Consider the following 57075-nt stretch of genomic DNA (forward strand, 5'->3'; position numbering starts at 1 on the left):
GTTCCACGAATTCGCCATGACGATGTCGATCACGATCGTCATTTCCATGGTACTGTCGCTCTCGCTTACTCCCATGATGACCGCCCGCCTGCTGCGCGTGCATGAGGCATTGCCCTCACGCGGGGTGTTCGGGCGTATCAGCCACGGGCTGGAACGCGGTCTGAACGCGGCGCAGCAGGGCTATGCCCGCTCGCTGGAATGGGCGATCACCCACCGCCGCCTGACCATCCTGTCACTGCCGCTGACCATTGCCATCATGGTCGGGCTGTTCATCAAGATGCCCAAGAGCCTGTTCCCCGAATCCGATACCGGCATGCTGATGGGCCGGCTGATGGGGGACCAGTCCATCTCGTTCCAGGCCATGCAGGGCAAGATCATGACCGTGCAGAAGGCCATCACCGCCGACAGGGACGTGGCCCATGTCATGGGCTTCATGGGCGGGCGCGGCAGCGCCAACCAGGCAAACCTGTTTGTAACACTCAGGGACAAGTCCCTGCGTGACGACACGCCCGCGCAGACCATCGCCCGCATCGGGCGGCGGCTGCGCAGCATGGTGGGGGCGACGTTCTATGCCTCCGCCCCGGGGCAGCTGCGCATTGGCGGGCGGCAGAGCAATGCGGCCTACCAGTATTCGCTGCAGTCCGATTCCTCAAAGGACCTGTACCAGTGGACGCCGCTGCTCGTCTCGGCACTGCAGAAGCATCCCGAACTGTCCGATGTGTCATCGGATGTGCTGCAGGGCGGCTCGGCGCTGGATGTGCAGGTGGATCGTGATACTGCCAGCCGCCTGAACATCACCCCGCAGCTCATTTCCAATACGCTGTACGATGCCTATGGCCAGCGCTCGGCCTCGGTCATCTACAATCCGCTGAATCAGTACCATGTGGTGATGGAGGTGCAGCCCCGCTTCTGGCAGGACCCGACCACGCTCAAGCAGGTCTGGGTCAGTGTGGCGGGCGGCACGGCGGGGGGCGGCACCCAGTCCAACACCATCCGCGTCAGCGCCGATACCGGCACCACCGAATCCCAGCTCAGCGCGCAGTCATTCCGCAACCAGGTGGCCAACACGCTGGCGGGGGGCAACAGCGCCTCCACCGGGTCCGCCGTGTCCACCAGTTCGGAAAGCATGGTGCCACTGACCCTGGTCTCGGTCCTCAAACCGACCAAGACGGCCCTGAGCATCAACCATGATGGGCAGTCCGTCTCCTCCACCATCTCGTTCAACCTGACCAATGGCGTGCCGCTCAGTCAGGCGGTGCAGATCATCAACGAGGAAACGGTCAAGCTGCACATGCCCGCCAACATCCAGGGCAATTTCGCGGGCAATGCCGCGCAGTTCCAGAAATCGGTCAATAACGAACCGCTGCTTATCCTGGCGGCGCTGGCGGCGGTGTACATGACACTGGGCATCCTGTACGAAAGCTATGTCCATCCGCTGACCATCCTCTCCACCCTGCCCTCGGCCGGGGTGGGGGCGCTGCTGGCGCTCCAGTTCTTCGGGGAAGCCTTTTCGCTGATCGCCATGATCGGGGTGATCCTGCTGATCGGTATCGTCAAGAAGAACGCCATCATGCTGGTGGACTTTGCCATCACCGCCGAACGTGATGAAGGCCATACCGCGCTTGACGCCATCCGCATGGCCTGCCTGCTGCGCTTCCGCCCGATCATGATGACCACATTCGCCGCGGCCCTGGGCGCGCTGCCGCTGATCTTCGGCCATGGCTATGGCTCCGAACTGCGCCGCCCGCTGGGTATTGCCATTGTGGGCGGGCTGCTCGTCAGCCAGGCGCTGACACTTTATACCACGCCGGTCGTCTACCTTTATCTTGACCATATGGGGGTAGCCTGCCGCACATATTTCAACCGGCTGTATGGGCGGCTGTCCCGACGCCATCGTCTTTCCCACCAGCAGGATTCCTGAACCGGATGCCATTCCTTCCGCCATCCCCCAGCCATGCCGGCACCCGCCCGACCCGTAGCATGCATGCGCTGCGCCTTGCATGCCTGGCCCTGCCGCTCGTGGCGCTGGCAGGATGCATGGTAGGGCCGAAATATCACCGCCCGGACGCCATCGTATCGGCGCGCTTCAAGGAACTGCGCCCCGAACCCGGCTGGGAAAACGCAAACCCGCGCATGGCCGAACTGCCCAAGCATGACTGGTGGACGATCTATAATGACCCGATCCTGAACGGGCTTGAGGCGCAGGTCGCCATTTCCAACCAGAACATCAAGGAATACGAGGCCAGCTACCGCAACGCCCGTGCCCTGATCGACAGCGTGCGTGCCCAGCTTTTCCCCACCATCAGCGGCAGCCTTGGCTTCAACCGCGCGGGCCATGGGGCGGGGTCGCTCTCCTCCTCGGGCAGCAACTATGCCAAGGAGGGGTCGACCTACAACACCTATGACCTGGGTCCAAGCGCGAGCTGGGATCTGGACCTGTGGGGCAAGATCCGCCGGCAGGTGCAAGAACAGGTGACCGCGGCCCAGGCCAGTGCGGCCGACCTGGCCAATGCCACGCTGTCCTATCAGGCGCAGCTGGCCACCGCCTATTTCAACCTGCGCTACCAGGACAGCCTGACGGACCTGCTGCAACGCTACGTGCGCTTCAATGAGCAGGCGCTGCAGATCACCCAGAACCAGTTCGATGCCGGCACGGCCGACCCGACCGCCGTGCTGCAGGCCCGCACCACGCTGGAGCAGAACCGGGCATCCCTTGTCCAGGCCGGGATCAACCGCGCCCAGTACGAACATGCGATTGCCGTGCTGATCGGCAGGCCACCAGCCGATGTCACGATCGCGCCCGCCCCCCTGTCACGCACCGTGCCGCCCATTCCGGTTACGGTACCGTCCGACCTGCTGCAGCGGAGACCCGATATTGCGGCAGCGGAACGCACGATGGAGCAGTACAACGCCCAGATCGGCGCGGACATAGCGGCGTTCTATCCCGATGTCACCATCAGCGCCAGCTATGCGCAGAGCGGTGGCGACCCGGTCACATCGCTGATGAGTGTGGCCAACCGGGTCTGGTCACTTGGTGCGTCCGCCACCGAAACGCTGTTCTCGGGCGGGTCGCGCACGGCTGCTGTGCATGAGGCCAATGCCCAGTATGACAACGCGGTGGCCACCTATCGCCAGACCGTGCTGACCGCGCTGCAGAATACGGAAGACCAGCTTTCCAACCTGCGCATCCTGTCCCAGCAGTCGCTACAGCAGCAGAAGGCGCTGGATTTTGCCAACCGCACGGTCGAGGTCTCGCTCAACCAGTACCAGGCCGGGACCGAGATCTATACAACCGTCATCACCAACGAGAACTCGGCCCTGTCATCGGCCGAGACCCTGCTGGGCATCCAGCAGCAGCGCATGGTGGACAGCGTAAGCCTGGTGCAGGCACTGGGGGGCGGATGGGATGCATCCCGCCTGCCAACCAAGAAATCGCTGCAGAAGGATAACCCGCTGCTGCCTTCCTTCATCCAGAAGGACACCAACAGATAGGCATGAAAAAACCCCCTGCGCCGGATGGCGACAGGGGGTTGCCGTGTGCGGGAAGGGCCATCAGCCCGATAGCGACCGGGCCGTAAACAGCGCGATCAGCAATACGACGACGAATATCGTGATGGCGATGAAGAACAGTATCTTTGCCATCCCGGCAGAAGCCGCGGAAATACCACTGAACCCGAACACACCGGCAATCAGTGAGACAATCAGAAAAAACAGTGCCAGTTTCAGCATGGTATCTGTTCCTGTAAATCAGTCATGCCTGACTAACGCGCCAGCATTCCATATGTTGCCTTACGCACGCCGCCGCATGAACAGCGTTGCGACAAAACCCAGCAGCGATGCCCCGATCAGGGCCAGCAGCGGGCGATCCGCCGTCACATCACGCAGGGTATCCAGAATCTCGCCCATGCCCTGCTGCGCCATGCCGCCGGCCCCCTGCATCCGGGCGGAGAACGGGGCACCGGGTTCACCGGCAAAACCGTCCAGACCATCCTGCAGGCGGCCGATGCCCTCTTCCAGATGGGTTTCGAGATTGGGGATGTCCGTCATGTTCCATATTCCCTTGCGTGCCGGTGGGGCAGGCCCGGACGCCGTGCCCTGTGCCCCGTTTGCCCTGCCGTCATGCCCGCGGGCGGCAGGCCCGATGGCACAGGCTTATCATATCTCCGATGCCTGCCAATAGGCCGCATCCGCGCCGGGGTCCTCTTCACCCGCGATCAGCCGCTTCATGCGTTCCGCCATGGCGCGCAGGCCGGGGGCCGTCCTGTCTCGCGGGCGGGGGCCGACCGTAAAGTCACCGCGCAGGCCGGCCGGATGACCGGCCAGTATGATGATCCGGTCCGCCAGCACCAGCGCCTCATCCAGGTCATGGGTCACGAACAGGACCGTGCCATGCGTGCGGGCATGGATGCGCAGCAGTTCCTCCTGCAGGGCGGTGCGGGTGATCGCATCCAGCGCGCCAAAGGGTTCGTCCATCAGCAGCAGGTCCGGCTCGACCGTCAGCGCACGGGCCACCCCCACGCGCTGGCGCTGCCCGCCCGAAAGCTGACGGGGCCAGCGGTCCGCCTTGTCCGCAAGTCCGACAAGCTCCAGCGCCGCCATGGCGCGCTCACGCCGCCGGTTCCTGTCCAGACCCAGCCCTTCCAGCCCCAGTTCCACGTTACGCAGCACGCTGCGCCATGGCATGAGCTTGGCATCCTGAAACACCATGGCTGCGGGCCGGTGCACGCTGGCCGGCGTGGATTTCAGCTCCACCCGCCCCTCACCGGGGGGCATGAGCCCCATGATGACCCGCAGCAGCGTGGACTTGCCCACCCCCGAGGGGCCAAGCAGGGCCACGAACTCCCCCCGCCGGATTTCCAGATCGACATGCCGCAGGATAAAGCTGCGCCCATGGTCGTGGGACAGGCCGATATCCTCCAGCCTGACCACCACATCCGCCGTGCTGGCGGGTGTCACCACGCTATTCATTCCCACCTGTCTTTTACCCCTGCCAGCCCAGCAGCCTCTTGCGCACCAGCATGAACAGCGTGTCGGTCAGCGCATAGAGCAGGGCCATGGTCAGCATGTAGACCACCACCAGATCCGTTGCCAGCAGGCTGGAAGCCTGCATCATCCGCGCACCGATACCCGGCACGCCAAACAGTTCCGCCGCCACGACCGACATCCAGGCCTGCCCCAGCCCCGTCCGCAGCCCGGCCAGCACGCCGGGGGCCGAGGCCGGTATCACCACCGTACGCAGCCGCGCCCAGAATCCGCCATGTCCGAACGAGGCCGCGACTTCATACAGATCGGGATCGATCGACTGCACCGCCCCGTAAGCCGCGTAAAAATTGATCCAGAAGACGGAAATGGCGATGACAAACGTGGCCCCCGCCGTATTGAGCCCGAACCACAGGATGGCAAAGGGCACCCATGCCAGCCCCGGAATGGGTCGCAGCACCCGCACCACGCCGGACAGCAGGCCGTCCAGCAGCGGCACCGCCCCACAGAGCAGTCCCAGCAGCGTGCCCAGCACGGAACCCGCCAGCAGCCCGGTCAGGTAATGGGTCAGGCTGTCGCGTATGGCCTGGGTCCAGGCGCCGCTGCGTACTTCCTCCAGCCAGGCCGGCCCAAGACTGGTGGGGGCAGGCAGCAGGCCGGACGGCACCCATCCCAGCCGGATGGAGGCTTCCCACACGCCAAACAGGACCACAAGGCCAGCCGCCCCCAGAATTGGACGCAGCAGGACAGGACGCGGCGTGATCATGGAGCAATCTGCCTGTAGGTTTCCAGATCAAACAGCGCGCCCACCGGCTCCGCCTTGCGCAGCAGGCCGGTCTGGAGTTCGAAATCCTGTAGCTGGCCCACCGCATCCACAATCCGCGCGGGGTCGGACACGAACCCCGAAGCGGAAGCCTTCAGCGCCTCGACAATGATATCCTTGGGCAGCATGCCACCGCCCAGCGCCTGCTGCACGTAGGGTTCGGCCTGTTCCGGGTCCGTTGCCAGCAGGTGCGTTGCCCTGACGAAGCCGCTTACGAACGCGTTTTTCCATGCGGCGCGGTCAGGCGCATCCTCATTAAGGATGGCAAGGACCGAGCCGGGCTGGCCGGGCATGAGGTCATGGCCGGATGCCAGGACCCGCATGCCGGGCATCCGGTGGCGGATGATGGTCAGCGCGGGCTCACGCAGGATGGCGGCATCCACCGCACCTGCCAGGAACGCCTGCTGGGCGGCATCGATATCAATGCCGACAATATCCGCCACCTGATCCGGCTCCAGCCCGTTGCGCGCCTTCAGCCAGTAGCGCAGCAGGGTATCGGGCACCGAACCCATGGGCTGGGCCGCGATCTTGGGCCTGTGGCCCGCCCTGGCGGCAAAATCGGCAAAGCGCTGGCGGAGCGCATCGGGGGCCAGCGGGACCGGCTGCTCGGGCAGGTCCACCGCCAGTGCCCCGCGCGATACGATCTCCAGTTCCTCGGTCGCCGCACTGGCCACCACCTTTACATCCGCGCCATGGGCACGCGCCTGCAGCAGCGGCAGGACACCCGCCACATAGGCATCGATCTTGCCCGACATCAGTGCCTGTATGGCCTGTGGCCCGGACTGGAAGCGGACAAGCTGCATGTCGATCCCGGCATCCCGTGTCCAGTTCTTGCCCTGCATGACAAAAAGCGGAGCGGAACCGATAACCGGAATGTAGCCAACACGAACCGTAGCCGCCTGGGCACCCGCGCACAGGCCAAGCACGGCCGTCAGGACATGAACGCTACGGCGTATCACACGCCGGAAAAGGGATACTGTCATGGCTAAAGCCCTGTCTGCTACGCGGAAGGAATGAACCGATTAATACACTATCGAAAATATATGTAAGCCCGTCTGGATGGCTATATAACGATAAAATAATGTTGGATTGCAAAAAACCACAAAAAAACCCGGCCTGAGCCGGGTTTTTCGGAAGCAACCGGCCTGCCTCAGGCAGCCAGGTTTTCTTCATGATTGGCTTCCGGGCGCGGACCGCTGTCCTGACCCTTGGCCGACACATCGCGGTCAACCAGTTCGATCACGGCCATATCGGCCGCATCGCCATGGCGCATGCCCGCACGCAGCACGCGGGTGTAGCCACCCTGGCGCGTCTTGTAGCGGTCAGCCACCGTGGCGAACAGCTTGGACACGATCTTGTCGTCACGCAGCTGGGCGAAAGCCTGACGGCGGGCGTGCAGGTCACCCCGCTTGCCAAGGGTGATCAGCTTTTCCACCACCGGGCGCAGTTCCTTCGCCTTGGGCAGTGTGGTGGTGATCTGTTCGTGCTTGATCAGGGCGACTGCCATGTTGCGAAACATGGCCAGTCGATGGGACGAGGTAACGCCGAGCTTACGGCCGGCAACACCGTGACGCATGATGTAATTTCCTGTTTTATCCGGTTCGGAGGATCAGAACGGCTCGTCGAGCCTCTTTGCCAGATCTTCGATATTTTCCGGCGGCCAGGCCGGTACGTTCATACCCAGTGAAAGCCCCATGGCGGTCAGGACTTCCTTGATCTCGTTGAGCGACTTGCGGCCGAAATTCGGCGTGCGCAGCATCTCCTGCTCGGTCTTCTGCACCAGATCACCGATATAGACGATGTTGTCGTTCTTCAGGCAGTTGGCGCTACGCACCGACAGTTCCAGTTCGTCAACCTTGCGCAGCAGGTTGCGGTTGAACGGCAGGTCATCCTGCGGCTCTTCCGTGCGCACCGTGCGCGGCTCATCAAAGTTGATGAACAGCTGGAGCTGGTCCTGCAGGATACGCGCGGCCAGCGCCACGGCATCTTCAGGCGTCACGGCGCCGTTCGTCTCGACCGTCAGCAGCAGGCGGTCATAGTCGGTGACCTGACCCACGCGGGTCTGCTCCACCTTGTAGGACACCCGACGGACGGGGGAGTAGATGGCATCAACCGGGATCAGGCCAATGGGTGCGTCTTCCGGGCGGTTGGCCGCCGCGGGAACATACCCCTTGCCCATGTTCACGGTGAACTCCATGCCGAACTTCACCCCTTCATCAAGTGTGCAGATGACCAGGTCGGGGTTCATGACTTCAATGTCATGCCCGGTCTGGATCTGTCCGGCACGCACTTCGCCAGGCCCCGTGGCCGTCAGCACCATGCGCTTGGGGCCTTCGCCATGCATCCGCAGTGCGAGCTGCTTGATGTTGAGCACGATGTCGGTCACGTCTTCACGAACACCCGCCACCGACGAGAATTCATGCAGCACGCCGTCAATCTGGATTGCCGTAACCGCAGCCCCCTGCAGGGACGACAGCAGAACCCGACGGATCGCATTGCCCAGCGTCATGCCGAAGCCGCGTTCCAGCGGCTCGGCTACGACGGTTGCAATGCGCGAAGGTTCCGCCCCCGGTTCGACTTCCAGCTTTTCCGGCTTGATCAGGGATTGCCAGTTTTTCTGGAGGACCAAGGTAATGGCCTTTCAAGACTGATCTGCCGCCTGTTGGTGCGGCAGATGGTACCCCACAGGGAGGTACCGGAATGACAATCTTCCCCCGCATGCGGGGGAATACGACTAACGCAGGGCGCCGATCAGACGCGACGGCGCTTGCGCGGGCGGCAGCCGTTATGCGGCACCGGCGTCATGTCGCGGATGGCCGTGATCGAGAAACCGACAGCCTGCAGGGCACGCAGTGCGCTCTCACGCCCCGACCCGGGACCGGAAACCTCGATTTCCAGCGTCTCCATGCCGTGCTCGCGCGCCTTGCGGCCCGCATCCTCGGCGGCAACCTGGGCTGCGTACGGGGTGGATTTGCGCGACCCCTTGAAACCCTGGGCACCAGCGGAAGACCAGGCAATCGCGTTGCCCTGGGCGTCGGAAATGGTGATCATGGTGTTGTTGAAGGTGGACAGCACATGCGCCACACCGGAAATGATGTTTTTCCGCTCTTTCTTGCGAATACGCGGAGCCGCAGCTTTCGCCATAGTTTTCTCGATCCTGTCAGTTCAAACGGGCACGGAGCGCATAAGGCACGCCCCGTGCATTCATACCGGGCAATCCGCTGATTAGCGGGTCGCCTTCTTCTTGCCCGCAATAGCCACGGCCTTACCCTTGCGGGTACGGGCGTTGGTATGAGTCCGCTGACCATGGACAGGCAGCCCACGCCGGTGGCGCAGGCCACGGTAGCAGCCAAGGTCCATCAGACGCTTGATGTTCATCGCCACTTCACGGCGAAGATCACCTTCCACGCGGTAGTTGCTGTCGATCAGTTCACGGATCTTGCCGATCTCGTCGTCCGACAGCTCGTTCACGCGCCGCTCAGCCGGGATTTCCAGCTGGTCGCAGATCGCCTGGGCCTTCGTCGCCCCGATACCATAGATATAACGCAGGGCAATTGTGACCCGCTTGTTAGTTGGGATGTTCACGCCGGCAATACGTGCCACGCCACTTACTCCTCGTCCGCCCTGTTCGGGGCACTACATTTAGGCAGGGCTGCTTCACACCACCTGCCCGACTGGCAGGAGCGCCGTGAACATACCGGTCCGACCGGCCAACCCCAGCATCATTCATTCAGGCCGCCTGCGCCGGACCATCGGGCCGACTCAAGCGACATTCATACCTTGAGGGCGCGCAATATACTGCTGCCCCCCCATGAGTCAATTATTTTGCATCACTTTTTCGTGATGCGGTCGATGACAGCAAAGACTTCCTGCGTCACCGCATCGATATCAGCCATGCCGTCAATCCGGTACAGCCGCTTCTCCTCCTCATAATAAGGCAGGATCGGGGCCGTCAGTTCCCGGTAGGTTTTCAGTCGGGCCGCCACGGTTTCGCGCCGGTCGTCCTCGCGGCGGATGAACTCATGTCCACCACATACGTCGCATGTGCCCGCGACCTTCGGCCGCTTGAACACATCATTATAGCCTGCCCCGCACCTGGCACAGGTATAACGACCCGCAATCCGGTCGGCCAGGGCATCCTCATCCACGTCCAGCAGCAGCACGGCATCAATGTGCTGCCCACTGCGTGCCAGCATCGTATCCAGCGCCTCGGCCTGCGCGCGGGTGCGTGGAAAACCATCAAGGATAAAGCCCTTGGCGCAGTCCGGCTGGCGGATACGCTTTTCGATCATGGCGATGATCAGATCATCGGGCACGAGCCTGCCTTCGGCCATGATGGTCTTGACCTGCTGCCCAAGCGGGCTGTCCGCCGCGACTTCGGCGCGCAGCATGTCCCCGGTCGAGATCTGCGCAATTCCATACCGCTCTTCCAGCCGTTTCGACTGCGTGCCTTTGCCGGCACCTGGCGGTCCAAGAAAAATGATGTTCAACGCACCCTGCCCTTTCTGCCCCGTCCCCGGCGCATGAGTCCCTGATACTGGTGCGCCACCAGATGCGACTGCACCTGTGTCACCGTATCGATCGTCACCGTCACGATAATGATCAGACTCGTGCCACCGAAATAGAAAGGCACGTTGTAATGGCTGATCAGGATCTGCGGCAACAGGCAGACGGCAACAAGATAGAGCGCACCGATCGTTGTGATGCGGGTCAGGATACGGTCAAAGAACGCAGCCGTATTCGCCCCGGGGCGGATACCCGGCACGAACCCGCCCTGCTTGCGCAGGTTCTCGGCCGTTTCCTGCGGGTTGAACGTCACCGCCGCATAGAAATACGAGAAGAACACGATCATCGCCGCATAGAACAGCATGTACAGCGGCTGCCCCTGCCCCAGTTCCTGCCCCAGGAAGGAGAGCCATCCCGGCATGGAACTGTTATTGACGAATCCCGCGATCGTGACCGGAATCAGCAGCACGGACGAGGCAAAGATCGGCGGGATGGACCCTGCGGTATTCACCTTCAGCGGCATATGGGTGGAGTCCCCACCGAACATGCGCTGGCCAACCTGCCGCTTGGGGTACTGGATGACGACCCTGCGCTGCGCCAGTTCCATAAATACGATGAACGCGATGGTGATCGCCGCCAGCACCAGGAAAACCAGCACGAAGAACGGGGACAGCGCGCCGGTGTAGCCAAGCTGGAACAGGCTTGCCAGGGCATTGGGCAGGTTCGCCACGATACCGGCAAAGATGATCAGCGAGATCCCGTTGCCAACCCCCCGTGACGTGATCTGTTCCCCCAGCCACATCAGGAACATGGTCCCCCCCACAAGGGTCAGGACGCAGGACACGATGAAGAACATCCCCGGCGATACCACCGCCGAGCCCGCCTCGGTATGCATGTTCTCCAGCCCGATGGCGATGCCGTAGGCCTGAAACAGGGCGATCACGACCGTAAGATAGCGGGTATATTCGTTCAGCTTGCGCCGTCCGCCCTCGCCTTCCTTCTTCAGGGCCTCAAGGGAGGGAATCGCTGCTGACATCAGCTGTACAATGATCGAGGCGCTGATATAGGGCATGATATTGAGTGCGAACACGGTCATGCGCCCCAGCGCCCCGCCCGTGAACATGTCGAACATACCCAGGATACCGCCCTGATGCCGGGCCAGAAGCTGCCCCATCACCGTCGCGTCGACGCCTGGAACGGGGATATAGGTGCCAATCCGGTAAACGATCAGCGCACCCAGGGTGAACCAGATACGCTTCTTCAGTTCCGTCGCGTTGGCAAAGGAACTGAAATTCAAATTGGCAGCCAACTGTTCGGCCGCGGAGGCCATGCGCCCATCCTTTCACAAGAACAGCGCCACCGCTGGAGGCGGGACGCTGTCATGATAAAAAAAACCGCAGAAAGTAATAAAGCGATGCGCCCGCCGAGTGCAAGCAGCATCGCTTTTATCATGCTTCGGGTACAGAACGTGCCTGTAACCCGAACCGGTCATTCCGCGGCAGGAGCCTGCTGCTTCTGCGCCTTGACCTGCACCTTGCCACCGGCCTTCTCGACCGCCGCAATGGCGCAGGCCGAAGCCCCCGCCACCTCAATGGTCACCGCGTGGTTCAGTTCACCGTCACCCAGCAGGCGGATACCGGCAAAACGGCCAGAACCGATCAGGCCAGCCTTGGTCAGCACTTCTTCCGTCACGACAGCCTTGGCATCAACCTTGCCTGCCGCGATGGCCTTGTCCAGCGTGCCCAGGTTCACCACCGCATAGTCCTTGCGGAAGATGTTCTTGAAGCCGCGCTTGGGCAGACGACGGTAGATGGGCAGCTGGCCACCCTCAAACCCGTTCAACGACACGCCGGAACGTGCCTTCTGGCCCTTGACACCTTTGCCGGATGTCTTGCCCTTGCCGGAGCCGATACCGCGACCAAGGCGTTTCTTGCGATAACGCGCGCCCTCGTTGTCACGAAGTTCGTTCAGGTTCATCTCAATCCTCCACCTTGATCAGGTGGGACACCTTGCGGATCATGCCACGAACGGAAGGGGTATCCTCCAGTTCGCGGGTCCGACCGATCTTGTTCAGGCCAAGACCGACCAGCGTCGCCTGCTGGCCCGGCTTCTGCCCGTTACCGGAATGTAGCTGGGTAACGCGAATGGTTGCCTTGGTATCAGACATCGGCCGCAGCCTCCGTCGCTACCGCAGCCTCGCGGCGCCCCAGGATATCCGAAACCTTCTTGCCACGACGGTTGGCCACCGAACGCGGGCTGGCGCAACGCTCCAGCGCGGCGAACGTCGCCTTGACCATGTTGTGCGGGTTCCGGGTTCCAAGCGACTTGGCCACCACGTCATTGATGCCCAGGCTTTCGAACACGGCGCGCATCGGACCACCGGCAATGATGCCCGTGCCTGCATCAGCAGAGCGCAGGACCACCTTGCCCGCCCCGAAGTGACCGGCCACATCGTGATGCAGCGTACGGCCTTCCTTCATCGGAACGCGGATCATGGTGCGCTTGGCGCGGTCGGTCGCCTTGCGGATCGCCTCGGGAACTTCACGGGCCTTGCCCGCGCCGAACCCTACGCGCCCCTTCTGGTCACCAACCACAACCAGTGCCGCGAATGCAAAGCGGCGACCGCCCTTTACAACCTTGGCAACACGATTGATCGTAACCAGCTTGTCGACCAGATCATCGCCTTCGCGGTCGCGATCGCGACCACCCCGGCCGCCTTCTCTCGGTTCACGTGCCATTATGCGTGACCCTTTCGTCAGAACGAGAGACCGCCCTCACGGGCAGCCTCCGCCAGGGCCTTGATACGCCCATGATAGAGATACGCGCCGCGGTCGAAAACGACCTTCGACACACCTGCAGCCACCGCGCGTTCCGCCAGAAGCTTGCCAACCGCACCCGCCGCCGTGACGTCCGTGCCGCCCTTGAGGGCGGAACGCAGGTCCTTTTCCAGGGAGGACGCAGCGGCCAGCGTACGGCCGACCGCATCGTCGATAACCTGCGCGTAGATGTTCTTGCCTGAACGGAACACCGACAGACGCGGACGGCCACCGCTCTTGCGGCGAAGCTGGAAACGGAGACGCTGACGCCGCCGTTCCCGCAGATCCTTCTGCGTGCTCATTATTTCTTCTTGCCTTCCTTGCGACGGATGGTTTCCGTTTCATAACGGACACCCTTGCCCTTATAGGGCTCGGGCTTGCGGAAGCTGCGGATATCCAGAGCCACCTGACCAACCCGCTGCTTGTCGATACCTTCGACGGTCACGGCTGTCGGCCGCGGGGTCGTGATCTTGATTCCCTCGGGGATCGCATAGACGATGTCATGCGAATAACCGAGGTTCATGACCAGGTTCTTGCCCTGCACCGCAGCGCGGTAACCCGTTCCGGAGATTTCCAGCGTCTTGGAAAACCCTTCGGACACGCCCTTGACCATACCCGCGATCAGAGAACGCGTGGTTCCCCACATCATGCGGGCCTGGGCCTGCGTCGTATCGACCGGCTTGACCGCGACCTTGCCGTCCGCAACATCGACCGCGACATGGCTGGACAGTGGCAGCTTGAGTTCACCCAGCTTGCCCTTTGCCGTCAGCACGCCATCAGCAATGGAAACCTGAACGCCCGACGGAACCTCGACGGGATATTTGCCCACTCGCGACATTTATCCCTCCTCAGAACACACGGCAGAGGACTTCACCGCCAACATTGGCAGCGCGGGCCTCCGCATCGGACAGAACACCGCGGGGGGTCGACAGGATCGACACACCCAGCCCGGCATAGACACGCGGCAGTTCCTTGATCTTGGAATAGACGCGGCGGCCCGGCTTGGACACACGGTGGATTTCCTTGATGACCGGCTCACCATCGAGATATTTCAGCTCGATGCGCAGCTGGGCCACACCTTTGCGCAGTTCCTCACGGGAGAAACCACGGATATATCCCTCGCGGCGCAGGGCCTCGAGAACACTGGCGCGCAGCTTGGAAGCCGGCGCCACGCAGGCAGCATGCCGTGCACGCTGCGCGTTGCGGATCCGGGTGAGCAGATCACCCAAAGGATCAGAAAGTGACATCGTTCCCTGCCCTTACCAGCTCGATTTGACCATACCCGGGATCTGGCCATTGGAGGCCAGGTCGCGCAGGGCGATACGGCAGAGTTCGAACTTTCTGTAATTGGCGCGGGGACGCCCCGTCAGCTTGCAGCGCAGACGCACGCGCACGCGCGAACCATTGCGAGGAAGTTCAGCAAGCTTGAGCGATGCATCGAAGCGATCCTCAACCGGCAGAGACCGGTCCATGATGATGTTCTTCAATGCAGTCCGCTTAGCCCGGTCCCGGGTTGCCATGCGCTCGCGCTTGACATTCCGGTTAACGGCGGAAATTTTGGCCATGCCTTGTTTTACCCTCCGGAACCTGTTGGGCCAGTCCCAACGGTTTTCCAAACAACGTGTGTATTAGGTCTTCTGGACTTCAGACGGAAGCCCTTTCTCTACATTTTATGCAGAGAAGGGCAGATCGAACGCCTTGAGCAGAGCCTTTGCTTCCGCATCCGTCTTCGCGGTGGTCACGAAGATGATGTCCATGCCGCGGATCTCGTCGACCTTGTCGTACTCGATTTCCGGGAAGACGATCTGTTCCTTCAGGCCCATCGCGAAGTTGCCACGACCATCGAAACCCTTGTTCGCCGGCAGCCCACGGAAATCGCGCACGCGCGGCAGGGCGATCGTCACCAGGCGGTCAAGGAACTCGAACATCTGCGCGCGACGCAGCGTCACCTTGCAGCCAATGGGCAGACCCTCACGGATCTTGAAGCCCGCGATCGCCTTCTTGGCAACCGTCTTGACGGGCTTCTGACCTGCAATAAGGGTCATTTCCTTAAGCGCCGCATCCAGCTTCTTCTGGTCGCCAGCCGCTTCGCCCACGCCCATGTTCAGCACGATCTTCTCGAGACGCGGAACCTGCATCTCGTTCTTGTAGCCAAACTGCTCGCGCATCTTCGCACGCAGCTCCGTCTGGTAACGCTGCTGCATGCGCGGCATCGGACGGGCTTCTTTCACTTCAGACATACCCGCCTCCTCAGCCTTCGATAACTTCGCCGGTCGCCTTGGCGACACGAACCTTGCGACCATCTTCCAGAACGCGGAAGCCGACCTTCGTCGGGTCACCGCTCTTGGGATCGATCAGCTTCAGGTTGGACAGATGAACGGGCATTTCCTTCTGGATGATGCCACCCTGCTCACCCATGCGGGAGGGACGGGTATGGCGCTTGGCAATCGCCACGCCACGCACCACAGCCTTGTTTGCCGCCGGCAGGACTGTCACGACCTCGCCACGGGTTCCCTTGGAACCACCGGTGATGACCAGGACCTGGTCACCCTTCTTGATACGAGCAGCCATTACAGCACCTCCGGTGCCAGCGAGATGATCTTCATGAACTTGCGCGCACGCAGCTCACGCACGACCGGGCCAAAGATACGGGTGCCGATCGGTTCCTGCTGCTTGTTGATCAGCACGGCCGCATTGCGGTCAAACCGGATGGCGCTGCCGTCGGCGCGACGCACCGGGTAGGACGTACGGACGATCACCGCCTGGTGAACATCGCCCTTCTTGACCTTACCGCGGGGAATGGCTTCCTTGACGGACACGACAATCACGTCGCCGACCGAGGCAGTCTTCCGCTTGGAACCGCCCAGTACCTTGATGCACTGCACCTGACGGGCGCCGGAATTGTCGGCGACGTCAAGGTTGGTCTCGGGATGGATCATGGTCTATGCCCTTCTTTACGCCTGCGTACCGGACGTGGCACCGGCGGCGGCCGCGAGCGGCTGGCCATTCCGGACCACGACGGTCCAGGTCTTGCGACGGGAAATCGGCTTGCATTCCTCAATGCGCACCGTGTCGCCCACCTTGCATTCATTCAAGCCGTCATGCGCCGCATACTTCTTGGAGCGACGAATGAACTTCTTATACAGCGGATGGATAATGCGACGATCGACAAGAACCGTTACGGTCTTGTCCATCTTGTCGCTTGTTACCCGCCCGGTCAGGACGCGCCTTGGCATCGCCCGTCTCCCTTCAGGACTTTACTGCCGGCGCGTGGCCAGCTGAACTCTTCTTCACAACCTGGGTTGCAATCGTCTTCACACGCGCGATGTCACGACGGACCTCACGCATGCGGGACTGACCCTCGGTCTGGCCGGTCGCATGCTGGAACCGAAGATTGAACTGCTCGCGCTTCAGATCAACGAGAAGCGCATCCAGTTCCTCAACAGTCTTGGCACGCAGATCGGCCGGCTTTGTTGCCTTTGCCATCTCACGCCTCTCCGATACGGGTCACGAACTTGGTCTTGATCGGCAGCTTGGCCGCACCCAGAGCCAGCGCTTCACGCGCGACTTCAGGCGGCACGCCTTCGATCTCGAACAGGATACGACCCGGCTTCACACGAGCCACCCAATATTCGGGCGACCCCTTGCCGGACCCCATACGCACTTCTGCGGGCTTTGTCGAGACCGGAAGATCAGGGAAAATCCGAATCCACACACGACCGGCACGTTTCATGGCACGGGTAATGGCACGACGGGCGGCTTCGATCTGGCGGGCCGTGATCCGTTCAGGCTGGAGAGCCTTCAGGCCGAAAGCCCCGAAATTCAGGGTTGTGCCACCCTTGGCCAGCCCATGAATGCGGCCCTTGTGGGCCTTGCGGTACTTTGTCCGCTTGGGAGAAAGCATTTTCTAAATCCTCACGCGCCGCCTGGCGCATCTGGGTCCATTTGACCGCGCAGCTTAGCGCTGCGGGGCCTGTTCGGCGGCGCGACGGTCCTGCGCCAGCGGATCATGAGCAAGAATCTCGCCCTTGAAGATCCAGACCTTCACACCACAGGTGCCATAGGTCGTCTTGGCGGTCGCCACACCATAGTCGATGTCCGCACGCAGCGTATGCAGCGGCACGCGGCCTTCACGGTACCATTCGATACGCGCGATTTCCGCACCGCCCAGACGACCCGAGCAGTTGATCCGGATACCCTGCGCGCCCAGGCGCATGGCCGACTGCACGGCACGCTTCATGGCACGACGGAAGGCCACGCGACGCTCAAGCTGCTGGGCGATGTTTTCGGCCACCAGGGTCGCATCGATTTCCGGCTTGCGGATCTCGACGATGTTCAGCGCCACATCGGTCTTGGCCATACGGGCCAGGTCCTTGCGCAGCACATCAATGTCCTGGCCCTTCTTGCCGATCACGACACCCGGACGGGCCGCGTAGATGGTCACGCGCGGCTTCTTGGCCGGGCGTTCGATCACCACGCGGGATACACCCGCACCAGACAGCTTGCGGCGCAGGTAGGCGCGCAGCTTCAGGTCATCATGCAGCAGGCGCGCATAATCGGCATCGGCGTACCAGCGGCTGTCCCATGTCCGGTTAATACCGAGCCGCAGCCCGATCGGATTAACTTTATGTCCCATGGATCAGGCCGCCTTCTTTTCGGTTTCAGCTTCGGGCTTCTTTTCGGCCACGACGATGGTCAGGTGGCTGAAGAACTTCTCGATGCGGGCCGAACGGCCACGACCACGCGCGTGGAAACGACGCATCACGATCGACTTGCCCACCTCTGCACGGGCAACGACCAGCTGGTCAACGTCCAGCTGATGGTTGTTCTCGGCATTGGCGATCGCACTCTCCAGGGTCTTCTTGACCTGCTGGGCGATGCGACGCTTGGAGAATGTGAGAGTGGCGATCGCCTGCGCGGCCGGCTTGTTGCGGATCAGGCCCGCAACAAGGTTCAGCTTGCGCGGGCTGATGCGGATGTTCCGCGTCAGCGCCTGCGCCTCGGTTTCCGCGAGCGTGCGCGGATGCTTAGGCTTGCTCATGTTCAGCCCCGCTTCGCTTTCTTGTCCGAAGAATGACCCGTGAAGGTACGGGTCGGTGAAAACTCACCGAACTTGTGCCCCACCATGTTCTCGGAAACCTGCACGGGCAGGAACTTGTGCCCGTTATAGACGCCGAACGTCAGTCCGACGAACTGCGGCAGGATGGTGGATCGACGCGACCAGATCTTGATCACTTCGTTACGGCCCGACGCGCGCGATGCATCGGCTTTGTTCAGCAGATACCCGTCCACGAACGGGCCCTTCCAGACGGAACGTGCCATCTTAAATGCCCCTTACTTGCCGGTCTTCCGGCGACGGATGATCAGACTGTCCGTACGCTTGTTGACCCTGGTCTTGTAACCCTTAGTCGGCTTGCCCCATGGCGTAACCGGATGACGCCCACCCGAAGTGCGTCCTTCACCACCACCATGCGGATGGTCAACCGGGTTCATGACAACACCACGGTTGTGCGGGCGGCGGCCCAGCCAGCGGTTGCGGCCGGCCTTGCCCAGGTGCTGGTTCATGTTGTCCGGGTTGGACACGGCGCCGATGGTCGCCATGCATTCCGCGCGGACAACACGCAGTTCACCGGACTGCAGCTTGATCTGGGCATAGCCCACATCCTTGCCGACCAGCTGGGCATAGGTGCCGGCCGAACGGGCGATCTTGCCACCGCCACCGGCCTTCAGCTCGATGTTGTGGATGATCGTGCCCACCGGAATCGCAGCCAGCGGCATCGCGTTGCCCGGCTTGATGTCGGCGCGCGCGCCAGCAACAACCTGGTCACCCGCCTTCAGACGCTGCGGCGCGATGATGTAGGCCAGTTCGCCATCCTCGTACTTGACAAGGGCGATGAATGCCGTGCGGTTCGGGTCATATTCCAGGCGTTCCACCGTGCCGACCACATCGAACTTGCGACGCTTGAAATCGACATAACGGTAGGACTGCTTGTGTCCGCCACCGATAAAACGCGAGGTGGTGCGACCGTGGTTGTTACGGCCGCCGCTCTTGTTCTTCCCCTCGGTCAGGCCCTTGACGGGCTTGCCTTTCCACAGCTCCTTGCGGTCGATCAGAACCGTTCCGCGCAGGCTGGGGGTAACTGGATTAAAGTGCTTCAATGCCATTTCTTGTCACCCCGCGTCAGACCAGCTTCGCGGTCAGGTCGATGGACTGACCTTCAGCAAGCTGGACAAACGCCTTCTTCACATCCGAACGCTGGCCGGGACGTCCCTTGAAGCGCTTGGCCTTACCCTTCTGGATGAGCGTGTTCACACCCAGAACCTTCACACCAAACAGCGTCTCGACCGCTACCTTGATCTCCGGCTTCGTGGCGCTGATCGCGACCTTGAAACCGACCTGATTCTTCTCGGACAGGGCCGTCGCCTTTTCCGTGATCAGGGGGGAGCGGATGATGTCATACATCGCTTCCCGGGACATGCGTTCCGCCTTCTTGCGGATTGCCAGGATATTGGTCATGCCAGACGCTCCTTCAGACCCTCAACGCCTGCGCGGGTGATGGCCAGCACATCGTGGTTCAGGATGTCATAGACATTCGCACCGATGGTCGGGAGAATGTCGATTTTCGGCAGGTTGCGCGCGGCACGGCCGAAGTTTTCCTCCACGGCGGCATCCACGATCAGTGCGGATGTCCAGCCCAGGACCTTCAGCTTCTTGGCCAGTTCCGCGGACTTGCCCGAGGCGGTCGCCGCATCCAGCACCACCAGCTTGCCCTCGGCCGCCTTCTGCGACAGCGCGAAAATCAGGCCCAGGCGACGCACCTTCTTGGGCAGGTCATAGCCATGGTCGCGCACGACCGGACCATGGACCACACCACCCGTGCGGTACTGCGGCGAACGCAGCGAACCCTGACGGGCGCTGCCGGTGCCTTTCTGGCGGTACGGCTTCTTGGTCGTGCCGGAGATTTCTCCCATGCCCTTGACCTTGTGCGTACCAGCGCGGCGCTTTGCAAGCTGCCAGTGCACCACACGCGCCAGAATGTCCGGACGCGGCGTTGCGGCGAAAATCTCGTCGGGAAGGCTGGCGGTACCTGCGCTTCCGTTATCGAGGGTTTTGATCTCGTAATCCATTGCCCTCTATCCTCAGCCCGCAGCCTCAACCAGGGCCGCCGGATACGGCGCCTCGGCATGACGGGCCTTCTTGATCGCATCACGAACCAGAACCGTCTCATTCTTTCCGCCCGGCACGGAGCCGCGGATCATGATGAGGTTCTTTTCGGCGTCGACAGCCGCAATCTCCAGGTTCAGCGTGGTCACACGCTCGGAACCGAGATGGCCAGCCATCTTCTTGTTCTTGAAAACCTTGCCCGGATCCTGGCGGTTACCCGTGGAACCGTGCGAACGGTGACTGATCGAGACACCGTGGGTGGCTTCGAGACCGGCAAAGTTCCAGCGCTTCATCGCGCCGGCAAAACCCTTACCCTTGCTGGTGCCGGTAACGTCCACCTTCTGCCCCGCCACGAAATGGGCGGCGGACAGAGAAGCCCCGACTTCCAGGACGGCATCATCCGCAACGCGGAATTCAGCCAGCTTCTTCTTGGGCTCGACCTTGGCCTTGGCAAAATGGCCGCGGTTCGGCTTCGACACATTTTTGACCTTGGCCTTGCCCGCGCCGAGCTGAACGGCCGTATAGCCATCCCGTTCGGTTGTACGGACATCAACCACCTGCAGATCATCCACCTGCAGGACAGTCACCGGCACATGTGTGCCGTCTTCCTTGAACAGCCGGGTCATACCCAGCTTCTTTGCGATCAATCCGGTGCGCATCGTCTGGACCTTAGAGTTTAATCTCGACATCCACGCCAGCGGCGAGGTCGAGTTTCATGAGAGCGTCCACGGTCTGCGGGGTCGGCTCGACAATATCGAGCAGCCGGCGATGGGTCCGAATTTCGAACTGCTCGCGGCTTTTCTTATCCACGTGGGGGGAGCGGTTTACGGTAAACCGTTCAATATGCGTCGGCAGCGGGATAGGACCCCGAACCCGCGCACCCGTACGCTTCGCCGTATTGACGATCTCCTTCGTGCTGTTGTCTAGCACCCGATGATCGTACGCCTTCAGGCGAATGCGGATGTTCTGGTTGTCCATCTTTCTGTTTCAGTCCAACTTTACCTGATTCGGGGGAACCCGATCCGCAATGGAAACCCGGCCGGATTGCTCCGACCGGGATGCCACAGTTCAGTTACTGTCCAATCACGCGGTGATGGAAGCAACAACACCTGCACCAACGGTGCGGCCACCTTCGCGGATAGCGAAGCGCAGGCCTTCGTCCATGGCGATCGGAGCAATCAGCTCCACATCCATGGCGACGTTATCGCCAGGCATGACCATTTCCGTGCCTTCGGGCAGGTGAACGACGCCGGTAACGTCGGTCGTGCGGAAATAGAACTGCGGACGATAGTTAGTGAAGAACGGCGTGTGACGGCCACCCTCTTCCTTCGTCAGGATGTAGGCTTCCGCCTTGAACTTGGTGTGCGGGGTGATGGAACCCGGCTTTGCCAGCACCTGGCCACGCTCGACGTCTTCACGCTTCGTGCCACGCAGCAGCGCGCCGATGTTGTCGCCCGCTTCACCGCGGTCAAGCAGCTTGCGGAACATTTCCACGCCGGTCACGGTCGTCTTCTGCGTCGGACGCAGGCCAACGATCTCGATTTCGTCGCCAACGTTCACGGCGCCACGCTCGACACGGCCCGTCACCACGGTGCCACGGCCCGAGATGGAGAACACGTCTTCGATCGGCATCAGGAACGGACGGTCGATCGGACGCTCCGGCTGCGGGATGTATTCGTCAACGGCGTTCATCAGGTCCAGGACGCGGTTTTCACCGACTTCCGGGTCACCATCTTCCAGCGTCACCAGGGCGGAACCCTTGATGATGGGGATATCGTCGCCGGGGAACTGGTAAGCGGAGAGCAGCTCGCGCACTTCCATCTCGACGAGTTCCAGCAGTTCCGGATCGTCAACCTGATCAACCTTGTTCAGGAACACGACCAGTGCCGGCACGCCAACCTGACGGGCAAGCAGGATGTGCTCGCGGGTCTGGGGCATCGGGCCGTCAGCAGCGGACACCACCAGGATCGCGCCGTCCATCTGCGCGGCACCGGTGATCATGTTCTTCACGTAGTCGGCGTGGCCGGGGCAGTCGACGTGTGCGTAGTGACGCTTGGCGGTCTCATACTCGACATGGGCGGTCGAGATGGTGATGCCACGGGCGCGCTCTTCCGGCGCGGCGTCGATCATGTCGTATGCCTTGAATTCGGCACCACCGGACTTCGCCAGCGTCTTGGTGATAGCAGCGGTCAGCGAGGTCTTGCCGTGATCGACGTGACCAATCGTGCCGATGTTGCAGTGCGGCTTATTCCGCTCAAATTTAGCCTTTGCCATCGTTTTCTCCGTTAACTCGGCCTCGTGCCGAGAGTCGGGTTGGAAAGTTCCGTTTCGGAAGCCGGGCCGGTAGATAAACCGGCCTGACCGCCTTTACCAGCGGTAATGACTGAATGCCTTGTTGGCTTCTGCCATGCGGTGCGTGTCCTCGCGCTTCTTGACCGCGGCGCCACGATTGTTGACGGCATCAAGAAGTTCGTTCGACAGGCGGTCCTGCATGGTGTTCTCGCCCCGCTTGCGCGACGCGTCGATCAGCCAGCGGATGGCCAGCGCCTGACGGCGCTCGGCCCGGACTTCGACCGGAACCTGGTAGGTCGCACCACCAACACGGCGGGAACGCACCTCGACAGCCGGCTTCACGTTATCCAGCGCACTGTGGAACATGACCACGGGGTCCGCAGCTGCACCACCACGGCGACGCAGCACCTCAAGGGCGCCATAGACGATCCCTTCGGCTGTGGACTTCTTGCCGTCGTACATCAGGGCGTTCATGAAACGCGTAATGACGACATCACCAAATTTCGGATCGGGAAGAATCTCGCGCTTTACTGCGCGATGACGGCGACTCATGCCTCGTTATTCCTTTTACTTAGGACGCTTCGCGCCATAGAGCGAGCGACGCTGACGACGCTTGGCGATACCCTGGGTGTCCAGAACGCCGCGCAGGATGTGATAACGCACGCCAGGAAGATCCTTAACGCGACCACCACGGATCAGGACAACGCTATGTTCCTGGAGGTTATGCCCCTCACCCGGAATATAGCTCACAACCTCATACCCGTTGGTCAGGCGAACTTTTGCCACCTTACGCAGAGCCGAGTTCGGCTTCTTCGGTGTGGTTGTATAAACACGGGTACAAACGCCACGCTTCTGCGGACAGCCCTGCAGTGCAGGGACCTTGTTGCGTTTGGCTGCGGGCTCGCGACCTTTCGCGATCAACTGGTTGATGGTCGGCATACGCCTTTCCCGATCCTTACAAAATTCGGCCGGCCAGCCTCATATCGGACTGCCGACTGTCGTTCACAACAAAACCCCAACGGATGACAACCATCCGTTCGGGCATCATATTTACATCCGGCCTGGGCAGCCCGATTCCCGGACTGCGGTACCGCATGCCTGCATGCTGCATTCGACGGCCAACAACGTCTTTCAGACAGGGCTAGCCGAGAGGCGCGGAACCTACGTCCAGAATGACCAGAAGTCAAGCCTTGCGCAGGATTCGCTCGCCAACCGACGGGGCAGAACCGCCATCGGAATCGGAGCACCGCTCCGTCAGGCCGCTGATACCGCCTGAATCGGATGGTGACAATAGTGCAGCACCGAATCATGCCGGATACCGCGCATGCGATACCCGGCATTTCTTCCGTATTTTATTCAGCGGCCTTGGTCGTGGCCACCGCAGCGCGGGCCTGGGCCAGGCGCTGCTTGTCCTCACCTGCCGCAACGGCACGGAGCTTGTTCATGACGCTGCCCGTCCCCGCCGGGATCAGGCGGCCGACAATCACGTTCTCCTTCAGGCCGTTGAGCGTATCCTTCTTCCCTGCCGTGGCGGCCTCGGTCAGGACACGTGTCGTCTCCTGGAAGGATGCGGCGGAGATGAAGGACTGCGTCTGCAGCGAGGCCTTGGTGATGCCCTGCAGCACAGGCATGGCAGCAGCCGGACGCTCGCCCATGTTCAGGCGCTTGGTGTTTTCTTCCTCGTATTCGATACGGTCCACCGTCTCACCGATCAGGTAGGTCGTATCGCCCGGCTCAAGGATTTCCACCTTCTGCAGCATCTGGCGCACAATGACTTCGATGTGCTTGTCATTGATCTTCACGCCCTGCAGGCGGTAGACGTCCTGGATTTCGTTGACCAGATAATCCGACAGCGCCTCGACACCCAGAACCTTCAGGATGTCATGCGGCACGCGCGGACCATCGACCAGCGGATCGCCCACCTGCACGAAGTCGCCTTCCTGCACGGACACATGCTTGCCCTTGGGGATCAGGTAATCCGTCTCCTCGCCGGTCTCGTCGTTCTTGACGATGACACGCCGCTTGGACTTGTAATCCTTGCCGAATTCCACACGCCCCTCGGTTTCCGAGATGATGGCGTGGTCCTTCGGGCGACGGGCCTCGAACAGTTCGGCCACGCGCGGCAGACCCCCGGTAATGTCACGCGTCTTGGAGCCTTCACGCGGGATACGGGCCAGCACGTCACCTGCGTTCACCTGCGCACCGTTCTCAACCGACAGCAGCGAGTCAGGCGAGAGGAAGTAGCGGGCATCGTTGCCGTTGGCCAGCTTCACCACATCGCCATTGGCGTCCTTGAGCTGCAGGCGCGGCCGCAGGTCGATCCCCTTGGAAGCCTGCTTGTAGTCAACCACCACCTTGGAGGTCAGGCCGGTCACCTCATCCATCCGCTCCACCAGGGTGATGGAGTCGATCAGGTCAAGATATTCCACCTTGCCGGGCTGCTCGGTGATGATCGGCAGGGTGTACGGGTCCCACTCGGCCATCTTCTGCCCACGGGTGACCGCAGCACCATCCTCGACCAGCAGGCGGGCACCATAGGGCACACGGTAGCGGGCGCGCTCGGTTCCACGGTCATCCGTCAGCAGGATCTCGCAGTTACGCGACATGACGATGGGCACGTTCTGGCTGTTATGCACCACGTTCTTGTTGCGGATCGTCACCTTGCCGTCACGCGATGCCTCGACCATCGACTGCTCGGCGCCACGCTGCGCCGCACCGCCGATATGGAAGGTACGCATGGTCAGCTGCGTGCCCGGCTCACCAATGGACTGGGCGGCGATCACGCCCACGGCCTCACCGATATTGACGGGCGTGCCACGGGCCAGGTCACGGCCATAGCAGTGACCGCATACGCCAACGCGGCTGTCGCAGGTCAGGACGGAGCGGATCAGCAGGCTTTCGACCCCCGCCTTCTCGATCTGCTCGGCCTGGGCTTCCTCGATCAGCGTATTGCGCGGGAAGAGCACCTTGCCCGTGGCGGGATCCAGCACGTCAGCCGCCAGCGTGCGCCCGAGCATACGCTCGGACAGCGATGCGATGACCTCGCCCCCGTCCATGACCGCACGCACGGTCAGGCCACGTTCGGTGCCACAGTCTTCCTCGACAATGATGCTGTCCTGCGCCACGTCGACCAGACGGCGGGTAAGATAACCCGAGTTCGCGGTCTTGAGCGCGGTGTCGGCCAGACCCTTACGCGCACCATGGCTGGAGGTGAAGTAATCGAGAACCGACAGGCCTTCCTTGAAGTTGGCGATAATCGGCTGTTCGATGATCTCACCCGACGGCTTGGCCATCAGGCCACGCATGCCGGCCAGCTGCTTCATCTGCGCTGGCGACCCACGGGCACCGGAGTGGCTCATCATCCACACCGAGTTGGTGGGCTTGCCGATTTCCTGCTTGGAAATCTCCTTCATCATCGCGGCCTGCACTTCGTCCGTGCAGCGCGACCAGGCATCGACCACCTTGTTGTAGCGCTCGCCAGCCGTGATCAGGCCGTCCTGGTACTGCTGCTCGAACTCCTTCACTTCCGCGGCGGTGCGGTCAACCAGTTCCTTCTTCTCGGCCGGGACGATCATGTCGTCCTTGCCGAAGGAAATGCCCGACTTCGCCGCATGGCGGAAACCAAGGCCCATCAGGCGGTCACAGAAGATCACGCATTCCTTCTGGCCGCAGTGACGGTAGACCGCGTCGATCACGTCGGAGACGATCTTCTTGGTCAGCTGCCGGTTGATCAGCGAGAACGGCAGCGCCGCATGACGGGGCAGGATCTGGGCAACCAGCATGCGGCCCGGCGTCGTGACCACCGTCGTACGCGCCGGCTTGCCGTCAGCGTCAAGCGTCTCGATCCGGGCGCGGATCTTGTCATGCAGCTTCACCGCGCCGGTGCTGAGCGCGTATTCCACTTCCCCCACGCTGGAGAAGGACGGCGCGCCCGCAACCGTCAGATGACCCTTGTCATCGTAGCTGTTCTGGTCCGGCGTCGCGCGGAATTCCGGCGTCTCGAGGCTGAGATAGTACAGCCCCAGCACGATATCCTGTGACGGCACGATGATGGGCTTGCCGTTGGCGGGGCTGAGGATGTTGTTGGTCGACATCATCAGCACGCGCGCTTCCAGCTGGGCCTCGAGGCTCAGCGGCACATGCACGGCCATCTGGTCCCCATCGAAGTCCGCGTTGAACGCGGTGCAGACCAGCGGGTGCAGCTGGATAGCCTTGCCTTCGATCAGTACCGGCTCGAACGCCTGGATGCCCAGACGGTGCAGCGTCGGCGCACGGTTGAGCATGACGGGATGCTCACGGATCACCTCTTCAAGGATATCCCACACTTCGGGACGTTCCTTTTCCACCATGCGCTTGGCCGCCTTGATGGTGGTGGCGTGACCGTATTTTTCCAGCTTGGAATAGATGAACGGCTTGAACAGTTCCAGCGCCATCTTCTTGGGCAGGCCGCACTGGTGCAGCTTCAGTTCCGGGCCGACCACGATGACCGAACGGCCGGAATAGTCGACGCGCTTGCCCAGCAGGTTCTGGCGGAAGCGGCCCTGCTTGCCCTTCAGCATGTCCGACAGCGACTTCAGCGGGCGCTTGTTCGCCCCCGTGATGGCGCGGCCACGGCGACCATTATCGAACAGCGCATCAACCGATTCCTGCAGCATGCGCTTTTCGTTACGGACAATGATGTCCGGCGCGCGCAGTTCGATCAGCCGCTTGAGACGGTTGTTACGGTTGATGACACGGCGGTACAGGTCGTTCAGGTCGGACGTGGCGAAGCGGCCGCCATCAAGCGGCACCAGCGGGCGCAGCTCGGGCGGGATGACCGGCACCAGTTCCAGGATCATCCATTCCGGACGGGAATCACTGTCGGCAAAGGCCTCGACCAGCTTCAGCCGCTTGACCAGCTTCTTGCGCTTGGCTTCGGATGTGGTTTCCTTCAGCTCCTGACGCAGTTCTTCCTTTTCCTGACGGCAGTCGATGCGTTCAAGGATCTTCTTGATCGCTTCGGCACCGATCCCGACCTCGATCCCCTCGTCGCCATGCTCGTCCATGACATCAAGATACTGGTCTTCGGTCAGCAGGCTGTACTGCTTGAGCGGCGACGTGCCGGGCTCCAGAACCACATAGCTCTCGAAATACAGGATCTTTTCCAGATCCTTCAGCGTCATGTCGACCATCAGGCCGATACGGCTGGGCAGCGACTTGAGGAACCAGATATGGGCTACGGGACTGGCAAGCTCGATATGGCCCATGCGCTCGCGGCGGACCTTCGCCAGCGTGACTTCCACACCGCATTTTTCGCAGATGATGCCGCGGAATTTCATCCGCTTGTACTTGCCGCACAGGCATTCGTAATCCTTGATCGGACCGAATATCCGTGCACAGAACAGGCCATCACGCTCCGGCTTGAAGGTCCGGTAGTTGATGGTCTCGGGCTTCTTGATCTCGCCATACGACCATGAGCGGATCTGCTCGGCCGAAGCCAGCTGGATCTTGATCTGGTCGAAGGTCATGGCCTGGCCGCCCTGGCCAAGGATCTTCATGAGTTCATTCATGCGCCGCAAACCCCCTGAGGGAATGAAGCGGAAGCAGGCGCCGCACCTGCCTCCACTCCTGAAAGAAAAATATGTGGACCGCCGTGTACCATAAGGCCCGGATCAGGAACCGCTCTGTTCCAGGTCAACATTCAGGCCAAGGGACTTCAGTTCCTTGATCAGCACGTTGAAGCTTTCCGGAATGCCGGCTTCGAAGTCATCCTGCTCACGCACGATGGCCTCATATACCTTGGTACGGCCCGATACGTCGTCCGACTTGACCGTCAGCATTTCCTGCAGCGTGTAGGCCGCGCCATAGGCTTCCAGCGCCCACACTTCCATCTCACCAAAGCGCTGGCCACCGAACTGCGCCTTGCCGCCCAGCGGCTGCTGGGTCACGAGCGAATAGGGGCCGATGGAGCGTGCATGGATCTTGTCATCAACAAGATGGTGCAGCTTGAGCATGTAGATGTAGCCCACCGTGGTCTTGCGCTCGAACGGCTCGCCCGTGCGCCCGTCGATCAGCTGCGACTGGCCGGACTTGTCCACACCCGCCTTGGTCAGCATCGCCTCGATATCGGGGATGGACGCGCCATCGAACACCGGGGTCGCGATCGGCACGCCCTTGCGCAGGTTGCCACACAGCTCCAGCAGCTGCGCGTCGGTCATGTCACCGATCTGCTCCTCATAAACCTTGTCGCCATAGACCGACTTCAGTTCATCCAGCAGTTCCTGCCGCTTCTCGCCATGGCGCTGGTACTCATCGGCCAGCTGCGCGACCTGACGGCCGATATTGGCGCAGGCCCAGCCCAGATGCGTCTCAAGGATCTGCCCCACGTTCATGCGCGACGGCACGCCCAGCGGGTTCAGCACGATGTCAACCGACGTACCATCCTCAAGGAAGGGCATGTCCTCGACAGGCACCACGCGGGAGACGACACCCTTGTTGCCATGGCGGCCGGCCATCTTGTCACCCGGCTGCAGCTTGCGCTTCACCGCGACGAAGACCTTGACCATCTTCATCACGCCAGGCGGCAGTTCATCACCACGCTGCAGTTTCTCGACCTTGTTGTCGAAACGCGCCTGGATCTTGGAGACGGCGGCATCGAATTCACGACGCAGCGTTTCCAGTTCCGCCATGACCTCGTCAGAGGCCACGGTGATGTTGCGCCATGCGCCACGCGGGTGCTCGGACAGGACCTCGTCCGTGATCTCGGTGCCCGAACGGATGCCCTTGAAGCCCGCACCCGCCGTCTGCCCGATCAGGTGTTCGCGCAGACGGTTGTAGAAGGAACGCTCCTGAATGGCGCGTTCGTCATCACGATCCTTTGCCAGGCGTTCGATCTCGGCGCGCTCGATGGCCATCGCGCGCTCGTCCTTGTCCACGCCACGGCGGGAGAACACGCGTACGTCCACGATGGTGCCCGTCGTGCCCGGCGGCAGCTTGAGCGAGGTGTCACGGACATCGGATGCCTTTTCGCCAAAGATAGCGCGCAGCAGCTTTTCTTCCGGCGTCATCGGGCTTTCGCCCTTTGGCGTGACCTTGCCGATCAGGATGTCGCCGGGATTCACCTCGGCGCCCACATAGACGATACCCGCTTCGTCAAGGTTGCGCAGCGCTTCCTCACCGACATTGGGGATGTCACGGGTGATTTCTTCCTGGCCCAGCTTGGTGTCACGGGCCATGACCTCGAACTCCTCGATATGGATCGAGGTGAACACGTCATCACGCGCGATGCGCTCGGAAATCAGGATCGAGTCTTCGAAGTTGTAGCCATTCCACGGCATGAACGCGACCAGCACGTTCCGGCCCAGCGCCAGTTCACCCAGTTCGGTGGACGGGCCATCGGCAATGATCTCACCCGCGCGCACTTCATCCCCCACGCGCACAAGCGGGCGCTGGTTGATGCAGGTGGACTGGTTGGAGCGCATGTACTTGCGCAGGCGGTAGATATCGACACCCTGCGTCGCACCACCGGCATCCGTTGCACGAACCACGATGCGCGCACCGTCGATCTGGTCCACCACGCCATCACGGCGGGCAACGATGGCGGCACCCGAGTCATGCGCCACGGCCGCTTCCATGCCGGTGCCGACCAGCGGCGCGTCGGAACGCACCAGCGGCACGGCCTGGCGCTGCATGTTCGACCCCATCAGCGCGCGGTTGGCGTCATCGTTTTCCAGGAACGGGATGAGCGCTGCCGCAACGGAAACAAGCTGCTTGGGCGAGACGTCACAGGCCGTGACATCGGTCGGGGGCACCTGGCGGAAGTCACCGCCACGACGCACCGAAACCAGATCGTCCGTCAGGTGGCCCTGGGCATCCTGTTTCGCGTCCGCCTGGGCGACGACCAGCTTTTCCTCTTCCATGGCGGAAAGGTATTTCCAGCCATCCTGCAGCACGCCATCGTGCACCATACGGTACGGCGTTTCGATAAAGCCGTATTTGTTGACCTTGGCATAGGTGGCCAGCGAGTTGATCAGACCGATGTTCGGGCCTTCCGGCGTCTCGATCGGGCAGATGCGGCCGTAATGGGTCGGATGCACGTCACGGACCTCGAAGCCCGCGCGCTCACGCGTCAGCCCCCCCGGGCCAAGTGCCGAAAGACGGCGCTTGTGCGTGACTTCGGACAGCGGGTTGGTCTGGTCCATGAACTGGCTGAGCTGGGAGGAACCGAAGAACTCCCGCACGGCAGCCGCCGCCGGCTTGGCGTTGATCAGGTCATGCGGCATGACCGTGTCGATATCGACCGAACCCATGCGCTCGCGGATGGCGCGCTCCATGCGCAGCAGGCCAACGCGATACTGGTTTTCCATCAGTTCGCCAACGGAGCGGACACGACGGTTGCCAAGGTTGTCGATATCGTCAATCGCGCCACGACCGTCCTTCAGCTCGCACATGATCTTGACGGTGCGCAGGATGTCTTCCTTGCGCAGCACGCGCACGGTATCCGGCACGTCCACGCCCAGGCGCATGTTCATCTTCACACGGCCCACGGCGGACAGGTCATAACGGTCGGGGTCGAAGAACAGGCCGGAGAACATCGCTTCCGCCGTCTCGGGCGTCGGCGGCTCACCGGGGCGCATGACACGGTAGATGTCGGTCAGCGCTTCCTCACGCGCGGCGTTCTTGTCCACCGCCAGCGTGTTGCGGATCCACGGGCCGTTTGCCGCATCGATGGCAAGGGTGGTCAGCGTGGTCAGGCCCTCGCCTTCCAGTTCCTCAAGCTTCTGCTCAGTCAGTTCCTCACCGGCTTCGGCATAGATCTCGCCCGTATGCTCGTTGACCATGTCCTGGGCAATGAAGCGGCCGATCAGACCGGCGGGGCCAACCAGCACTTCCTTGGTGGTCTCGGCGATCTTGCGCACCATGCGGGCGGTCAGCTTCGCGTCGGCGGGGGCGACTTCCTCACCCGTCTGGGCATCGATCAGCGGCTCAAGCAGCTTCTGGCCACGGAAGGCTTCCGCGTCGAAACGACGGGCCCAGCCCTTCTCGGTCTTGGTGAACTCGACCTTGCCATAGAAGTAGCCAAGGATCTCATCGGGGTCCATGCCCCGGATCTCCATGGATTCCACATCCCCGCCCTCGGCGGCCTTGGCGGCGCGGGCGGCTTCGGACGCGGCACCTTCCAGCGCGTACAGCAGCGTGGTGACCGGCAGCTTGCGCTTACGGTCGATGCGGACGTAGATCAGGTCCTTGCTGTCGAATTCGAAATCGAGCCAGGACCCGCGATAGGGAATGACACGCGCGGCGAACAGGAACTTGCCCGAGGAATGGGTCTTGCCCTTGTCATGGTCGAAGAACACGCCGGGGCTGCGGTGCATCTGGCTGACGATGACACGCTCGGTCCCGTTGATGATGAAGGTGCCGTTATCGGTCATGAGCGGCATGTCGCCCATATAGACCGGCTGCTCCTTGATATCGCGGATCGAGCGTGACCCGGTATCCTCATCCACATCCCATACGATCAGGCGCAGGATCACCTTCAGCGGGGCGGCGAAGGTCAGCCCGCGCTGGATGCATTCCTCGACGTCGTATTTCGGCTCTTCCAGCTCGTAGCTGACGAATTCCAGACGCCCGCGCCCGGCGAAGTCATTGATCGGAAAGACGGAACGGAAAACTTCCTGCAGGCCCGTCGGCGTCCGGCTGTCGGGCGCCACATTCATCTGAAGGAACGTCTCGTAGCTAGCCCGCTGCACGTCGATCAGATTGGGCATCGGAGCGACCTCGGGTATATGCCCGAAGCTCTTGCGGATGCGTTTGCGTCCCGTGAACGATTTCGTAATCGCGTTCATCGCCTATCCAGCCCCCATCCACACAGGCCCGCACGGTTGCGACACGAATGTCACACGGACTGCGCGGCCCTTGAAAATCCTTGGCGGGCCGGCCCCGACTGCCGTCCGGGCCAACCCTATCTACCACCAAAGGCGCCCGAAGCCTTGCGGCCAGGGCGCCTGTAACGGCCAAGGGGGCGGAAACCAGATGGTTTCCACCCTCACCTGAATAACTCAGCCCGGGCATACCATCACTGGCACATCCCGAAAGGCCAACTTATTTGATTTCGACAGAAGCACCGTTGTCTTCAAGGGTCTTCTTGATCTTCTCGGCTTCATCCTTGCTGGCGCCTTCCTTGATGGTCTTGGGCGCACCCTCGACCAGGTCCTTGGCTTCCTTCAGGCCCAGACCGGTGATCGCACGGATTTCCTTGATCACGTTGATCTTCTTGTCGCCGGCCTTTGCCAGCACGACGTCGAACTCGGTCTTTTCTTCAGCCGGAGCCGCAGCGGCACCCGGAGCAGCGGCAGCAACAGCAACCGGAGCGGCGGCGGAAACGCCCCACTTCTCTTCCAGCAGCTTGGACAGCTCGGCGGCTTCCAGAACGGTCAGGGCGGACAGGTCTTCAACAATCTTGTTCAGATCGGCCATAATTCGGTCTTCCTAATCTATACACTGGTTGGCACAGCACAATCCCGTTTTTTCAGGAAAATGCCGTTTTGTTGATAGCCCGGCGGGCCGGGCATGGGTCTCAGGCGGCTTCGCCCGTCTTGGCATAGGCACCAAAAACCCGTGCAAGCTGTCCGGCCGGCGCCTGGAGAACGCCCGCGATGCGCGTTGCCGGCGTGGAGATAAGCCCCACCAGCTGTGCACGCAGAACGTCCAGGGACGGCAGCTCGGCCAGAGCCTTGATGCTGTTGACGTCAAGCGTCTGGGCACCAAGCGATCCACCGAGCAGAACAAGCTTTTCATTGGTTTTGGCGAACTCGACCAGCACCTTCGCCACAGCCACGGGTTCATCCGCCCACGACAACGCGGTCGGCCCCTTCAGCAGCGGCTTGATGCCTTCGAACTGGGTCCCTGCCAGGGCGAGAGAGGCCAGCCGGTTCTTCGCGACCTTGTGTGTCGCTCCAGCCGCACGCACGCGACGCCGAAGGTCCGTCACATCAGCCACGCTCAGCCCGTCATTACGGGTGACAATGACCATGGACGTCTTCGCGAACACGGCTGCGAGGGAGGCAACAAACTCCCGCTTCTCCGTACGGTCCAAATCCCGTCTCCATCATCACCTGCCAGCAAAAAACCGGCAGGTAGGGTTTACCCTAGGGACATTCCGGCAAGCCGGCCCTGTCCCGGTTCGCCTGTCCTTTCAAACGGAACAACCAGTGTGGGCTTTCGCCCCGATCCGGCAATCCCCGTCTTCCGGCTGCTGCCCTGCGGGCATTCAAGGCTTGCGCCACATCCGGTCATGGACAGGTTCGGAAAATGGCGGCATGCCGCCATCTCCTGTCCCCCTTCCCTATCGGGAAGAGGTCATTCTCCAGTTAACGTCAGGCCGCGGTGAAGGCGGAGACATCAACCGTAACACCCGGCCCCATGGTGGAGGACAGGGCGATCTTCTTGACATACGTGCCCTTCGCACCCGTCGGGCGGGCCTTCTGCACCGCATCCACGAACGCGCGGATGTTCTCGGCCAGCTTGCCTTCGTCGAACGAGGCCTTGCCCACGCCGGCATGCACGATACCGGCCTTCTCGGCACGGTATTCGACCTGGCCGGACTTGGCGGCGGAGACCGCGCCCTTCACGTCCATGGTCACGGTGCCCAGCTTGGGGTTGGGCATCAGCCCGCGCGGGCCGAGGATCTTGCCCAGACGGCCGACCAGGGCCATCATGTCCGGGGTCGCGATGCAGCGGTCGAACTCGATCTCGCCCGCCTGCACCTTCTCGGCCAGGTCTTCGGCACCAACCACATCGGCACCGGCGGCCTTTGCTTCCTCGGCCTTGGGGCCACGGGCAAACACGCCAACGCGCAGGGTCTTACCCGTGCCGTTGGGCAGGGACAGCAGGCCACGGACCATCTGGTCGGCGTGACGCGGGTCAATGCCAAGGTTCATGGAAATCTCGACGGTCTCGTCGAACTTCGCCTTGGCGTTGCCCTTGACCAGGGCGATCGCCTCGTCAAGGCCGTACTGCTTCGCGGAATCGACTGCGGCGCGGGCTGCGGTCAGACGCTTGTTCTTTGCCATCGTAATCAGCCCTCCACCACATCAAGGCCCATGGAGCGGGCGGAACCCGCCAGCATGCGCACGGCACCTTCGATATCGTTGGCGTTCATGTCTTTCTGCTTCGTCTCCGCGATCTCGCGCAGCTGCGACATCGTGACCTTGCCCACGGTCGCGGACTTGCCCACGGTGGAGCTGCCCTTGGAGATCTTGGCCGCCTTCATCAGGAAGTAGGTGTTGGGCGGGGTCTTGGTAATGAAGCTGAACGTACGGTCGGCATAGGCGGTAATGACGACGGGAATCGGCATACCGGGTTCGAGACCCTGCGTCTTTGCGTTGAACTCCTTGCAGAACTGCATGATGTTCAGGCCGCGCTGACCCAGTGCCGGACCAACCGGCGGGGACGGATTCGCCTTGCCGGCGGGGATTTGCAGCTTGATGTAGCCAACGATTTTTTTGGCCATATCCGGGGCTCCTGACTGTTTCACCCGGACCGCGGTTCTGGTGGCCACCCCCTGTGCCCGGCTTGGGCCGGGGGCGACCTCCCGCGTTCCGATAAGAGGCGCGCACCTACCGCTATTTGGCGGGTGCTGTCAAGTCCCTGTCATGAAATCCCCTGCCGGACAGGTCAAAGGATTCGGGTCCGTTATCCACGTTCACGCCATTGACCGATTTCGGCATGCGCATGTGGGTGTACTGCGCGATGCCAAAGGGCCTGAGCGCCTTGTTATCGGGCAGTTCCGCCGTGGTCCATCCGCCACCCAGCGCGCGGATAAGCTCCACCTGCGCCTGCATGTAGCGGGTTTCGACCTGCACTTCGGCAATACGCGCCTGCAGTGCGGCCACCTGCGCCACCACAACATCAAGATAGTTGGTCAGGCCACCCGTATAAAGCTGCATGGTCATGTTCTGGGTGCGCATGGAGGCCTGCACCGCCTCGGCCTGCTGGCCTGCCTCCACATCCAGGTCATGCGTCAGGCTCAGCCCGTCCTCCACGTCCTTGAAGGCATCGAGCACGGTGGCGCGGTACTGGTCCTCCGCCTGCCGGTACTGGGACCAGTTGCGCTGGACTTCCGCCCGGCGCAGCCCGCCCTGGAACAGCGGCAGCACGGCCTGGGCGGCGTAGTTGTACATGCCGTTGGCGAATTTATCGAGCGTGAAGCCGTTATCCATGAAACCGGCCGTGGCGCTGAAGGTTACATGCGGGTAGAACGCCGCGCGCGAGACGCCGATCGCCCGGTTGGCCGCCGCCATGTGCCGCTCGGCACTGGCAATGTCGGGCCTGCGTTCCAGCAGGGTGGCGGGAATGCCCACGGGCATGGGCACCTTGGGGAAGCTGATCTGCGCACGGGGCGCGATATGGAAGAGCGATGGCGACACGTTGACCAGGATGGCAATGGCATGCTCCATCACCGAGCGATGGGCCTGCAGGTCGGTATCCGCCGCCTGGGTGGAGGACAGCTGCGTCTGCGCGCGGGATACATCGATGCCCGCGGCAATGGCGCCCGCCTGGCGCATGTGGGTGATCTGCACGGCGGTCTGGTAGTAACGGATCGAGTCGCGATAGACCGCGTGCTGCGCGTCCATGCCGCGCAGCTGCATGTAGTCATTGGCCAGTTCGGACTGGATGCTCAGCCTTGCCACGGCAAAATCGGCCGCCGCCGCCTGTGCCAGGCGCTGCTGCATGCGCCTGCGGTTACGGATGGCCGACCAGAAATCCGGCTCCCAGCGCGCGGTGGCGCTGTACTGCTCGGATGACATGTAGATCGGCCCCTGCGCCCCCGCGCCACGCCACAGCCTGTGGGTCGATGCCTGATTTTCCGATGCGCCGGCCCCACCCGTGATCTGGGGGTAGAGGTTGGCCTGTGCCTCGGCCACGATGTCACGCGCCTGGGTAAAGGCTTCCGCATCCGCCTGCAGGTTGGGGTTCAGGTGGCTGGCGCGTTCCTCCAGTTCATCAAGGGTGGGGTCCCTGAACACCTTCCACCAGTCCCCGCGCGATGCGCCATCCTGCGGGGTGCCGTACTGCACCACGCCATCGCCCTTCCAGTTATCGGGCAGGAGATAATGGGCATGCCTGTATCTGGGCGCCAGATCCACGCACCCGCCCAGCATCCCGGCAATGGCCGCGCAACCGGCCAACGAGAGCATGCGGCGTGACAGGGCCGGGCGCGTACACCCGCGCGGCACTGCATTCATTGACGCACCCCCGCATCGCCCGCACTGCCGTCGCCCGCCGGCATGGCGCGCACGTCGTCACCCCTGTCAACCGCCCCGCGTGATGCCGTGGCCGCCGCGTCGTTATACCCCTGTGTCGCACCGACCAGATAGACCTTCTGGCCTTCCAGCAACCCCGCCGAAGGGTTGTTCACGATCCGGTCCTTTGGTCCGATACCCGCCAGAATCTGCACATTCGTCCCCAGATTGGTCCCTACCGTTACGTTGCGCAGCCGGATGCGGTCATCCGCATCCACAACCGCCACCTGCATGCCCTGCGCGCGGAATACCAGCGCGCCTTCAGGCACTATCAGGATATCGGGGTCACCGGGTGCGACAAAGTGTACATTGGCATAGGAATCGGGCCACAGTTCCCGCTTGTCGTTATCCACCACCAGTTCCGTCGTGACAGTACGGGTACCCGCATTGAACGCCCTGGCGGTCGCCAGGAACTTGGCCTTGAACACCCGGCCCGGATACTGGGGCACGGACACGTCGCCTTCCAGCTTGGGGCTTATGATATCGGCATAATCCTGCGGCACGGACACGAACACGCGCATGCGGTGCACATCCGCCACCGAGAACAGTTCCGTCGCCGTCCCGCGGGAGGACACATCCCCGCCCCCCGCATTCACGTAATCCCCCACATCGGCCAGGCGCGAGGTGACCACGCCATCAAACGGGGCGACAAGCTGCTTGAAGCCGATCAGCGCCGCGTAACGGGAAGCCTCGTGCCGGGCGGCCTCCACCTCGGCCTGCTGGGCTTCGGCGTTGGCAACCTGCACGTCCACTTCCTGCTGCGAGACCGCCTGCGTGCCCTGTAGCGCCCGCCAGCGCTTGGCCGTGATCTCCGCCAGGCGGTAACGGGCCATCGCCACGTCAAAATTGGCCTTGGAGGCCGCGTACTGCGCATCCAGCCCCGGCGTGTCGATGGTGGCCAGGATCTCGCCCGCCTTCACCTTGGCGCCAATATCCTTGTACCACATCTGCACATAGCCCGAGACCTGCGCATAGATGGGGGCCTGGTACCAGGCCGAGATATTGCCCGGCAGGTCGAGCGTGCGGGTTTTCGGTCCCTGCTGGGGCAGGATGACCTGCACGCGCGGTATGGCCGCATCCTGTGCCACGGCGCGCAGGTGGGCAACATGCACGCGGCGCTCGATAATGCCCCCGGCCACGATCACGGCCAGCACGATCCCCCCCACGGTGACGTACAGCCGCCCACGCCCGGACATGCGTGGCGTCTGGTTTTCCCCTGTGGCGGTCATGCGTGCTCTCCTGCGCCGGTGGCGGCGGCCTTCTTGGATTTTCTGGAATGGATCAGGGCAAAGACGCAGGGTACGAACAGCAGCGTGGCGCAGGTGGCCACCAGCAGTCCCCCCATCACGGCCCGGCCCAGCGGCGCGTTCTGTGAATTGCTCAGCGACATGGGCAGCATGCCGATGATCATGGCCGAAGCCGTCATCAGCACGGGGCGGATACGCTCGTAACCCGCCTCGATCGCGGCACGCAGCGCATCACCATGCACATCCATCCTTTCCCGCGCGAAGGAGACGACCAGAATGGAATTGGCCGTGGCCGTGCCCATGCACATGATCGCCCCCGTCAGCGCCGGAACCGAAAGCGCCGTGTGCGTCAGGAACAGGCTCCACGCGATGCCGGCCAGCGCCCCGGGCAGGGCGGTGATGATGATGAACGGGTCCATCCATGACTGGAAGTTGACCACGATGATCAGGTACACCAGCAGGATCGACATCGCGAGCCCGCCAATCAGCTGCACATAGGCACCATTCATGGTCGAGGCCTGCCCCATGACCGACAGGCTGGAACCCGCGGGCAGTTCCTTGCGCGCTTCATCCACCACGCGCGTCACCTCGCGCGAGACCGCGCCCAGGTCCAGCCCCTCGTTCGAGGCATAGATGTTGAACACCGGCATGATGTTGTAGTGCGAGACCTCACCCGGCGTGCCGGTCTGCACAATCTGGGACAGGCCACCCAGAATCTGCGGCGCCTTGTCGGACGGGTTGCCATCCCCCTTGTCGATGGGAATGGTCTCAAGATCGTTCATGGTCTGCAGGAACTGCAGCGGCGTCTGGATATCGACCAGATGGGAAACCCCGGTCTTGGGGTCCAGCCAGTAGGTGGGCGCCACCTGCCCGCTGCCCGACAGCACGGCCAGCGCGTTGTTGGCCACGTCCGACTCGGTCAGGCCGGTGCCCAGCGCATAGGTACGCCGGGCGTTGACGCGCAGCGTGGGGGTATTGAGCGGTTCCTGCACCGTGACATCGGCAAGGCCGGTCACATGGCGCAGCCTTTCGGCCAATTTCTCGGCAAAATCGAAATTGGCGTACAGGTTGCGCCCCGACACCTGCACGTCAAGCGGCGCGGGCAGGCCGAAGTTCAGGATCTTGGCCGTCAGGTCGGCCGGCATGAAGGTGATGTCGGTGCCGGGGAATTTCTCCGCCAGTCCCTTGCGCAGGATGGTGCGGAATTTGGCAACCGGCGCCTCCTCGTCCTTCAGCGTCACGGTCAGGTCACAGTCCTGCGCGCCCACGGTGGGCGTGGGAATGAAGGCCTGGTTGAGCGGGCTGAACGGCAGGCCGCAGTTGTTGACGATGCCTTCCACCTGCCCCGGCAGCAGGCGTTCGATCTCGGCATTGACCAGCATGGCGATCTTGCCCGCTTCCGCGATCTTGGTGCCCATGGGCGCGCGCATGTGGATGGCGAGCGCATTGGAATTGATCTCGGGGAAGAAGTCCTGCCCGGCAAAGAGCAGCAGCGAAAGCGACGCGAACGCCCCCAGCCCGAATATCGGCACGAAGCGCGCGCGGATGCTGATCAGATGGGCCAGCAGCCCCTGATAGGGGGTGCGGAAGGACTGGAACCTGCGTTCGAATCCCTGCTGGAAGCGGCTGAAGATGTTGCCCGGTTCGTGATGGCCGCCCTCCGCCCTGGCCCGGGCGTGGGCTTCCACCTGTGCCGCCAGCATGTATTTGGCCATGGTCGGCACCAGCGTGCGCGACAGGATGAAGGAGGCGATCATGGCGAAGATGATGGCTTCCGCCATCGGCATGAACAGCCAGCCTGCAACCCCGGTCAGCTGGAACAGCGGCATCCACACGATACAGATGCACAGGGTGGAGACGAAGGTGGGAATGACGATCTGGTTGGCGGCGTCGATGATGGCCGTCTCCAGATCCTTTTCCATTTCCAGATGGGCATCGATGTTCTCGATCATGACGGTGGCGTCATCCACCAGGATGCCCACGGCAAGCGCCAGCCCGCCCAGTGTCATGATGTTGATGGTCTGGCCCGCAGCCCCCAGCCCGATGACCGAACACAGCATGGCCAGCGGGATGGAAGTGGCGATGATGACGGTCGAGCGCCAGGACCCCAGGAACAGCAGCACCACCAGACTGGTCAGCAGGGCGGCGGTGCCCATTTCCTGCACCACGTCGCGCACCGCTTCCTTGACGAAGGTGGAGGCATCCCCCAGCACGGTAATGTCCACCCCCGGCGGCAGGGTACGGACAATCGAGGGCAGCAGCGCCTTGATCCCGCTGACCACCGCAAGGGTGGAGGCATCGCCGCTTTTCATGATCACGATCAGCACGGCCTGGTGGCCCTTGACCAGCACCATGTTGGTCTGTGGCGGCCCACCGGCATGCACCCATGCCACGTCACGCAGGTAGACGACGGAATTGCCTTCCTGCTTGATGGGCATGTTGTTGAAGCTGTCTATCTCCTCGGGTGAGGCATTGGTCTGGACCATCCAGTCGAACGCGCCGATCTGCTGGTCCCCCGCGGGCAGCACGATGTTCTGCTTGCCCAGCGCATTCCCGATATCGGTGGCCGACAGCCCATGGGCAAGCAGCTTGCTCTGGTCCAGATCGACCATAATGTTGCCCGGTTGTCCGCCATAAGGATTGGGGATGGCGGCCCCCGCGACCGACACCAGGCCGGGGCGGATCAGGTTGGAGGACATGTCATAGATCTGCGACGCCGTCATGGAATCGGAGGAGACCTGCAATGTCAGCACCGGCACGGAGGAGGCATTGTAGGTCAGCACCAGCGGCGGGGTCATGCCCGCGGGCATCTGCTTGATGACGGTCTGGGAGACGGCGGTGATCTGCGTCTGCGCCACGGCGGTATCGGTGCCGGGCTGGAAGAACACCTTGACGATGCCACGCCCGTAATAGGACTGGCTTTCGATATGTTCGATATTGTTGACCGTGGCGGTCAGCGCGCGTTCGTAATAGTAGACCACGCGGCCGGACATGTCCTCGGGCATAAGGCCGGTATAGGTCCAGCAGATCGCGACGACGGGGATGTTGATGCTGGGAAAGACGTCGGTTGGCGTGCGCAGCAGCCCCCGGACACCGAACACGACAATAAGGATGGACAGGACAACGAAGGTGTAGGGCCGCTTGAGCGCGGTAACGACGATACCATTCATGCGCGGGCGGTTCCCCCCCGCCCTGCCGGCTGGCCGCCCGTACCATGCCCCGCGCCACGCGCGGGTCCGGGCCGGGACAGGTTGTCTTCTTGCATATCTCGTCTCCCCGTCTGTCCTTCAGGTGTTAATCGGGGGACGGCGGGTGGCAAATGAAATTTCTATTTAGTTTACGGGCTGCACCACGCCCGGCGGGGGGAAGACGATGCTCATCGTGACCCCCGGCAGGCTGTCATGCAACCGGGTGGGCGTGATGTCGAGCCGCGCGTGATGCAGCGCCACGATGGCGGAGACAAGGCTCAGCCCCAGTCCGCTGCCGGGAATGTGGCGGCTCTTGTCCGAACGGTAGAAACGCCCGGTCACGGCCTTGCGTTCCGCCTCCGGAATGCCGATTCCCGTGTCACTGATCTGCATGACCGCGCAATGTTCGTCCATGCGCGCGCGAATGGCCACGCGGCCGCCCGCGGGGGTGAACTTGATGGCATTGTCCACCAGGTTGGCCAGCACCTCGATCAGCAGGTCACGGTCACCCTGCACCTGTATTGCCGCGTCCGCCGCCACGCAGGAAAGCGTAATGCCCTTGGTCTCGGCTATGGGTTCGTACAGATCCACGATATCGGCCATGAGCGCACCCAGGTCCACCATGCCGAAGCCTGCGCGCCTGCGCCCGTTCTCGATCTCGCCTATGCGCAGGAGTGCGGTAATGATGGCGAAGGACTGGTCCAGGTCATCGATCGTGCGGGAAATGACATTGCGCAGCGCCCCGGCCGAATGCCCGGCGCTGAGCGCGCGGTCCAGGCGGGCCCGCACGCGGGTGAGCGGGGTGCGCAGGTCATGGGCGATGTCGTTGCCCACGTCGCGTATCTCGTCCAGCAGCTGCTCAAGGCGGTCAAGCATGCGGTTGACGCTGGCGGCAAGCCGCTGGAGGTCGTCATTCTGCCGCCCCGCGGGCAGGCGCTCATGCAGGTCGCCTTCCATGATGCGGTCGATCGCCTCATGCATTTCCTTGACGCGGGACAGGGCGCGATGGCTGAGGATGATGCCGGTAATCAGCGCGAACAGCACGGTCGGCACGATGGAGACCAGCATGGAATGCCGCATCATGAGCCGCAGTTCGGTCCGCATGTGCCGGCTGCGCCCCAGTACCAGATAACGATCCCCCGACACCCGCAGCGCCACCATGCGCAGCACGGTCGATGACCCGCCGCCCGTGGCCTCCGGGCCGATCACATGCACGCGGCCATCCGCCACCAGGCCCGTGGGCCATGTATGCAGGTCGCCCACAATATAGTGCTGCCCGGCATCGAACAGGGTGGTGACGTTCATGATCACGCGCAGGTCATCGGTCGCGCGGTCACGCACCTGCTGTTCCAGTACTGCGGGGGATTCGCGCTGGAGGATGCTGGCCTCGCGCAGCAGCAGCATGTCCGAGCGCTTGGCCTCGAACACGCTGGCCTGGCTGTAACCGAAAAAGAACTGCAGCGCCGCCGAACCGATCATGGCCGCCACCACCGCCAGTGTCAGGCGGAACGTGGCGGTGCGAAACAGCTCGTTACGAAACACGCAGCATGAACCCGGCCCCCCGGATGCTCTGGATCAGGGGCGGCCTGCCGCTTTCATCAATCTTGCGGCGCAGCTTGCCGATATGCACATCGACCAGGTTGGTCTGGGGGATGAAGCGGTAGTTCCACACATCTTCGAGCAGCATGTTGCGGGTCAGCACCTGGTTGGGGCGGCGCATGAGGTATTCCAGCAGCCGGAACTCACGCGGGAGCAGCTCGATCGGCACCCCCTCGCGCATCACGGTGCGCTCGATCAGGTCCATCTCCAGCGGGCCGGCGCGCAGCATGGTATGCCGCGAATTGTCGGGGCGGCGCAGAAGCGCTTCCAGGCGGGCGGCCAGTTCCTCCATGGCGAACGGCTTGGTCAAATAGTCGTCCCCCCCCGCCTTCAGCCCGCTGACCCGGTCATCCACCGCCGACAGGGCCGACAGCACCAGCACCGGCACATGGACCCGGCGCTCACGCAGGGTCTCGATCAGGCCCAGACCATCCAGTTCGGGCAGCATGCGGTCCACGATCATCACATCGAAATGCGCGTTCAGGCCCATGGCCAGCCCGGCCGCGCCCGATACCTCATGCTGGACATGATAGTGGCGGCTTTCCAGTTCCTCGATCACTTCCTGCGCGATCTTGCTGTCATCCTCCACCAGAAGGATGCGCGGCGCGTCCTCCCGCGGGGGGGACGGGAATGCCGGTTCGGTGCGGTTGGGTTCGGGCGGGACGGTCATGATCCTTCCGTTTATGCAGCGCGGGCCGGAATGCGGCCAATTAAATTAGTGTTCAGCCATGCGTGCCGTCGGAGCCGCCCTCCATCCATGCGGGCGCCATCTCCCCCTGTGCCGCCCCCCCGGACGGGGGGGATGCGGGTTCGCTGTCCACATCAAGCTCACGCAGCCTGCGGGTCACCAGGCCCGTGCGCCTGCGCGCCTCGTCAATGGAGGAGGACATGGCTGAGGCATTGCGCGCCAGTTTTTCCAGCACGCCATCCATACGCAGCATTTCCTGCCGGGTTGCGCCAAGCAGGCGGGCGATGTCATCGGTACGCTTCTCCAGCGCCAGGGTAACATAGCCCAGGTGAATGGTGCGCAGCATGGCGGGCATCAGTCCCGGCCCCATCACGATAACGCGATAGGTGCGCCCGATTTCATCCAGCAGGCCGGGAATCCGCGCCACCTCGGCATACAGCCCGTCGGTGGGCAGGTACAGCACCGCGAATTCCACCGTAACGGGCGGGACGATATATTTGGTCGCGATCTTGCGCGCCTCGATACGCAGGGTGGTTTCCAGCGCGCGGCGGGCGGCGCGTTCGGCATCGGGGTTGCAGTCCTCCACTGCCTGGAGCAGGCGCTCATACGCCTCGGTCGGGAATTTGGAATCAATGGCCAGCACCGGCGGGACCGTGGCGCGCACGGGCATGCGCACGGCAAATTCCACCACCTCGCGGCTGTCATCGCGCAGGCGGCGGTTGGTTTCGTATGCCCCTTCGGGCAGTACGTCGTCCAGTATGCTGCGCAGCTGTGCCTCCCCCCAGCCGCCCCGGGTCTTGACGTTGGCGAACAGGCGCTTGAGATCGCCCACCTGCGCGGTCATGGCCGAGACCTCTCCCATCGCCTTCTGCATGGCGCCGATCTGCTCCAGCACGCGCTGGAAGGAGGTCTGCATCTGCTTTTCCACCGCCTGGTGCAGGCGCTCATTCACGGCGGCGCGCAGCGCGTCGCTCTGCCGCCGGCCCTCTTCCGCCATCTCGCGCAGGGATTCGGACTGGGCAACGCGCATTTCGGACAGGTCGCGGCCCATCATGCGCGCGATGCGGTTGAAGGTTTCCGTCATTTCCTGATGCCGCTGGTCCAGACGGGTGGCCAGCGCGCGCTCGATTTCCGCCATGCGGGCGCGCTGGACCTCGTTTTCCGCCACGCGGGCGGCGGTCTCGCGCTCCACCATCACGCACAGGCGACCCAGCAGGTCCGCATCCGTCCCCTGCCCCGCCATGAGGGAGAGGCGGCGCAGCACCACAAGCCCCAGCAGGCAGGACACGGCGGCACACAGCATGCCGATCCATATGGCGGGGGACACGGGCATATCGGACATGGCGGACTCTTTCCCCAAAGCAAGAACAAAACATGTCCGTGCCCTGTAATGACGCCGATGTAAACCCATCATGTTTTTTTGGAATATCTGGCAACCGTGTTATGGCCCAACCGAAACGTCCGGCATCGTGCCTGATTTTCATCCGCCCGTGGCAACCCGCCCGCCAGCCTGCCCCGGCATGCCCCTACCGCGCCCGTTCGTGGCGCATGAACATGAACCGTTGTTGAGGACGTCCGCCATCATGCCCGAGCAACCGCAGGCCCGGCCCGCGCCCGGCAGATCCATCTTCCGCAGCCTGTACGGGCAGGTCGTCATCGCGGTGGTGGCGGGGATGGCGCTGGGGCATTTCTGCCCCCATGTGGCGGTCTCCCTCAAACCACTGGGGGATGCGTTCATCCGCCTGGTCAAGATGGTGATCCCGCCGGTCATCTTCCTGACCGTGGTGACGGGTATCGCAGGGCTTGGCAATCTGGGGCAGGCGGGCCGGCTTGCGGGCCGGGCCATGGTGTATTTCCTGACCTTTTCGTCACTGGCGCTGGTAGTGGGCATGGTGGTGGCCAACATCGTGCGCCCCGGCGCGCATATCCACGCCAGCCCCGCCACGCTGGATGCCCATGCGGTGGCCGCCTACACGGCACGGGCGCAGGCGCATTCCTTCAGTGATTTCCTGCTCAACATCATACCTGACACGGTGGTCAGCGCCTTTGTATCGGGTGACATCCTGCAGGTGCTGCTGGTTGCCATCCTGTTCAGCATCAGCCTGTCGCACATGGGGGCGAAGGGGCATGCCATCCTTGCGCTGCTCAGACAGCTGACCCAGCTGGTGTTCGGCGTGGTCAGGCTGGTCATGTATGCCGCCCCCATCGGGGCGCTGGGGGCCATGGCGTTCACCATCGGGCGCTTTGGCGTGGGCGCGGTGCTCAACCTTGCCTTCCTGGTGCTTACATTCTACGCCACCGCCGCCGTGTTCGTGCTGGTCATACTGGGCGCGGTCGCGCGGTGGAACGGTTTCCGCATCCTGCCGCTGCTGGCCTATCTGCGTGAGGAACTGCTGATCGTGCTGGGCACCAGTTCGTCCGAATCAGCGCTGCCCAGCCTCATGACCCGGCTGGAGAACGCGGGCTGCGCGCCGTCGGTGGTGGGGCTGGTGGTGCCGATGGGCTATTCCTTCAACCTGGATGGCACCAACATCTACATGGCGCTGTCCGCCCTGTTCATTGCGCAGGCGACCGATGTGCATCTGGGACTGGGCCAGCAGGTCAGCCTGCTCCTGGTCGCCATGATCAGTTCCAAGGGGGCTGCGGGCGTGACCGGGGCCGGGTTCGTCACCCTTGCCGCGACCCTGGCCGTGGTGCCCGACGTGCCGGTGGCCGGGATGGGGCTGATCCTGGGCATTGACCGCTTCATGTCCGAATGCCGGTCGCTGACCAACATCATCGGCAACGCGGTGGCCACCATCGTGCTGGCCCGGTGGGAAGGCGCGCTGGATACCGACCGCCTTGCTGCGGCCCTTTCGGGCCGGCTGGATGACGAGCAGGCCCTTACCCCCGTCATTCCCGACGACGGCACGCCCGCCACGCCCCCCACGATCCATTAGGATCGGCCCTTTTTTTCCGCCCTATCCTCCATCCGCGTCCATAGGTTTCCGCCATCATGCCAGTTTTCCAGCCCCGGACCGGGGCCCTTACGACCGCGCAGAGAATACGAAGCATTATTGCCGGCTCATCTGGAAATCTGATCGAATATTACGACTGGTATGTCTACGCGGCATTTTCCATGTATTTTGCCCGTTCGTTCTTCCCGCCCGGCAATGCAACGACGGAACTGCTGCGCAGTGCGGCGGTGTTTGCCATCGGCTTCCTCATGCGGCCGGTGGGCGGCTGGCTCATGGGGCTCATGGCGGACCGTTACGGGCGGCGGGCGGCGCTGAGCCTGTCCATCATCGCCATGTGCACGGGTTCGCTGGCCATCGCGGTCTGCCCGACCTATGGGCGCATCGGCCTTGCCGCCCCCAGCGTGCTGCTGTTCGCCCGCCTGCTGCAGGGGCTGAGCCTGGGGGGGGAATACGGGGCGAGTGCCACCTACCTGTCCGAAATCGCCCCTCCGGCCCGGCGCGGGTTCTATGCCAGCTTCCAGTATGTGACACTGGTCATGGGGCAGCTGCTGGCCCTTGTGGTGCTGCTGGTGCTGCAGTTCGTGCTGCTTTCCCCCGCCCAGCTCGGGGCATGGGGGTGGCGGGTGCCGTTCGGCATTGGCGCGCTGCTGGCGCTGTCCATCCTGTGGTTCCGCCGCGGCATGGCGGAAAGCGAGCAGTTCAGTGCCGCCACGCGCGACAAAAACGCCCATGGCGGCCTGCGCGTGCTGCTGCACCACCCGCGTGAGGTACTGGGGGTGTGCGGGCTGACGCTGGGCGGTACCGTCGCGTTCTACACGTTCACGATCTACATGCAGAAATACCTGGTCAACACGGCGGGACTGAGCAAGGAGCAGTCCACACTGGTCTCCACCGCCTCGCTGGCCGTGTTCGCACTGGTGCAGCCCGCCTTTGGCGCGCTGTCCGACCGGATGGGCCGCAGGCGGCTGCTGCTGTCCTTTGGCGTGATCGGGTGCCTGTGCACGATGCCGCTCATGCAGGCGCTATCGACCGTACACTCCCCGCTCGCGGCCTTCGGGCTGGTCACGGCGGCACTGCTGGGCATTTCGGGCTATACATCCATCAATGCGGTGGTGAAGGCCGAACTGTTCCCCACCCGCGTGCGCGCGCTGGGGGTGGCGCTGCCCTATGCGCTGACCGTATCGGTCTTTGGTGGCACGGCGGAATATGTGGCCCTGTGGTTCAAGCAGATCGGGCATGAGGGGCTGTTCTACTGGTACGTGACCGGGTGCATCGCCTGTTCGCTGCTGACCGTGCTGTTCGTCCTGCCCGGCCATGACCGTATCACGACGGAAGGCCGCCCCCCGGCACCGGCTACGAAGTAATCTGTCCATTCAGACAGATCATTGATAAAAAAGTTTCAGGATATCGCTTTTTTAAAAAGGCGGCATGCCACGAAGCTTTCCACACACGGCTTCAGCAAAAACGCCTTTTAATGGATGTGCATGACATTGCGCAGGAAGCCGGGCAGCAGCATGGCATAGGGGTTCACATGCACCGCCGGGTTGCCCATCGGCCCGGTCACCTGATAGGTGGCCGATACCACGCCGCCATTCTTTTCGGGACTGAACAGCCAGCCCAGCAGGCCCGGCAGATGCCCCGGTGCCGCATTGACCGCAAAGGCGGGGATGATGGTGCCATCCAGGTTGAGCGTCTTCTTCTCCAGGTTCACGTCGCCTGAAACGGTTGCCCCCAGCGAGGCATTGCTGACCAGCCCGTCGGCAATGTGGATCGTGCCCTCATCCATCGTGACGGGGGCGGCAAGCTGCTCGATCTGCATGCCCGGCGCATGCGGCGCGCGCAGCCAGCCATAGATCGAGGCATTATTGGCCAGCCTGACCACGGCGGGCACGTTACGCAGCTTGAACGGCCCCATGGTGACCTTGCCCGTAAAGGGGGCCGACGGCGTGCTGTCATCAAAACTGCCGTTGATGTCGGTCACGCCGCCCTGCATCTCGTCGGTCACCTTCATATCCCGCAGCAGGTCGCCCAGGCTTGCCACATGCACGTCCAGCACGCGGCTGCTGACCTGCGGCGTCAGGTGGGCGGTCGCGGCAACCGGGCCTTCAACCGTCAGCACGCCGCGCGTCAGCCGCGTGCCGTTGGTTTCCAGATGGCTGTGCACGTTGGTCAGCGTGTCGGTCGGGCCGTAATACAGGGTCTGGGCATCAACATTCAGGTCCCACCGCCGTCCGGGCGGGCTGCTGACGCGGCCGGTGGCCATTTCGGGTATGTGATAGCCGCTGCCGCCCTGATGGCCGGCCGCTCTGGCCGCAGCCGCGGGATCGGGCGCGGTCTGGAACGAGACCAGCGGCGAGAGGTCCAGCACCTGTGCCGCGACATTGACCCCGATGGGGTCCCTTTCGTGCTGGGGCAGCATGACGGAGGCGTTGCCCACCGACCGCCCGACGCGGAACCCGCGCAGGATCAGCCTGCGCGCCATGCCCGACGCGGTTTCGGCATGGCCATCGATCAGCAGGTCCGGGCCCACGGCACGGATGTTCTCGATCGCCGCGATCTGCCCGTGGTCCAGTTGCAGTTCGACAGAGGCATTGGCCTCCTGCCCCACCTTCTTGGACCAGATGGGAATGGCCAGCGCCGCGCGGTCCAGGTCCAGGTCGATATCAACCTGCGCCCTGCCCCCCACATACCGGTCGTAATCCACATTCAGCAGGGCATTGCCGGAGAAATGTTCCCCCATCTCGAAGCCCGCGCGCCGCACCCCTTCGGGGGTTACATGACCCTGCAGGCTGGCGCTTTCCACCGCATGGACCATTGGCCCGCTGCGGAAATCCATGGTGTAGATCACGCTGGAGGGAATGCCCGCCAGCACGCCCGTGCCCTGCAGCAGCAGGCCATTGGTCGTGGCGTCGATGCCAAGATTGCCGTTATCAAGCGGCCTGCCCACCACCACATTGCCCAGATGCACCCCATCCAGGTCGGTATGGCTGCGCAGGTCGATCTGGTCCAGCCGCACATGCGCATCAAGCGGCAGGGCAATGTGCAGCGACACATTGGCCCGCCCGGCAGGGTGGGTGAACGACATGGGATGGCGCGAAAGCACATTGAGCCGTGGCTCGGCCAGAAGGGCCAGCACATCGCGCGCATTGCCCAGCAGGGTGGTGTTGATGTCGCCCACCTGCACCTTTCGATTCAGGCCGGTAATGAGCATGGAGCCGGGACCGACCTCGATCCGCCCGGTACCGGTGGCATCCACATGCCGGTCCGCCAGATCCACAAGCTGGTAGGCATGGCCGAAGCGGATCATGATCTGGTCCGGACCATCGAAAGTAAGATGGGCATCCATGTCATGCAGGGGTGCAATGGGGCGCAGCCAGTGCAGTTCCATGTCATCGGCATCGATGGTGCCACCCAGCGAGACCAGGTCAAGCCCGCCCCAGCCCGTATGGCTGTCCAGCCCCATGTTGATCTGGAACTGGCGCACCCGGCCCTGCGGGATGTTCTGCGTGACCCAGCGCCGCGCGCCCTTCATGGCGCGCGGCGGCCAGAAATCCCCCAGCGACGCGAAATCCAGCGCCTGCGCACGCGCCGCCACGTTCACCTGCGCCGCCTTGGGGTTGAATACGGATGTGGATTTGAGTTCCGCCTTCGCCTCCAGCGTCGGCCCCGTATCGTCATCCGCCGCGTGGCCGGGCACGCGCAGGTGCAGCATGAAATTGTTCAGCGTTACATGCAGCGGGCCATCCAGCGGCGCCGTGGCCGGTCCCGCGCCCAGCGCACCCACCAGGTCGGCACTGCCCTGCCCCACCAGGTACTGCCCCGCCTTGCGCGTGGTGACCTGGCCATTGCCCGCTTCCAGATGCACGCTGAAATCACGCGGCATGAGAAAGGGCATGTCCCGCCCGCCATCACGGAAAGACACATGCAGGCTGCCCCCCACCGGCAGGTCCAGGGGGGCGACTTCCTTCTGTCCCGGCGCAAAGGCCGCGGGGCTGATCGGGTCCAGCCCCACGGTCCAGTCCACCTGTCGCGGGCCGCTATGTTCGCCCGTGCCATGCAGCACCAGCCGTTCGCCATTGCCCTCCAACCCCAGCCGGACATCACCCGTAATGCCCTTCTGGCCGGAATCGGTTACGATCTTCAGCCGGGCATCGGCCTCGCCCAGCCGCCAGGTGCGCCCGCTCCTGCGGTCGGTAAAGGTGACATGCGTGTCGGACACGATCGCCTGGCGCAGCCCGTCCAGATCCACCGGCGGCGGTTCCTGCGGCCTGAGCGAGGGGTAGGGCGTATCCGGCCCCAGATCGAGGCCGAACTTGCCCTCCCGGTTGCGCGCGAAACGCAGCCGCCCGTGCGAGGCCGACAGTTCCAGAATGCGCACCCGCCCGTGCGCTAGCGCCGGACTGTCAATGGTGATGCGCCCGCGTCGCAGCGTGTCCGCCATCTCGCCATTGCGGCGGCGGATGGCAACGTCCTCCACCCATATCACCAGCGGTGCGCGCAGCCCTTCATGCAGCGCGTTCCAGCCCATGCGTACATGCCCCGCCGACAGGCCGCCGATAATATCCTCATGTTTCAGCCCGTGCGCCACGGGAATGGGCATGAGCAGCCTGACGGCGGGCGTGATGTCCAGCGGGCCTGCGGAAAGCCGTACCGTCAGCACCAGCAGCAGCACGGCGGGCAGCGTGATGCACAGCAGCACCAGCCAGATCACCACCCTGCCCCCCGCCAGTACCGCGCGGCGCACGCGGCTGGGGGCGGGGTGGGGCGGGGTAGAGGGTTGACCGGCTTCCGTCATGCCGTCCACGCTACGCCATCGCGCAGGTCTGCGTGGCTTTCCAGTCTTTTACCGGACCCCTTTCCATGGATCAGCCCATACCGCCTTCCCCCGTGCTGCACCCGTCGTGGCAGGGATGCACCTGGCCCCTTCCGGCAGATGGACGGGGGGCGGCCATACTGCATGAACATCTGGCGGCGGCCTGTGCCCGCGCGGGGCTGCCCGATGTCACCACCCTGCCCGGCGCGGCCCCGCTGATCGATGCGCTGGGGGGCAACGCCCCCTATCTGGCGGACCTGGCGCAGCGTGACATCACAGCGTTCCTTGCCCTGCTGACGGAGGGGGCGGAGTCCTGCACGCGCCGCATCCTGGACGGGCTGGAAGCCCTGCCGCCCGCCATGCCCCGCGCCCGGATCATGGCAGAGCTGCGCATAGCCAAGCGGCAGGCGGCCCTGGCCATCGCACTGGCCGACATAGGCGGCGCATGGACGCTGGAACAGGTGACGCTTGCCCTGAGCGAGCTGGCGGAAAACGCGCTGGGGGCCGCGGTCAGGCATCTGCTGCTGCATGCGCACGAGACGGGACGGCTGCGGCTGCGCAACCCCGAAAACCCGTGCCGGGGCAGCGGCTTCGTGGTTCTGGCGATGGGGAAGCTGGGCGCGCGGGAACTGAACTACTCCTCGGACATAGACCTGATCGTGCTGTACGACCCGGACCGCCACCCCGGTAACGAGGGGCTGCGGCATACCTTTGTGCGCATGACTAGCGATCTTGTCACCCTTATGGAAGCGCGAGATGCAAATGGTTACGTTTTCCGCATGGACCTGCGGCTGCGGCCGGACCCATCCGCCACACCGGCCGCCGTATCCTTTCCCGCCGCCATCCAGTACTACGAAAGCATGGGCCGGACATGGGAACGCGCCGCCATGACCAAGGCCCGCCCCGTGGCGGGTGACATTACGGCGGGGCGCCGTTTCCTCAAAAGCATTCATCCGTTCGTCTGGCGCCGCCATCTGGATTTCGCGGTAATCGACGACCTGCATGACATGAAGGCCCGCATCGACCGCCATCGTAACGCAGGTCATGCCGATCTGGACAGCCTGCCGCCCGAACGCATCCGTGATCCGGCCGCGGCCACGGCATGGCTTCTGGGCCAGAACGTCAAGCTGGGCCAGGGCGGCATACGCGAAGTGGAGTTCGTGGCCCAGGCGCTGCAGCTTGTCTGGGGCGGCAGGCGGCCCGAACTGCGCGACCCCACCACGCTGGGCGCATTGCGGCGGCTGCGGCGGGCGGGACTGCTGGAACGTGCCCAGTCCGCAATACTGGCCCGCAATTACCGCATGCTGCGGCAGGCTGAACACCGCCTGCAGATGCGCATGGACCACCAGACCCACAGCCTGCCCGACACGGTGGACGGATTCGCCCGCTTCGCTACCTTCATGCTGGCAGCGGTGCCGGGGGAACTGGCCAGCGGCATGCTGGCGGTCATGCAGCGCTCGCGGCGGATATTCGACCAGCAGTTCGCCGAAGGCGGCACCGAGGACCAGACCATCGCCCCCGAGGACGCCGATGCCGCCGACCGCCTGCGCGGACACGGCTTCGCCGCAGGCGACATCAATGATGCGCTCGTCATCCTCAACCGCTGGGAGGGCAACCGCCTGCGCGCCCTGCGTTCGGACCGCGCGCGCAAGCTGCTGCGCCGGCTCCTGCCCACCCTCATGGCCGAGATCGGCAGCCGCCAGCAGCCGCTGGCGGTACTGCGCCGCTTTGACGCCCTGCTGGAACGGCAGTGGGCGGGGGTGCAGTTCCTGTCGCTGCTGGAACGCAACCCAGTCCTGATCCACCGCATCATGACCGTACTCGACTGCGCGCCCTTCCTGGCCGACCATCTGGCGCAGACCCCTTCCGCGCTGGACGGGCTGCTGGACACGGAGGATGGCCCCGGCGCGCTGGGCACCGCAACCGCGCTGGTGCGGCGGCATGTGGCCGGTGCCGGCACGGCCGAGCAGGTGCTGCCGGTGCTGCGCGGGCTGGTCTGCGGGGAAGAGTTCCGCCTGTCCGTCGCCCGTCTTGAACACCGCATGGGCGAGGACCGCGCCGCCCGTGCGCGCACCGCCATGGCGGACACGGTCATGCGCGGGCTGCTGGCGGTGGTCACGCGCGAACACAGGCGCCGCCATGGCAGCGTGCCCGGCGGGGCCATGGCGGTCGTGGCGCTGGGCAAGGCGGGATCGCATGAAATGATGCCGTGCTCGGACCTTGACCTCATGCTGGTGTTCGACCACCCCGACGATGCGGGGGAAAGCGTGGTCCCGGCATCGGTCCCGGCCGATGGCATCCCGCCGCGCCCGCTTTCCGCCGGAACCTATTACGTGCGCCTGGCCCATGCCTTTGTCGCGGCACTGACCGCGCCGGGGCGGGAAGGACCGCTGTACGAGGTGGACATGCGGCTGCGGCCCTCGGGTTCCAAGGGACCGGTCGCGGTCTCGCTTTCCGCCTTCCGCCGCTACCATGCGGAATCGGCCTGGACATGGGAACGCATGGCCCTGACCCGCGCCCGCGTGGTGGCAGGCCCGCCCCGGCTTGCGGGGGCACTGCGCGCGGCAATCGCCCATGCGCTGGATGAGGGGCCCCATGCCACCGCGCAGGCGCGCGCCCGGGTCCTGCATGACGTACGCCACATGCGCGAACGCCTGGCGCGCGAACGCCCCGCCTCCGGCCCGTGGGACATCAAGCGCCGCCGGGGCGGGCTGATGGATGTGGAATTCGTGGCACAGGGGCTGCAGCTGCTGGCGGCCGTGCCCGCCACGCGCAGTCCGTCCACGCGCCTGGCACTGCTGCGCATGGCGCGCGCGGGCGAGATGGATGCGCATGATGCCGGCATGCTGCGCCGCGCCGACCTGTTCTGGCGGACGTTGCAGGGGCTGATCCGCATCATCTGCGGCCGGGACATACCAGAGACCATACCCGCCGCCAGCCTTGAAATCCTGACCGGGGAGTTCAATGTGCCCGACGCCGCCGCCCTGCTGCGGCGCATGGACCGGATGGCTGCCGCTGTCACGGCCATATTCGACCGCCTGGTCCCGCCCATTGCCGATACGCCCGAACCATAGCGCGACAGGCCCGGTTCCCTGATGCACGGAAGCGTTGCATGATCACGCGCCACAACAAACCCCGGCCCCCTGCGCGCGTTGTGGCAACGCGCGACGCAGGCAGCCAGATCAGCAAGGCAGGTCATGAGCAAGGTTTCTCCCCCCTTTCCCGAACCCGGCAGCGCGGTTCCCGATTTCGACATGGCCGCGAGCGGTGGCCGCAGGGTCAGCCTGGGCAGCCTGCGCGGGCAGCCCTTCGTGCTGTATTTCTACCCCAAGGCCAGTACATCGGGCTGCACGAAGGAAGCGTGCGAATTCGAGGCCGCACTGGCCGACCTGCAGAAGGAGGGCATCAGCGTAATCGGGGTATCGCGTGACGGGATGCCCGCGCTGGAAAAATTCGCGGCCGATCACGGCCTGACCTTCCCCCTCGCCTCCGACGGCGATGGCCATGTGACCGAAGCCTATGGCGTATGGGTGGAAAAATCGATGTACGGCCGCAAATACATGGGGATCGAGCGCGCGACCTTCCTGGTCGATGCCACCGGACACCTGCTCCAGGCCTGGCGCAAGGTCAAGGTGACGAACCACGTCGCCGCCGTGCGCAAGGCCATTGCGACCCTGCTGCTACAGGCGGGAACGGGTCATCAGGCGTAATCAGTAATACGGGCGCACCGGGCCGCCCCCATAGGGGCCGTAGGCCATGACCGGCGGCGGGGGCGGGGGCGGCCCGTAATAGACCACCGGCGGCGCGGGACGGTAATAGACCGGCGGCGGCGGGGGTGGCGGCCCGTAGGCATCCATCATGGCACCGCCGACAACCCCGCCCACGATGCCGCCCACCAGGCCCCCCACAAACGCATCACCCGGGCCACCGCGCCCATGGGCATGGGCCTGTGGCACGGCCCCGGCCACCCCGGCGAGAACCACAAGACCCGCTGCGATGCTTCGTATGTTTTTCATAACCCTGTCTGCGCTCCTGTATCGCTCAGGCGGGAGAAGCCGCCCCGCCGGACTCCCTTAAACAGGAACGCAGTGGCGATTTACGGGCAGGTTGCGCCCTTTTCGTGCCACAAAGCGGACCGGGCCGTTACGGATGGGCGGCGTGCAGTTCCTTCAGCCCCGCTGGCACGGCAAACACGCTGGCGGGCTGGGGATCGCGGGTGATGGATGTCGCTTCTACCATGACCTTGCCATCGCGCCTGACCTCCATCATCACGCCGTCATCGGTGTAACAGATCTCGCTGGGGCGCTGGTCGGTATCCTGCGTCTGCCACAGGGTGCACGGCGTGCCCACGACGTTTGACACGCCGGTGCGCAGCCAGTTGCCCTGCGCGCGCTGGCCCATCGCCACATTGGCCGCGCCGGGCGCGGGGATGACGGTCTTGACCTTCTGGTCGGCGTTCACCACCGTCAGCGTGCCCGCATGGTAGTCGGTGATCATGTAGGTTGCCGCATTGCCCGGATCGACACGCTGCATCATGGTACCGGCCGACCAGCGCATGCGCTGCGTCATGACCGCACTCGTGTCATGCGGGGGATAGATGGCGTAGCTGACATCCACATCATTCTGCGGCGTGACATACGGGGTCTGGGTATCGGGGGGCGCGCCATCGGCGGCATGGGCATAGCCCGGCCCCGCCAGCAGCAGGGCACCCATCATTACGGTCCGGCGGAGGCCATGGGCCAGTCGTGTCACTTCATGCAATCCTTCAAACGGGCCTTGGAAAAACGGGCGGCGGGGCCTCATCCGCCCTTCGCGTCCCTGCCGGCGGGGGTGCCGGGCGGCGGGGGCGGCTCAACCTTGCGGTAGCCTTCCGGCGGCTGGAACATGCTGTCCGGTATGGGGCCGTACACGACTTTCGTCGCTTCCAGCTTACCCTTCAGCCCGTCACCATCCACGCCTATTTCCTGCAGTACCACGCCATCCTCCGTCACGCAGGCGGTGGCGTTGCCCTGATCGGTCGTGACATCCCACTGCGTGCAGGCAACACCCGCCACACTCGATGCCCCCTTGCGGACAAAGGACATGGACAGGTCCAGCAGGAAGGGGTTGCGGATACCGTAACGCGCATCAAGCTGGCTGTAGACCTTCTGCGGGTTGATGATGATGGTGACCTGGCGGCTCATGCGGTTGAGGATCGTCTCGCCCATGCCCTGCGGGCTGTCGATTCGCATCAGCCCGCCATTATAGGCGAACCATGTACGCACGGCCTTGGGCTCGGGCACGCCATCGGGCTGGACGTTGTAATCCACCTGCACATCCCGCGTGGGGGTAAGCGGGGGATGAACGCCCGGGGCATCCTGCGCGCGGGCGGGCCGCGGGCCGCCCCCTGCCGTCACGGCCGCCGCAAACGTCGCCACCCCCAGTAATCCTGCGCCCGTCCATGCCCGCCTGTATCGCGGGCGGGGCGTTGCATGCTTCATCACGTCTTTCCCTTCATCTGCCCAGACGGAAGCCCGCATGGACCGCCCTGTCAACCGCATGGGTGCGTCATGTTCCGCGCAGGGCGCGGATCGCGGCCTCCACCACCGTGTCCTGCCCGTTGCCCACCCATGTGGCCGCCTGCTCCACCGCCTGTTCCAGCGCGTGCAGATAGGCGCGTGCCGGGATTTCGATCCCGCCGAACCCGGCCAGATGACCGGTGCCGAACTGGGTATCTAGC

General features: G+C 63.5%; 58 protein-coding genes (2 of these 58 only partly in view). 6 read left to right on the plus strand and 52 right to left on the minus strand.

Annotated elements, in window-relative coordinates:
* Together CFR78_RS03230 and CFR78_RS03235 are read left to right on the plus strand one after the other, a co-directional pair.
* On the plus strand, window positions 1–1921 hold the 3' portion of the coding sequence (locus CFR78_RS03230; RefSeq protein WP_034933156.1) for an efflux RND transporter permease subunit. The gene continues 1376 nt to the left of window position 1, outside the view; only the last 1921 of its 3297 coding nucleotides appear in the window; its start codon lies beyond the left edge, outside the window; the stop codon is at window positions 1919–1921.
* 5 nt (window positions 1922–1926) lie between these two features.
* Complete coding sequence (locus tag CFR78_RS03235) at window positions 1927–3492, plus strand: efflux transporter outer membrane subunit (protein WP_034933159.1); 1566 nt, start codon at window positions 1927–1929, stop codon at window positions 3490–3492.
* 60 nt (window positions 3493–3552) lie between these two features.
* On the opposite strand, the gene CFR78_RS03240 is transcribed toward CFR78_RS03235, so the two are convergent.
* The 47 genes from CFR78_RS03240 to CFR78_RS03475 all read right to left on the minus strand — a co-directional run bounded on the left by CFR78_RS03240 (window position 3553) and on the right by CFR78_RS03475 (window position 44928).
* Window positions 3553–3729 carry a DUF1328 domain-containing protein gene (locus tag CFR78_RS03240; protein WP_007399653.1) on the minus strand — a complete coding sequence of 59 codons (177 nt, stop codon included), beginning with the start codon at window positions 3727–3729 and terminating at the stop codon, window positions 3553–3555.
* 60 nt (window positions 3730–3789) lie between these two features.
* Window positions 3790–4047 (minus strand): hypothetical protein, encoded by a 258-nt coding sequence (locus tag CFR78_RS03245; protein ID WP_007399652.1) that lies wholly within the window; start codon window positions 4045–4047, stop codon window positions 3790–3792.
* A 108-nt stretch (window positions 4048–4155) separates the two neighbouring features.
* Window positions 4156–4968 carry an ABC transporter ATP-binding protein gene (locus tag CFR78_RS03250; RefSeq protein ID WP_034933162.1) on the minus strand — a complete coding sequence of 271 codons (813 nt, stop codon included), beginning with the start codon at window positions 4966–4968 and terminating at the stop codon, window positions 4156–4158.
* A gap of 13 nt (window positions 4969–4981) precedes the next feature.
* Complete coding sequence (locus CFR78_RS03255) at window positions 4982–5746, minus strand: ABC transporter permease (protein WP_007399649.1); 765 nt, start codon at window positions 5744–5746, stop codon at window positions 4982–4984.
* Window positions 5743–6786, minus strand: a complete 1044-nt coding sequence (locus CFR78_RS03260) for an ABC transporter substrate-binding protein (RefSeq protein WP_007399648.1) — start codon at window positions 6784–6786, stop codon at window positions 5743–5745. Before CFR78_RS03260 ends, CFR78_RS03255 begins: the two co-directional genes overlap by 4 nt.
* Before the next feature lie 167 nt (window positions 6787–6953).
* Window positions 6954–7379, minus strand: coding sequence for a 50S ribosomal protein L17 (gene rplQ, locus CFR78_RS03265; protein ID WP_034933165.1), 426 nt, complete (start codon window positions 7377–7379; stop codon window positions 6954–6956).
* Window positions 7380–7412: 33 nt separating this feature from the next.
* Entirely contained in the window at window positions 7413–8432 is a 1020-nt protein-coding gene (locus CFR78_RS03270; protein WP_007399646.1) for a DNA-directed RNA polymerase subunit alpha, read from the minus strand.
* 122 nt (window positions 8433–8554) lie between these two features.
* Window positions 8555–8947, minus strand: coding sequence for a 30S ribosomal protein S11 (gene rpsK / locus CFR78_RS03275; protein WP_003621069.1), 393 nt, complete (start codon window positions 8945–8947; stop codon window positions 8555–8557).
* Window positions 8948–9028: 81 nt separating this feature from the next.
* The gene (gene rpsM / locus CFR78_RS03280) at window positions 9029–9406 is read right to left on the minus strand and encodes a 30S ribosomal protein S13 (RefSeq protein WP_007399643.1); all 378 of its coding nucleotides are present in this window, start codon (window positions 9404–9406) and stop codon (window positions 9029–9031) included.
* A gap of 227 nt (window positions 9407–9633) precedes the next feature.
* Window positions 9634–10293 (minus strand): adenylate kinase, encoded by a 660-nt coding sequence (locus CFR78_RS03285; RefSeq protein WP_034933169.1) that lies wholly within the window; start codon window positions 10291–10293, stop codon window positions 9634–9636.
* Window positions 10290–11639 (minus strand): preprotein translocase subunit SecY, encoded by a 1350-nt coding sequence (gene secY, locus CFR78_RS03290; RefSeq protein ID WP_007399641.1) that lies wholly within the window; start codon window positions 11637–11639, stop codon window positions 10290–10292. The genes CFR78_RS03285 and secY overlap by 4 nt, the downstream gene beginning before the upstream one ends.
* Before the next feature lie 158 nt (window positions 11640–11797).
* The gene (gene rplO / locus CFR78_RS03295; RefSeq protein WP_034933171.1) at window positions 11798–12286 is read right to left on the minus strand and encodes a 50S ribosomal protein L15; all 489 of its coding nucleotides are present in this window, start codon (window positions 12284–12286) and stop codon (window positions 11798–11800) included.
* Between the two features lies 1 nt (window position 12287).
* On the minus strand, window positions 12288–12476 hold the full coding sequence (gene rpmD / locus CFR78_RS03300; protein ID WP_007399639.1) for a 50S ribosomal protein L30: 189 nt from the start codon (window positions 12474–12476) through the stop codon (window positions 12288–12290).
* Window positions 12469–13047, minus strand: coding sequence for a 30S ribosomal protein S5 (gene rpsE, locus CFR78_RS03305; protein WP_014105019.1), 579 nt, complete (start codon window positions 13045–13047; stop codon window positions 12469–12471). Before rpsE ends, rpmD begins: the two co-directional genes overlap by 8 nt.
* Window positions 13048–13064: 17 nt before the next feature.
* Window positions 13065–13427 (minus strand): 50S ribosomal protein L18, encoded by a 363-nt coding sequence (gene rplR, locus CFR78_RS03310; RefSeq protein ID WP_034933174.1) that lies wholly within the window; start codon window positions 13425–13427, stop codon window positions 13065–13067.
* The gene (rplF, locus tag CFR78_RS03315) at window positions 13427–13963 is read right to left on the minus strand and encodes a 50S ribosomal protein L6 (protein ID WP_034933177.1); all 537 of its coding nucleotides are present in this window, start codon (window positions 13961–13963) and stop codon (window positions 13427–13429) included. The genes rplR and rplF overlap by 1 nt, the downstream gene beginning before the upstream one ends.
* 10 nt (window positions 13964–13973) lie before the next feature.
* Window positions 13974–14372 carry a 30S ribosomal protein S8 gene (gene rpsH, locus CFR78_RS03320; RefSeq protein ID WP_010506719.1) on the minus strand — a complete coding sequence of 133 codons (399 nt, stop codon included), beginning with the start codon at window positions 14370–14372 and terminating at the stop codon, window positions 13974–13976.
* Between the two features lie 12 nt (window positions 14373–14384).
* Complete coding sequence (rpsN, locus tag CFR78_RS03325; RefSeq protein WP_007399632.1) at window positions 14385–14690, minus strand: 30S ribosomal protein S14; 306 nt, start codon at window positions 14688–14690, stop codon at window positions 14385–14387.
* Between the two features lie 105 nt (window positions 14691–14795).
* On the minus strand, window positions 14796–15365 hold the full coding sequence (gene rplE / locus CFR78_RS03330) for a 50S ribosomal protein L5 (RefSeq protein WP_034933180.1): 570 nt from the start codon (window positions 15363–15365) through the stop codon (window positions 14796–14798).
* 10 nt (window positions 15366–15375) lie between these two features.
* Window positions 15376–15696, minus strand: coding sequence for a 50S ribosomal protein L24 (gene rplX, locus CFR78_RS03335; RefSeq protein ID WP_007399630.1), 321 nt, complete (start codon window positions 15694–15696; stop codon window positions 15376–15378).
* Window positions 15696–16064 carry a 50S ribosomal protein L14 gene (gene rplN, locus CFR78_RS03340; protein WP_007399629.1) on the minus strand — a complete coding sequence of 123 codons (369 nt, stop codon included), beginning with the start codon at window positions 16062–16064 and terminating at the stop codon, window positions 15696–15698. The genes rplX and rplN overlap by 1 nt, the downstream gene beginning before the upstream one ends.
* 15 nt (window positions 16065–16079) lie before the next feature.
* Entirely contained in the window at window positions 16080–16361 is a 282-nt protein-coding gene (rpsQ, locus tag CFR78_RS03345) for a 30S ribosomal protein S17 (RefSeq protein ID WP_034933186.1), read from the minus strand.
* A gap of 13 nt (window positions 16362–16374) precedes the next feature.
* Window positions 16375–16611 (minus strand): 50S ribosomal protein L29, encoded by a 237-nt coding sequence (gene rpmC, locus CFR78_RS03350; protein ID WP_007399627.1) that lies wholly within the window; start codon window positions 16609–16611, stop codon window positions 16375–16377.
* A gap of 1 nt (window position 16612) precedes the next feature.
* Window positions 16613–17029: a 50S ribosomal protein L16 gene (rplP, locus tag CFR78_RS03355; RefSeq protein ID WP_007399626.1), complete on the minus strand. Its 417-nt coding sequence runs from the start codon at window positions 17027–17029 to the stop codon at window positions 16613–16615.
* 54 nt (window positions 17030–17083) lie between these two features.
* On the minus strand, window positions 17084–17761 hold the full coding sequence (gene rpsC, locus CFR78_RS03360) for a 30S ribosomal protein S3 (RefSeq protein ID WP_007399625.1): 678 nt from the start codon (window positions 17759–17761) through the stop codon (window positions 17084–17086).
* A gap of 3 nt (window positions 17762–17764) precedes the next feature.
* Window positions 17765–18166, minus strand: coding sequence for a 50S ribosomal protein L22 (gene rplV / locus CFR78_RS03365; RefSeq protein WP_007399624.1), 402 nt, complete (start codon window positions 18164–18166; stop codon window positions 17765–17767).
* Window positions 18167–18168: 2 nt separating this feature from the next.
* Window positions 18169–18447, minus strand: coding sequence for a 30S ribosomal protein S19 (rpsS, locus tag CFR78_RS03370; protein ID WP_007399623.1), 279 nt, complete (start codon window positions 18445–18447; stop codon window positions 18169–18171).
* 12 nt (window positions 18448–18459) lie between these two features.
* Window positions 18460–19290, minus strand: coding sequence for a 50S ribosomal protein L2 (gene rplB, locus CFR78_RS03375; RefSeq protein ID WP_034933189.1), 831 nt, complete (start codon window positions 19288–19290; stop codon window positions 18460–18462).
* A gap of 16 nt (window positions 19291–19306) precedes the next feature.
* On the minus strand, window positions 19307–19603 hold the full coding sequence (locus CFR78_RS03380) for a 50S ribosomal protein L23 (RefSeq protein ID WP_172157796.1): 297 nt from the start codon (window positions 19601–19603) through the stop codon (window positions 19307–19309).
* A 35-nt stretch (window positions 19604–19638) separates the two neighbouring features.
* Window positions 19639–20253, minus strand: coding sequence for a 50S ribosomal protein L4 (rplD, locus tag CFR78_RS03385; RefSeq protein WP_007399620.1), 615 nt, complete (start codon window positions 20251–20253; stop codon window positions 19639–19641).
* A 12-nt stretch (window positions 20254–20265) separates the two neighbouring features.
* The gene (rplC, locus tag CFR78_RS03390; protein ID WP_034933191.1) at window positions 20266–20949 is read right to left on the minus strand and encodes a 50S ribosomal protein L3; all 684 of its coding nucleotides are present in this window, start codon (window positions 20947–20949) and stop codon (window positions 20266–20268) included.
* Window positions 20950–20959: 10 nt separating this feature from the next.
* Window positions 20960–21268, minus strand: a complete 309-nt coding sequence (rpsJ, locus tag CFR78_RS03395) for a 30S ribosomal protein S10 (protein WP_007282720.1) — start codon at window positions 21266–21268, stop codon at window positions 20960–20962.
* Window positions 21269–21373: 105 nt separating this feature from the next.
* The gene (tuf, locus tag CFR78_RS03400) at window positions 21374–22564 is read right to left on the minus strand and encodes an elongation factor Tu (RefSeq protein WP_007399618.1); all 1191 of its coding nucleotides are present in this window, start codon (window positions 22562–22564) and stop codon (window positions 21374–21376) included.
* 93 nt (window positions 22565–22657) lie between these two features.
* A complete protein-coding gene (gene rpsG, locus CFR78_RS03405) occupies window positions 22658–23134 on the minus strand; it encodes a 30S ribosomal protein S7 (RefSeq protein WP_007399617.1) in 477 nt (158 codons plus the stop codon).
* Between the two features lie 15 nt (window positions 23135–23149).
* Complete coding sequence (rpsL, locus tag CFR78_RS03410) at window positions 23150–23521, minus strand: 30S ribosomal protein S12 (protein WP_003621118.1); 372 nt, start codon at window positions 23519–23521, stop codon at window positions 23150–23152.
* Between the two features lie 413 nt (window positions 23522–23934).
* Complete coding sequence (rpoC, locus tag CFR78_RS03415; protein ID WP_034933195.1) at window positions 23935–28131, minus strand: DNA-directed RNA polymerase subunit beta'; 4197 nt, start codon at window positions 28129–28131, stop codon at window positions 23935–23937.
* Between the two features lie 102 nt (window positions 28132–28233).
* Entirely contained in the window at window positions 28234–32406 is a 4173-nt protein-coding gene (rpoB, locus tag CFR78_RS03420) for a DNA-directed RNA polymerase subunit beta (RefSeq protein ID WP_007399612.1), read from the minus strand.
* A 256-nt stretch (window positions 32407–32662) separates the two neighbouring features.
* Window positions 32663–33037: a 50S ribosomal protein L7/L12 gene (gene rplL / locus CFR78_RS03425; protein ID WP_007399611.1), complete on the minus strand. Its 375-nt coding sequence runs from the start codon at window positions 33035–33037 to the stop codon at window positions 32663–32665.
* 100 nt (window positions 33038–33137) lie between these two features.
* Window positions 33138–33656 carry a 50S ribosomal protein L10 gene (gene rplJ / locus CFR78_RS03430; protein ID WP_007399610.1) on the minus strand — a complete coding sequence of 173 codons (519 nt, stop codon included), beginning with the start codon at window positions 33654–33656 and terminating at the stop codon, window positions 33138–33140.
* Between the two features lie 280 nt (window positions 33657–33936).
* Complete coding sequence (gene rplA, locus CFR78_RS03440; RefSeq protein WP_034933205.1) at window positions 33937–34632, minus strand: 50S ribosomal protein L1; 696 nt, start codon at window positions 34630–34632, stop codon at window positions 33937–33939.
* A gap of 5 nt (window positions 34633–34637) precedes the next feature.
* Window positions 34638–35072, minus strand: a complete 435-nt coding sequence (gene rplK / locus CFR78_RS03445) for a 50S ribosomal protein L11 (protein WP_007399607.1) — start codon at window positions 35070–35072, stop codon at window positions 34638–34640.
* 112 nt (window positions 35073–35184) lie between these two features.
* Complete coding sequence (locus CFR78_RS03450; RefSeq protein WP_034933207.1) at window positions 35185–36807, minus strand: efflux transporter outer membrane subunit; 1623 nt, start codon at window positions 36805–36807, stop codon at window positions 35185–35187.
* Complete coding sequence (locus tag CFR78_RS03455; RefSeq protein ID WP_007399605.1) at window positions 36804–38093, minus strand: efflux RND transporter periplasmic adaptor subunit; 1290 nt, start codon at window positions 38091–38093, stop codon at window positions 36804–36806. The genes CFR78_RS03450 and CFR78_RS03455 overlap by 4 nt, the downstream gene beginning before the upstream one ends.
* Complete coding sequence (locus CFR78_RS03460) at window positions 38090–41281, minus strand: efflux RND transporter permease subunit (protein WP_110580981.1); 3192 nt, start codon at window positions 41279–41281, stop codon at window positions 38090–38092. The genes CFR78_RS03455 and CFR78_RS03460 overlap by 4 nt, the downstream gene beginning before the upstream one ends.
* Window positions 41282–41443: 162 nt before the next feature.
* Window positions 41444–42841: a sensor histidine kinase gene (locus tag CFR78_RS03465; RefSeq protein ID WP_007399603.1), complete on the minus strand. Its 1398-nt coding sequence runs from the start codon at window positions 42839–42841 to the stop codon at window positions 41444–41446.
* Entirely contained in the window at window positions 42831–43568 is a 738-nt protein-coding gene (locus CFR78_RS03470; protein WP_034933217.1) for a response regulator transcription factor, read from the minus strand. Before CFR78_RS03470 ends, CFR78_RS03465 begins: the two co-directional genes overlap by 11 nt.
* 52 nt (window positions 43569–43620) lie before the next feature.
* Entirely contained in the window at window positions 43621–44928 is a 1308-nt protein-coding gene (locus CFR78_RS03475) for a DNA recombination protein RmuC (protein WP_034933220.1), read from the minus strand.
* A 241-nt stretch (window positions 44929–45169) separates the two neighbouring features.
* Here CFR78_RS03475 and CFR78_RS03480 point away from each other — a divergent pair, with 241 nt between their 5' ends.
* Together CFR78_RS03480 and CFR78_RS03485 are read left to right on the plus strand one after the other, a co-directional pair.
* Entirely contained in the window at window positions 45170–46525 is a 1356-nt protein-coding gene (locus CFR78_RS03480; protein ID WP_034933223.1) for a dicarboxylate/amino acid:cation symporter, read from the plus strand.
* Between the two features lie 56 nt (window positions 46526–46581).
* Entirely contained in the window at window positions 46582–47907 is a 1326-nt protein-coding gene (locus CFR78_RS03485) for an MFS transporter (protein WP_034933226.1), read from the plus strand.
* A gap of 107 nt (window positions 47908–48014) precedes the next feature.
* On the opposite strand, the gene CFR78_RS03490 is transcribed toward CFR78_RS03485, so the two are convergent.
* Window positions 48015–51338: an AsmA-like C-terminal region-containing protein gene (locus CFR78_RS03490; RefSeq protein WP_110580982.1), complete on the minus strand. Its 3324-nt coding sequence runs from the start codon at window positions 51336–51338 to the stop codon at window positions 48015–48017.
* A gap of 65 nt (window positions 51339–51403) precedes the next feature.
* Here CFR78_RS03490 and CFR78_RS03495 point away from each other — a divergent pair, with 65 nt between their 5' ends.
* A complete protein-coding gene (locus CFR78_RS03495) occupies window positions 51404–54430 on the plus strand; it encodes a bifunctional [glutamine synthetase] adenylyltransferase/[glutamine synthetase]-adenylyl-L-tyrosine phosphorylase (RefSeq protein WP_181417480.1) in 3027 nt (1008 codons plus the stop codon).
* Between the two features lie 123 nt (window positions 54431–54553).
* Window positions 54554–55066, plus strand: coding sequence for a peroxiredoxin (locus tag CFR78_RS03500; protein WP_034933234.1), 513 nt, complete (start codon window positions 54554–54556; stop codon window positions 55064–55066).
* Here the strand turns inward: CFR78_RS03500 and CFR78_RS03505 are convergent, their stop codons facing one another.
* The 4 genes from CFR78_RS03505 to aat form a co-directional block, all read right to left on the minus strand.
* Window positions 55067–55372 carry a hypothetical protein gene (locus CFR78_RS03505; RefSeq protein WP_007399594.1) on the minus strand — a complete coding sequence of 102 codons (306 nt, stop codon included), beginning with the start codon at window positions 55370–55372 and terminating at the stop codon, window positions 55067–55069.
* 127 nt (window positions 55373–55499) lie between these two features.
* Window positions 55500–56108: a hypothetical protein gene (locus CFR78_RS03510; protein ID WP_034933413.1), complete on the minus strand. Its 609-nt coding sequence runs from the start codon at window positions 56106–56108 to the stop codon at window positions 55500–55502.
* A 47-nt stretch (window positions 56109–56155) separates the two neighbouring features.
* On the minus strand, window positions 56156–56836 hold the full coding sequence (locus CFR78_RS03515; RefSeq protein ID WP_034933416.1) for a hypothetical protein: 681 nt from the start codon (window positions 56834–56836) through the stop codon (window positions 56156–56158).
* Window positions 56837–56903: 67 nt separating this feature from the next.
* On the minus strand, window positions 56904–57075 hold the 3' end of the coding sequence (gene aat, locus CFR78_RS03520; RefSeq protein ID WP_050800776.1) for a leucyl/phenylalanyl-tRNA--protein transferase. The gene runs 491 nt beyond the window's last position; 172 of the gene's 663 nt are visible here — the last part of the coding sequence; the start codon falls outside the window, past its right edge — the gene reads right to left on this strand; it ends in the stop codon at window positions 56904–56906.

Origin of the sequence: Komagataeibacter rhaeticus, assembly GCF_003207855.1 — a bacterium.
Taxonomy (GTDB): domain Bacteria; phylum Pseudomonadota; class Alphaproteobacteria; order Acetobacterales; family Acetobacteraceae; genus Komagataeibacter; species Komagataeibacter rhaeticus.

Coding starts and splice junctions, on each gene's coding strand:
- CFR78_RS03460 (WP_110580981.1), bottom strand. CDS start 41,281: ATGAATGGTATCGTCGTTACCGCGCTCAAGCGGCCCTACACCTTCGTT.
- rplN (WP_007399629.1), bottom strand. CDS start 16,064: ATGATCCATCCCGAGACCAACCTTGACGTCGCCGACAATTCCGGCGCC.
- rplB (WP_034933189.1), bottom strand. CDS start 19,290: ATGGCATTGAAGCACTTTAATCCAGTTACCCCCAGCCTGCGCGGAACG.
- CFR78_RS03515 (WP_034933416.1), bottom strand. CDS start 56,836: ATGAAGCATGCAACGCCCCGCCCGCGATACAGGCGGGCATGGACGGGC.
- rplA (WP_034933205.1), bottom strand. CDS start 34,632: ATGGCAAAGAACAAGCGTCTGACCGCAGCCCGCGCCGCAGTCGATTCC.
- rpmC (WP_007399627.1), bottom strand. CDS start 16,611: ATGGCAAAGGCAACAAAGCCGGCCGATCTGCGTGCCAAGACTGTTGAG.
- CFR78_RS03255 (WP_007399649.1), bottom strand. CDS start 5,746: ATGATCACGCCGCGTCCTGTCCTGCTGCGTCCAATTCTGGGGGCGGCT.
- rplV (WP_007399624.1), bottom strand. CDS start 18,166: ATGAGCAAGCCTAAGCATCCGCGCACGCTCGCGGAAACCGAGGCGCAG.
- rpsG (WP_007399617.1), bottom strand. CDS start 23,134: ATGAGTCGCCGTCATCGCGCAGTAAAGCGCGAGATTCTTCCCGATCCG.
- rplX (WP_007399630.1), bottom strand. CDS start 15,696: ATGGCTGCTCGTATCAAGAAGGGTGACCAGGTCCTGGTCATCACCGGT.
- rpmD (WP_007399639.1), bottom strand. CDS start 12,476: ATGTCTGATACCAAGGCAACCATTCGCGTTACCCAGCTACATTCCGGT.
- CFR78_RS03500 (WP_034933234.1), top strand. CDS start 54,554: ATGAGCAAGGTTTCTCCCCCCTTTCCCGAACCCGGCAGCGCGGTTCCC.
- rpsN (WP_007399632.1), bottom strand. CDS start 14,690: ATGGCCAAAATTTCCGCCGTTAACCGGAATGTCAAGCGCGAGCGCATG.
- CFR78_RS03475 (WP_034933220.1), bottom strand. CDS start 44,928: ATGTCCGATATGCCCGTGTCCCCCGCCATATGGATCGGCATGCTGTGT.
- rpoB (WP_007399612.1), bottom strand. CDS start 32,406: ATGAACGCGATTACGAAATCGTTCACGGGACGCAAACGCATCCGCAAG.
- rpsE (WP_014105019.1), bottom strand. CDS start 13,047: ATGGCACGTGAACCGAGAGAAGGCGGCCGGGGTGGTCGCGATCGCGAC.
- CFR78_RS03245 (WP_007399652.1), bottom strand. CDS start 4,047: ATGACGGACATCCCCAATCTCGAAACCCATCTGGAAGAGGGCATCGGC.
- rpsK (WP_003621069.1), bottom strand. CDS start 8,947: ATGGCGAAAGCTGCGGCTCCGCGTATTCGCAAGAAAGAGCGGAAAAAC.
- rpsJ (WP_007282720.1), bottom strand. CDS start 21,268: ATGGACAACCAGAACATCCGCATTCGCCTGAAGGCGTACGATCATCGG.
- rplC (WP_034933191.1), bottom strand. CDS start 20,949: ATGCGCACCGGATTGATCGCAAAGAAGCTGGGTATGACCCGGCTGTTC.
- tuf (WP_007399618.1), bottom strand. CDS start 22,564: ATGGCAAAGGCTAAATTTGAGCGGAATAAGCCGCACTGCAACATCGGC.
- rpsQ (WP_034933186.1), bottom strand. CDS start 16,361: ATGCCAAGGCGCGTCCTGACCGGGCGGGTAACAAGCGACAAGATGGAC.
- rpsH (WP_010506719.1), bottom strand. CDS start 14,372: ATGTCACTTTCTGATCCTTTGGGTGATCTGCTCACCCGGATCCGCAAC.
- rplK (WP_007399607.1), bottom strand. CDS start 35,072: ATGGCCAAAAAAATCGTTGGCTACATCAAGCTGCAAATCCCCGCCGGC.
- rpsC (WP_007399625.1), bottom strand. CDS start 17,761: ATGGGACATAAAGTTAATCCGATCGGGCTGCGGCTCGGTATTAACCGG.
- rpoC (WP_034933195.1), bottom strand. CDS start 28,131: ATGAATGAACTCATGAAGATCCTTGGCCAGGGCGGCCAGGCCATGACC.
- rplP (WP_007399626.1), bottom strand. CDS start 17,029: ATGCTTTCTCCCAAGCGGACAAAGTACCGCAAGGCCCACAAGGGCCGC.
- rplE (WP_034933180.1), bottom strand. CDS start 15,365: ATGTCTGAAGTGAAAGAAGCCCGTCCGATGCCGCGCATGCAGCAGCGT.
- CFR78_RS03485 (WP_034933226.1), top strand. CDS start 46,582: ATGCCAGTTTTCCAGCCCCGGACCGGGGCCCTTACGACCGCGCAGAGA.
- rplR (WP_034933174.1), bottom strand. CDS start 13,427: ATGAGCACGCAGAAGGATCTGCGGGAACGGCGGCGTCAGCGTCTCCGT.
- rplF (WP_034933177.1), bottom strand. CDS start 13,963: ATGTCGCGAGTGGGCAAATATCCCGTCGAGGTTCCGTCGGGCGTTCAG.
- CFR78_RS03250 (WP_034933162.1), bottom strand. CDS start 4,968: ATGAATAGCGTGGTGACACCCGCCAGCACGGCGGATGTGGTGGTCAGG.
- CFR78_RS03470 (WP_034933217.1), bottom strand. CDS start 43,568: ATGACCGTCCCGCCCGAACCCAACCGCACCGAACCGGCATTCCCGTCC.
- CFR78_RS03490 (WP_110580982.1), bottom strand. CDS start 51,338: ATGACGGAAGCCGGTCAACCCTCTACCCCGCCCCACCCCGCCCCCAGC.
- CFR78_RS03240 (WP_007399653.1), bottom strand. CDS start 3,729: ATGCTGAAACTGGCACTGTTTTTTCTGATTGTCTCACTGATTGCCGGT.
- CFR78_RS03260 (WP_007399648.1), bottom strand. CDS start 6,786: ATGACAGTATCCCTTTTCCGGCGTGTGATACGCCGTAGCGTTCATGTC.
- CFR78_RS03505 (WP_007399594.1), bottom strand. CDS start 55,372: ATGAAAAACATACGAAGCATCGCAGCGGGTCTTGTGGTTCTCGCCGGG.
- CFR78_RS03455 (WP_007399605.1), bottom strand. CDS start 38,093: ATGACCGCCACAGGGGAAAACCAGACGCCACGCATGTCCGGGCGTGGG.
- secY (WP_007399641.1), bottom strand. CDS start 11,639: ATGGCCTCCGCGGCCGAACAGTTGGCTGCCAATTTGAATTTCAGTTCC.
- rplD (WP_007399620.1), bottom strand. CDS start 20,253: ATGGATTACGAGATCAAAACCCTCGATAACGGAAGCGCAGGTACCGCC.
- rplO (WP_034933171.1), bottom strand. CDS start 12,286: ATGAACCTGAACGAACTTCGTGACAACGAGGGCGCGCGTTATCGCAAG.
- rpsL (WP_003621118.1), bottom strand. CDS start 23,521: ATGCCGACCATCAACCAGTTGATCGCGAAAGGTCGCGAGCCCGCAGCC.
- CFR78_RS03235 (WP_034933159.1), top strand. CDS start 1,927: ATGCCATTCCTTCCGCCATCCCCCAGCCATGCCGGCACCCGCCCGACC.
- CFR78_RS03450 (WP_034933207.1), bottom strand. CDS start 36,807: ATGAATGCAGTGCCGCGCGGGTGTACGCGCCCGGCCCTGTCACGCCGC.
- rpsS (WP_007399623.1), bottom strand. CDS start 18,447: ATGGCACGTTCCGTCTGGAAGGGCCCGTTCGTGGACGGGTATCTGCTG.
- CFR78_RS03495 (WP_181417480.1), top strand. CDS start 51,404: ATGGATCAGCCCATACCGCCTTCCCCCGTGCTGCACCCGTCGTGGCAG.
- CFR78_RS03380 (WP_172157796.1), bottom strand. CDS start 19,603: ATGTCCCGGGAAGCGATGTATGACATCATCCGCTCCCCCCTGATCACG.
- rplQ (WP_034933165.1), bottom strand. CDS start 7,379: ATGCGTCACGGTGTTGCCGGCCGTAAGCTCGGCGTTACCTCGTCCCAT.
- rplL (WP_007399611.1), bottom strand. CDS start 33,037: ATGGCCGATCTGAACAAGATTGTTGAAGACCTGTCCGCCCTGACCGTT.
- CFR78_RS03480 (WP_034933223.1), top strand. CDS start 45,170: ATGCCCGAGCAACCGCAGGCCCGGCCCGCGCCCGGCAGATCCATCTTC.